Here is a 56688-nt window from a genome sequence, read left to right as displayed (position 1 = left end):
TCGCCTCTGGCGGTGAACTGTCGCGTATCAGCCTGGCGATCCAGGTGATCACCGCGCAGACCTCGCGGGTACCGACCCTGGTATTCGACGAAGTGGATGTCGGCATCGGCGGGCCAACCGCCGAAGTGGTCGGCCAACTGCTGCGCCGCCTCGGCGAACGAGGCCAGGTATTGTGCGTCACTCACTTGCCGCAGGTCGCCGCACAAGGCCATCAGCATCTATTCGTGCACAAGCGCCGCGGTGAGGACGCCACCTCCACCGCCGTGAGCAAACTGGATGAGAGCGGTCGCGTCGAGGAGATCGCCCGCATGCTCGGCGGCGTCGACCTGACCGAGGAATCCCTGGCTCATGCGCGCAAGATGGTGACCAGCGCCCAGGCGGCCTGAAACGCCACAGCCCGGAAACGATGCAGAAGCATCATCCCCCCGGCTTGCATCCAGGCTACGACACAGCAAAAAGGCGACCCGAAGGTCGCCTTTTTTCATTGCCGCAGAAGCATCAGCTCTTCTTGCGCACGTACAGCACCAGGTTGTGATCGACCAGTTCGAAGCCATGCTCACGCACGATCTCCTTCTGGCGCTTCTCGATCTCGGCGTCGAAGAACTCGATCACCTCACCGGAATCGACACAGACCATATGGTCGTGATGGCCGCTGTCCGCCAGTTCGAATACGGCATGGCCGCCATCGAAGTTGTGACGCACCACCAGGCCAGCAGCCTCGAACTGGGTCAGGACGCGGTATACGGTAGCCAGTCCGACGTCTTCACCGGCCTCCATCAGCGCCTTGTAGACATCCTCAGCGCTCATGTGGCGATGCTCGGCGTTATCCAGCATTTGCAGGATTTTGACCCGTGGCAGGGTCACCTTCAGTCCAGCTTTGCGCAGTTCGTTATTTTCAACCATGGTCTGCTTTCTCATGGATGCTGCTTCGCAGCACCCTTCAATACGGGTATGATCCGGGGTTCAAGTTGCCCAAGATAGTGGAAGTCACCCTCCGATGCAAAAAACCAAGCTCTTGCTGACCAGCCTGTCGCTGACCGGGCTCTTCGCACTCGCCGGTTGTTCATTCCCCGGGGTTTACAAGATCGACATTCAACAGGGCAATGTCGTGACACAGGACATGATAGACCAGCTGCGCCCAGGAATGACCCGGCGCCAAGTGCGGTTTATCATGGGCAACCCGCTGATCACCGACACCTTCCATGCCGATCGCTGGGATTATCTGTACAGCATCCAGCCGGGCGGCGGTCAGCGCCTGCAGGAACGCGTCAGCCTGGTATTCGACGGCAGCGACCAGCTGGTTGGCCTGGCCGGCGATTTCATGCCCGGCGTCAGCCGTGATCAGGCGATCATGGGCGAAGACAGCGACACCAGCAGTGCTCAGCCGCAAGCCAAACCGCAGGATGAAACGCCGCCAGCACCCGGCTCGCTGCTGGAGCAGATCCAGCGCGAAGTGGACCAGGTCGAGACCGTCCCGGTGCCGACGCCGGAGCCGCTGGACACTGATCCGCAGTAACACGCGGACACTAAAAAGCCCGGAGCGAATCCGGGCTTTTTCGTATCTGCCGCCTGATCAGCCAAACGACGGCAATCATCAGGCGGGTTCTTCGCCCTCTTCCCTGGCCTTGGCTTTGGCCGCTCGCTGCTTGCGCACCTCCTTGGGGTCGGCGATCAGCGGCCGATAGATCTCGACACGCTCGCCCTCCTCCAGCACACGCTCCTCCGGCTTGCCGACCGCCTTGCCGAAAATACCCAGCGGCGCCTGGTTCAGGTCCAGCTCGGGAAAGAACTGCTGCATACCGGAACGCAGCGCAGCCTCACGCACCGTGGTGCCAGCCGGTACGGAAAGACGCAGCAGCTTCTGCCGCTCGGCCAGCGCGTAGACCACCTCGATAACGATACTCGGCTTATCCATACAGCTGCTTGGCTCGCTGGCAGAAGGCGTCGACCATGGTGTTGGTCGCCTGGTTGAACAATGGGCCCAATGTGGCGCGCACCAAAGGCCCGGCATAGTCGAAGGTAAGGTCCAGACTGATCTTGCAGGCCTTGTCACCCAGCGCCTTGAATTCCCACACGCCGTTGAGGCTGGTGAAAGGCCCTTCCTGCAGATTCATCTCGATACGCTGGCCAGGCGTCAGCACATTACGCGTGACGAAACGCTGGCCGATGCTGCCCTTGGCGACTTCGAGGCTGGCCAGCATATGCGTTTCACTGACCTCCAGTACCTCACTGGAGCGGCACCAGGGCAGAAACTGCGGGTAGCTGGCGACATCGTTGACGAGATCAAACAGCGCTTGTGCCGGGTAAGGCAACAACGCCGAGCGCTGGATTCGAGTAGTCATTTACTTGCTCAGCTCCGCGATGAAAACGATCAGTACGCCGATTGGCGCCACGACGCGAATCAGCCAGAGAGACAGATTGAACAGCAGCGGGCTCCTGATGGCCAACTCTTCGCGCACCGCTTCGCGGTTCAGCGCCCAACCGGCGAACATGGCGAACGCCAGGCCACCCAGCGGTAGCAGGATACGGCTGGTGAGGTAATCGATGCTGTCGAAGAAGGTCTTGCCGCCCTCGACGCCCCACTGCAGCAGATGGAAACCGTCCTCGGCGAAGACAAAGAACTTGGCCTCGGCCCACAGGTTGAACGACAGCACCGTGCCCATCCCCATCAGCCAGCAAAACAGCGCCAGCACGGCGGTGACCTTGACGCGACTGCGCCCGGTCTTCTCGACGAAATAGGCAACGGCTGGCTCCAGCATGGAGATCGATGAACTCCAGGCCGCCACGGCCACCAGCACGAAGAAGATCAGGCCCATCACCTGGCCGAAGGCGATGCTGCCGAAGGCGATCGGCAGCGTCACGAACATCAACCCCGGCCCGCCTCCCGGCTCAAGCCCGGCGGCAAACACGATGGGGAACAGCGCCATGCCGGCGGTCAGCGCCACCAGCGTATCGAGCAGGCCGACGGTCAGCACCGTTGCACCAATCGAAGCCTTCTTCGGCATATAGGCGCCGTAGACCATGATCGAACCGACACCGACGCTCAGGGTGAAGAACGCATGGCCCATGGCGGCGAGAATGCCCCCTTGCACCTTGCTCGGATCGAAATGGAAGAGGAAGTCGAAACCTTCGCGAAAATGCCCGGTGCTGAAGCTGTAGCCCAGCAACACCAGCAGCAGCACGAACAGCAGGGGCATCATGATGCGCAGGCTGCGCTCCAGCCCGGCCACCACGCCTTTGGCGATGACGAACGCGGTCCCCAGCATGAACAGGCTGTGCCACAGCGTCAGTCGCCACGGGTCGGCAGTCAGCCCACCGAACGCCGCACCGGCGCCGTCGGCGCTGATGCCGGTGAAGTCGCCACGCCCCATGCTGAGGATGTAGTCCAGCGACCAGCCAGCCACCACGCTGTAGAAGGACAGTATCAGCAGCGCAGCGACCATGCCCATCAGCGCGGCCAGTGACCAGTGTTTCGAGGCGCCGGCCTCCAAGGCCAGGCTCTTCATTGCGTTGACCGGGCTCCGCCGGCCACGGCGGCCGATCAGGGTTTCCGCCAGCATGATCGGCACGCCCACCAGGGCGATGCAGAACAGGTACATGACGACGAACGCACCGCCACCATAGACCCCGGTCATGTACGGGAACTTCCAGATATTGCCGAGGCCTACAGCCGAACCGGTGGCTGCCAGAATGAACACCCAGCGACTGGCCCAGGCACCATGAATTGAAACTTTGTCGCTCGCCATTGCGGCCAAGACCCCAGACTGCGGGAAAAAAGATCGCGCATTGTCGGAGATTAGCTGCACGGGCTCAAGTTTGGCTCGGCAAAGCGCCCATGGCGCAGGCGCGGACGACTCCCTATAATGCGCGCCCTATGGCTAAGCAAAAGAAACATCCCCAAGGCACCATCGCGCTGAACAAGAAGGCGCAGCATGACTATTTCATCGAACACAAGTTCGAGGCCGGCCTGGTGCTGTCCGGCTGGGAAGTGAAGAGTCTGCGTGCCGGCAAGGCACAGCTGGTCGACAGTTACGTGCTGCTCAAGGACGACGAGGCCTGGCTGATGGGTTGCCACATCACGCCACTGAAAACCGCCAGCACTCACGTCATCGCGGACCCGACCCGCACGCGCAAGCTACTGCTGAACAAGCGCGAGCTGGAAAAGCTGTTCGGCTCCGTGCAGCAGAAGGGCTACACCGCCGTAGCGCTGTCGCTGTACTGGAAGCAGCATCTGATCAAGTGCGAGATTGCCCTGGCCAAGGGCAAGAAGGACTTCGACAAGCGTCACACCGAGAAGGAACGTGACGCCGATCGCGAGGTTCAACGCGCGATGCGCAGCAAGGGCAAGGAAGACTAAACGCCCGCTTCACCGCGCAGGCGATGATGCTCGACATGATCGCCTGCGCTGATGTCTAAAGCCCCTGCCTGCGTTGTGCACGCGCCACCCGCTGGGCTTCCAACTGCACTTCCGAGAGCACTTCCTGCACATAGTCGATGTGCTGGTTGGAGAGGTCGCGCGCATCCTCCGCGCGACCTTCGATGATCGCCTCGTACAGCGCCCGGTGCTGGTTGATCAGCATGTCGCGCGTCTCTTCACGCTGCGCGTACATGCCGCCGATATTGGTCACGACGTTGCGCTTGAGCAGGTCGAACAGGCCACGAATGGTGTGCAACAGGACCGCGTTGTGACTGGCCTCGGCAATTGCCAGGTGAAACCGAGCATCCGCCGCGCCCTCTTCGGCGCGGGTCACCTTGCCGACCCGCGCATAGCAATCCTGCAAGGCCTCGAACGCCTCGGCCAGACGCTGGCGGTCGATATCGGTGGCGCGCCTGGCCGCGTAGTAGGCGCAGGAGCCCTCTAGCGTATGGCGGAACTCCAGCAGGTCACGCTGGGCATCTTCCTTGTGCTCCAGCAGCTGCAGCAGCGGGTCGCTGAACGTCGAGCCGAGTGATTCGGCGACGTAGTTACCACCACCCTGACGACTGACCAGCAAGCCCTTGGCTACCAGCTTCTGGATCGCCTCGCGCAAGGATGGACGCGAGACGCCAAACTGCTCGGCCAGCGCACGCTCGGCAGGTAAGCGCTCACCGGCACGCAAGGTGCCTTCGAGAATCATGGTTTCCAGCTGCGCGACGATGTCATCGGAAAGACGCCGCTGCCGAACCAGACCTACTTCCATCGCCCTCATCTCCATTGGTTTGACCAGGCCCAAGGCCTCACAGCGCAAGCCTATAGCGCCCTTCCGTGCCGAACAAGCAAGCACTCTACGACCAAAGTCTTAGCATCTCGATTTGACAGCCCATTGAGCAACTTTTAACCTGAGCCCGCTACTTTGTAAATTGGTATTACCAATTTAACCAACAAGAACAACAATCCATCGAGGTCACGCCATGACAGCCCAACACGCTGCAAGCCTGTTCGATCACGCCTCATCCCTGCCGCGCCAGCCGCGCGCTCGTGTGGAGTAAGCCCCAATGTCCAACGGAATTCTCGCCCTGCTGGCGTTCTCGCCGATTCTGCTTGCTGCCGTTCTACTGATTGGCCTGCGCTGGCCGGCCAAACACGCCATGCCACTGGTCTACCTGGTTACCGCCGCCGTCGGCCTGTTCGCCTGGGACATGAGCTTCAACCGCGTGCTCGCCTCGACCTTGCAAGGCCTGCTGATCACGCTCGGGCTGTTGTGGATCATCTTCGGCGCCATCTTGCTGCTCAACACCCTCAAGCACTCCGGCGGTATCACCGCGATCCGCGCCGGGTTCGCCACTATCAGCCCCGACCGCCGCATCCAGGCAATCATCATCGCCTGGCTGTTCGGCTGCTTCATCGAGGGCGCCTCGGGCTTCGGTACGCCGGCGGCCATCGCAGCGCCGTTGCTGGTCGCCATCGGCTTCCCGGCCATGGCTGCGGTGCTGATGGGCATGCTGGTACAGAGCACGCCGGTATCCTTCGGCGCGGTCGGCACGCCGATCATCGTCGGCGTCAACACCGGCCTCGACACCGCCACAATCGGCGCTCATCTGGTCGAACAAGGCTCGTCCTGGGCGCAGTTCCTGCAGTTGATCACCAGTGAAGTGGCGATCATCCATGCCATCGTCGGCGTGGTCATGCCGACCATCATGGCGATGATGCTGACCCGTTTCTTCGGTCAGGAGAAAAGCTGGAAAGCCGGCTTGGAAGTGCTGCCGTTCGCGATCTTCGCCGGCCTGGCCTTCGTCGTGCCGTACGCCCTCACCGGTGTGTTCCTGGGTCCAGAATTCCCGTCCCTGCTCGGCGGCCTGATCGGCCTGGCCATCGTCACCAGCGCCGCACGTTTCGGATTTCTGGTACCGAAGAAGACCTGGGACTTCGCTCCGGCGGACAAATGGCCGAGCGAATGGTTGGGCACCGTCGAGATGAAGCTGGACGAACTGACCGCCAAGCCGATGAGCGCACTGCGCGCCTGGCTGCCCTATGTTCTGGTCGGCGCGCTGCTGGTGATCAGCCGCGTATTCCCGAGCGTGGGCAGCGCGCTGAAAGCGGTGGTGGTGAACTTCCCCGACCTGCTGGGCGAGGCCGGCGTCAGCGCCAACTTCCAGCCGCTGTATCTGCCAGGCGGCATCCTGGTCGCGGTGGTCCTGGCTACCTTCTTCCTGCATGGCATGAAGGCCCGTGATCTGGGCAAGGCGGTCAAGGAATCCTCCAGCGTGCTGCTCAGCGCCGGCTTCGTGCTGCTGTTCACCGTGCCGATGGTGCGCATCCTGATCAACTCTGGTGTCAATGGTGCCGAGCTGGCCAGCATGCCGATTCTCATGGCCCGCTGGGTGGCCGACAGCGTTGGCGGCATCTACCCGCTGCTGGCACCTAGCATCGGCGCCCTGGGTGCCTTCATCGCTGGCTCCAACACGGTCAGCAACATGATGTTCAGCCAGTTCCAGTTCGGCGTCGCCAGCAGCCTGGGTATTTCCAGCGCGCTGATCGTCGCAGTGCAGGCCGTTGGCGCTGCCGCCGGCAACATGGTGGCGATCCACAACGTCGTCGCGGCTTCGGCCACCGTTGGCCTGCTCGGCCGCGAAGGCAGTACCCTGCGCAAGACCATCTGGCCGACGCTGTACTACGTGCTGTTCACCGGCATCATCGCGCTGGTCGCGATCTACGTGCTGGGCGTCAGCGACCCGCTGGTCGTGCGCTGAACACAACCCGTCGAATGCGCCCCGGCCGAGCCGGGGCTCTTGCCGTCAGGCTACGCTTCCCCTTTTTCAGTAACAGGATGAGCCCATGATCATTTCTGCCTCTACCGACTATCGCGCCGCGGCCCAGCGCAAGCTGCCGCCCTTCCTGTTCCACTATGCCGATGGCGGCGCCTACGCCGAGCACACCCTGCGCCGCAACGTCGCGGACCTGTCGAACATCGAACTGCGCCAGCGCGTGCTGAAGAACATGGCCGAGCTTGACCTGTCCACCGAGCTGTTCGGCGAGAAGATGTCGATGCCGGTCGGCCTGGCCCCGGTCGGCCTGACCGGCATGTTCGCCCGTCGCGGTGAAGTGCAGGCAGCCAAGGCGGCAGCGGCCAAGGGTATTCCCTTCACCCTGTCGACGGTCTCGGTGTGCCCGATCGAGGAAGTGGCGCCGGCCATCGATCGGCCGATGTGGTTCCAGCTCTACGTACTGAAAGACCGTGGTTTCATGAAGAACGCCCTGGAGCGCGCCAAGGCGGCCGGCTGCTCGACCCTGGTGTTCACCGTCGACATGCCCGTGCCTGGCGCACGCTACCGCGACGCCCATTCCGGCATGAGTGGCCCGAACGCCGCACTGCGCCGCATGCTGCAGGCCATGACTCACCCGCAGTGGGCCTGGGACGTCGGCTTGCTGGGCAAGCCGCATGACCTGGGCAATATCTCCGCCTACCGCGGTAACCCGACCGGCCTGGCCGACTACATCGGCTGGCTGGGCGCCAACTTCGACCCGTCGATTTCCTGGAAGGATCTGGAGTGGATCCGCGATTTCTGGGACGGCCCGATGGTGATCAAGGGCATTCTCGACCCGGAAGACGCGCGTGACGCGGTGACCTTCGGCGCCGACGGCCTCATCGTCTCCAACCATGGTGGTCGTCAGCTCGACGGCGTGCTGTCCAGCGCCCGTGCGCTGCCGGCCATTGCCGATGCGGTCAAGGGCGAGCTGAAGATTCTCGCCGACTCCGGCATCCGCACCGGCCTGGACGTGGTGCGCATGCTTGCCCTGGGGGCCGACACAGTGCTGCTCGGCCGCGCCTTCCTCTATGCCCTGGCCGCAGCCGGTGGTGCCGGGGTGAGCAATCTGCTCGACCTGATCGAGAAGGAAATGCGCGTGGCCATGGTCCTGACCGGCGCCAAGTCCATCGCCGAGATCACCCCGGATCTGCTGGTAAAGGAGCGTTGAACCCATGACTGCCGCTGCCTCCACCACCCGCGACTCCCTGCTGGCGCAGATGCGCCAGATCGTCGGCAGCAGCCACGTGCTGACCGACGAACAAGCCACGCGGCGCTTCCGCAAGGGCCACCGCACGGGCGAGGGCAATGTCCTGGCAGTGGTGCGTCCCGCTTCGCTGCTGGAGCAGTGGCGTATCCTGCAGGCGGCAGTAGCGGCCGACCGCATCGTCATCATGCAGGCCGCCAACACCGGCCTGACCGGTGGCTCCACCCCTGACGGCGCCGACTACGACCGCGAGATCGTGCTGATCAGCACCCTGCGTATCACCGGCGTACAGCTGATCAACGATGGCCAGCAGGTGGTGTGCCTGCCCGGCGCCACGCTGGATCGCCTGGAGCAGGCACTGGCGCCGCTGAACCGCGAGCCGCACTCGGTGATCGGCTCATCCTGCATCGGCGCCTCAGTGCTGGGCGGCATCTGCAACAACTCCGGCGGCGCGCTGGTGCGCCGGGGCCCGGCCTACACCGAACTGGCGCTGTATGCGCAGGTGAAGGACGACGGCTCGCTGGAGCTGGTCAACCACCTGGGGATCGAGCTGGGCGATAACCCCGAGGAAATCCTCACCCGCCTGCAGAAAGGCGATTACAGCGCGCAGCAGGTGCACAACGAAGACACCGCCAAGGCCTCCGATGCCCGCTACGGCGAGCACGTGCGCGATGTCGACGCCGACACCCCGGCGCGTTTCAATGCCGACCCGTCGCGCCTGTTCGAAGCCTCCGGCTCGGCCGGCAAGCTGTGCCTGTTCGCCGTGCGTCTGGACACCTTCCCGAAAGAGCCGAGCACGGTGTTCTACATCGGCAGCAACGATCCGCACGACCTGACCGAGGTGCGTCGCCACCTGCTGGCCAGGCTGCCGCGTCTGCCGATTGCCGGGGAGTACATCCACCGCACCGCCTTCGACATCGGCGAGAAGTACGGTAAGGACACCTTCCTGGTGATCGACAGCTTCGGCACGTCCAAGGTGCCGGCTGCCTTCGCCATGAAGAGCCGGGTCGACGGTTTCTTCGAGCGCTTCGGCCTGCGCGGCGTGACCGACAAGGTGATCCAGGCGCTGATGAACCTGCTGCCCAGCCACCTGCCGGCGCGCATGCGCGAGTATCGCGACCGTTTCGAGCACCATCTACTGGTGCGCGTTTCCAACGACACGCTGGAGCAGACTCGCGCCTTCCTCAGCGAGTACTTCGCGAATAGCACCAGCGGCGCCTACTTCGAGTGCGACGCCGAGGAAGGGCGCAAGGCCTTCCTGCACCGCTTCGCCGTGGCCGGCGCCGCGATCCGCTACCGCGAGGCGCACCGCAGCAGCGTCGAGGACATCCTCGCCCTGGACATCGCCCTGCGCCGCAACGACCGCGACTGGGTCGAGACACTGCCGCAGGAGATGGAAGAGCAGATCATCCACAAGCTCTACTACGGGCACTTCTTCTGCCATGTGTTCCATCAGGACTACATCGTCAAGAAGGGTAATGACCCACTCGCCATGGAGCACGCCATGTGGAAGCTGCTGGACGAGCGCCGCGCCGAGTACCCGGCCGAACACAACGTCGGCCATCTGTACGTGGCCAAACCGGCGCTGGCCGGCTTCTACCGCGAACTGGACCCGACCAATACCTTCAACCCCGGTATCGGTCATACCACGAAGAAGAAGCATTGGGGCGATTGCTGCTAGGACGCTGAAGCTTTACGTAGGAGCGGCTTCAGCCGCGAACGAGGAAAATCGCGGCTGAAGCCGCTCCTACACGAGACACGCAGCCCGGATGCAATCCGGGGCCGGCAGAAACCGATGTCCAGCACAAAAACGAAGGCCCGCCAATTGGCGGGCCTTCGTGTCTAAACGGCAAGCGATCAGGCAAAGACGATCTCGTCGCCCGCCACCTTGGCCTTGACCTGCGCCCCCGGTGCGAAATCGCCAGCCAGGATGCGCTGCGCCAGCGGGTTCTCGATCCAGCGCTGGATCGCTCGCTTCAGCGGACGCGCGCCGTACACCGGGTCGTAACCCACGGCGACCAGCTTGTCGAGCGCCTCCGGGGTCAGCTCCAGGCTCAGCTCGCGCTCGGCCAGACGGCCACGCAGACGCTGCAGCTGAATCTCGGCGATGCCGGCGATCTGCTCGCGGCCCAGCGGTTCGAACACCACCACTTCGTCGATGCGGTTGATGAACTCGGGGCGGAAGTGGCTGCTCACCGCATCCATCACTGCCGCGCGCTGCGCTTCCCTGTCACCGACCAGTTCCTGGATCTGCGCCGAGCCCAGGTTGGAGGTCATCACGATCACCGTGTTCTTGAAGTCCACGGTACGCCCGTGGCTGTCGGTCAGGCGGCCGTCTTCGAGCACCTGCAGAAGCACGTTGAACACGTCCGGGTGCGCCTTCTCGACTTCATCCATCAGCACCACCGAATACGGCTTGCGACGCACCGCCTCGGTCAGATAACCGCCCTCTTCATAGCCGACATAGCCGGGCGGCGCGCCAATCAGACGGGCGACGCTGTGCTTCTCCATGAACTCGGACATGTCGATACGCACCAGCGCTTCTTCGGTGTCGAAGAGAAACTCGGCCAGCGCCTTGCACAACTCGGTCTTGCCCACACCGGTCGGGCCGAGAAAGAGGAACGAGCCGCTCGGTCGGTTCGGATCGGCCAACCCGGCACGGGAACGGCGCACGGCGTTGGCCACGGCGACCACGGCTTCGTCCTGACCGATCACCCGCTGGTGCAGCAGACCTTCCATCTTCAGCAGCTTCTCGCGCTCGCCTTCGAGCATCTTGCTCACCGGGATACCGGTCCACTTGGACACGACCTCGGCGATTTCCTCGTCGGTAACCTTGTTGCGCAGCAGCTGGTTCTCGCTCTTGCCGTGCTGGTCGACCATCTGCAGGCTGCGCTCCAGATCGGGAATCACACCGTACTGCAGCTCGGCCATGCGGTTGAGGTCACCCTTGCGCCGCGCCGCTTCCAGCTCCGTCTTGGCCTGCTCGATGCGTTGCTGGATCTGTGCCGAACCCTGCACCTCGGCCTTTTCCGACTTCCAGATCTCATCCAGGTCGGCGTATTCCTTCTCCAGCTTGGCGATGTCTTCTTCCAGCTTGACCAGGCGCTTGCGGGTCGCCTCGTCATCTTCCTTCTTCAGCGCCTCGCGCTCGATCTTCAGCTGGATCAGGCGACGATCCAGGCGATCGAGCGCCTCCGGTTTGGAGTCGATCTCCATGCGGATGCGGCTGGCGGCTTCGTCGATCAGGTCGATGGCCTTGTCCGGCAGCTGGCGGTCGGTGATGTAGCGATGGCTGAGCTTGGCCGCGGCGATGATCGCGCCGTCGGTGATGGTCACCCCGTGGTGCACCTCGTAGCGCTCCTTCAGGCCACGCAGGATGGCAATGGTGTCTTCCTCGCTCGGCTCGTCCACCAGCACTTTCTGGAAGCGGCGCTCCAGCGCGGCATCCTTCTCGATGAACTGGCGGTACTCGTCCAGGGTGGTGGCACCGACGCAATGCAGCTCACCACGGGCCAGGGCCGGCTTGAGCATGTTGCCGGCATCCATGGCGCCCTCGGCCTTGCCAGCGCCGACCATGGTGTGCAACTCGTCGATGAACAGGATGATGCGGCCTTCCTGCTTGCCCAGTTCGTTGAGCACCGCCTTGAGGCGCTCCTCGAACTCGCCGCGGAACTTGGCGCCAGCGATCAGCGAGCCCATGTCCAGCGACAGCAGGCGCTTGTCCTTCAGACCATCGGGTACTTCACCATTGATGATGCGCTGGGCCAGGCCTTCGGCGATGGCGGTCTTGCCGACGCCAGGCTCGCCGATCAGTACCGGGTTATTCTTGGTGCGGCGCTGCAGCACCTGGATGGTGCGGCGGATTTCGTCGTCACGGCCGATCACCGGGTCGAGCTTGCCCTCCTCGGCGCGCTTGGTCAGGTCGACGGTGTACTTGTCCAGCGCCTGGCGCGATTCCTCGACGTTGGGATCGTTGACGGCCTGGCCGCCGCGCAGGTTGGCGATGGCATTTTCCAGGGCCTTCTTCGATACGCCCTGGCCAAGCAGCAATTTGCCCAGTTTGGTGCCCTCGTCCATGGCGGCGAGCAGCACCAGTTCGCTGGAAATGAACTGATCGCCCTTCTGCTGCGCCAGACGGTCAGCCTGGTTGAGCAGACGCGCCAGATCCTGCGACAGATTGATGTCGCCGGTAGGATTCTGCAGCTTGCCGAGCTGATCCAGCTCACGGGTCAGGCCCTGGCGCAGGCTGTTGATGTCGAAGCCCACCTGCATCAGCAGCGGTTTGATCGAGCCGCCCTGCTGCTCCAGCAGCGCCTGCATCAAGTGCAGCGGCTCGATGGCGGCATGATCCATGCCCACGGCCAGGGATTGGGCGTCGGAGAGTGCAAGTTGCAACTTGCTGGTCAAACGATCGATACGCATAAATGTCCTTCCTCCAGAATGGCGGGCCGGGACAACATCCCCGAAACACAAAACCCACCGAGATGCAGACTAGATAAGGACGATTACGCCGTATTCAAGATCGGACGATTTGATCCAGGTCAGTAACACACCCACCTCATCAACCGCCCAGCCAACTGACTAGGCGGCTAACGAGAGACTGACGAGCGCTCAGAGGCCAAGGGCTTTCTCGACCGCCTGGATCAGCGCCGGATCGTCCGGGGTGGTGCGCGGCGAGAAGCGCGCCAACACGCGGCCGTCCTGGCCGACCAGAAACTTCTCGAAGTTCCAGGTGATGTCGCCGGGAAACTCGGCCCCCTCACCCGCCAGCAGCCGATAGAGCGGATGACGAGCGGGGCCATTGACCTCGAGCTTGCTGCCCAACGGAAAGGTCACCCCGTAGTTGAGGCTGCAGAACTCGCGAATTTCCTCCTCGCTGCCAGGCTCCTGACCGGCGAACTGGTTGCATGGCACACCGAGTACGGTGAAACCATTGCCCTTGTACTGCTGATAGAGCTTCTCCAGCCCGGCGTACTGTGGGGTCAGGCCGCATTTTGAAGCGACGTTGACCACCAGCACCACCTGCCCCTTGTAAGGCGCCAGCGGCAGTTCCTGGCCATCCAGCGCACGTAGATTGAGATCGTGAAAGGCACTCATGACGAACTTCCTCAGCGAATTCAGTGCAGCGAGCGCAAGGCCCGGTCAATCGACAAAGCGGCTACCAGCGAGCCAGCCGCCATGCATGAAAAAGGCGCCCTGAGGCGCCTTTATCGCAAGCTTGAGCTTAGCAGCGGTTGCCCCAATCGGAACGACCGCAAGTCGCCTGATAAAGCGACTCAGTGGTGATGACCACCTTCGCCATGGATGTGACCGTGGGCCACTTCTTCCTCACTGGCATCACGCACGGTGATGACCTTGACCTTGAAGTTCAGGCGCTGACCCGCCAGCGGGTGGTTGCCGTCGACGGTCACGTCGTCGCCATCGATGTCGCGGATGGTGACGATCTGCATGCTGCCGTCCGGACCCGAAGCGTGGAACTGCATGCCCACTTCCAGGGTGTCGACACCTTCGAACATGGCGCGGCTCAGGGTGGCGACCAGCTCGGCACTGTATTCGCCGTAGGCTTCTTCGGGCTCGACGGAAACTTCGACTTCGTCACCGGCCTGCTTGCCGACCAGGGCCTTCTCCAGGCCGACGATGATGTTGCCTGCACCATGCAGGTACACCAGCGGCGCGCCGCCAGCGGAACTGTCGATCACCTCGCCGGCATCGTTGGTCAGGGTATAGTCGATGGAGACAGCCTTGTTGGCGGCGATCAGCATGGGAAGACCTTTTGCAAAAGAGAAATGAACGGGGAATTCTAACCAAGCCCGCCCCGGATTGCGACCCGAGCCCAGACAAACGGGCCGTGTGGATCGTTGATTTCCGTCAGGACGAGCATGGCGACTGGGTGGCAGTCTTGTCTTGTGGCCATACTCAGCATATACGCCACCGACCGCCCTGGCAGAATCGCCCCTGGGTACTCGATCCCGAACAGCGCCAAGTCAGGCTGGGCAGCCTCTTCCCCTGTGGCTGGTGCGCCATGGAGCGGTCGCACGATGAATTCAAGGAAGCTTAGATGTCCGCACGCAACATTCTGGTGATCAACTGCGGTAGCTCGTCGATCAAGTTCGCCCTGGTCAACGAGGCGCAGGAAACCTTCATTGTCAGCGGCCTGGCCGAGCGCCTTGGCAGCCCTGAGGCCGTGCTGCACTGGCAGCACGGCCAACACAAGCACAGCCAGGCCCTGCCCAGCGCAGACCATCGCCTGGCGCTGTCACATCTGCTGCCCATCGTGCAGCAGACCGCCGCTGGCGTACTGCATGGCATCGGCCACCGCGTGGTGCATGGCGGCGAACACTTCTCCGGCGCCAGCCGCGTGGATGCTGCGAGCCTGCAGGCGATCCGCCAGGTCGCGCCACTGGCACCGCTGCACAACCCGGCCAACCTGCTCGGCATCGAAGCGGCGATGAAGCTGTTCCCGGATCTGATGCAGGTGGCAGTGTTCGACACGGCCTTCCACCAGAGCCTGCCGGAGCACGCCTACCGCTACGCCGTGCCCCAGGCGCTGTACGCCGAACACGGCGTACGTCGCTACGGTTTCCATGGCACCAGCCATCGTTACGTCAGCCGTAAGGCGGCACAGATGAGCGGCCTGGCATTCGACGCCAGTAGCTGGCTGGTCGCCCACCTGGGCAATGGCAGTTCCACTTGCGCGGTGGAGAACGGCCGCAGCCGCGACACCAGCATGGGCCTGACCCCACTCGAAGGCCTGGTGATGGGCACCCGCAGCGGCGATGTCGACCCCAACCTGCACAGCCACCTGGCCCGGACCCTGGGCTGGAGCCTGGAGCGGATCGATAGCATGCTCAACAAGGACAGCGGCCTGCTCGGCCTGTCCGGCTTGTCCAACGACATGCGTACACTGGAACAGGCTCGGGAACAGGGTCACGCCGGCGCCACCCTGGCCATCGAGGTCTTCTGCTATCGCCTGGCCAAGTCTCTGGCGGCGATGAGCTGCGCGCTGCGCCGCCTCGACGGTCTGATCTTCACCGGCGGTATCGGCGAGAACTCGGCGCTGATCCGCAGCAAGACCCTGGATCACCTCGGCCTGCTTGGGCTGCAACTGGATGCCCAGGCCAACGCACGCTGCGTGCGCGGCGTTGCCGGTGCCATTCACGCCGACGGCCACACCCGCGTGCTGGTGGTGCCGACCAATGAAGAGCGGCAGATCGCCCTCGATACCCTTGCCCTGCTCGACTGAGGCTTTTTCATGCATACCTTCTTCATCGCCCCCACCGGTTTCGGTGTCGGCCTTACCTCCATCAGCCTCGGCCTGGTCGGTGCGCTTGAGCGCAGCGGCCTCAAGGTCGGTTTCTTCAAGCCCATCGCCCAACCACATGCCGGCGACCTCGGCCCGGAGCGCTCCAGTGAACTGGTCGCCCGTACCCACGGCCTGAACTCGCCCAAGCCGCTACCGCTCAGCCATGTCGAGCGCATGCTCGGTGACGGCCAGCTGGATGAGCTACTGGAAGAGATCATCAGCCTTTATCAGCAAGCCGCAGTCGACAAGGACGTGGTCATCGTCGAAGGCATGGTGCCGACACGCCATGCCAGCTACGCCGCGCGGGTCAACCTGCACCTGGCCAAGAGCCTGGATGCCGACGTGATTCTGGTCAGCGCCCCGGAAGACGAGAACCTCACCGAGCTGTGCGACCGTATCGAGATCCAGGCCCAGCAGTTCGGTGGGCCAAAAGATACCAAGGTGCTCGGCGTGATCCTCAACAAGGTGCGCAGCGAGGATGGCATCGAAGCCTTCACCACGCGCCTGGGTGAGATCTCGCCGCTGCTCAAGAGCGATGATTTCCGCCTGCTCGGTTGCATCCCCTGGCTCGATGAGCTGAACGCCCCGCGCACCAAGGACGTCGCCGAACTGCTCGGGGCACGCATCCTCAACGCCGGCGACTACGAGCAGCGGCGCATGATGAAGATCGTGCTCTGTGCCCGCGCCGTGGCCAACAGCGTGCAGTTGCTCAAGCCCGGCACCCTGGTGGTGACACCGGGTGATCGCGACGACATCATCCTCTCCGCCTGCCTGGCAGCGATGAATGGCGTGCCGCTGGCGGGCCTGCTGCTGTGCAGCGACTTCGCTCCCGACCCACGCATCATGGAGCTGTGCCAGGGCGCCCTGGCCAGCGGCCTGCCGGTGATGACGGTAGCCACTGGCTCCTACGACACCGCCACGCACCTCAACCGCCTGAACAAGGAAATCCCGCTGGATGACCGCGAGCGCGCGGAGAAGGTCTCCGACTTCGTGGCTGGGCATATCGACCACGACTGGCTGAGCGCACGCTGCGGCACACCGCGCGAACTGCGCCTGTCGCCGCCAGCCTTCCGCTACCAACTGGTGCAGCGCGCCAAGGCCGCCGGCAAGCGCATCGTCCTGCCCGAAGGGGCCGAGCCACGCACCGTGCAGGCCGCCGCTATCTGCCAGGCACGCGGCATCGCCCGCTGCGTTCTGCTGGCCAAGCCGGACGAAGTGCAGGCCGTGGCGCGCGCGCAAGGCATCGAATTGCCGGATGGCCTGGAGATCCTAGACCCGGACCTGATTCGCGGACGCTACATCGAGCCGATGGTCGAACTGCGCAAGGGCAAGGGCCTCAATGCGCCGATGGCAGAGGCACAACTGGAAGACACCGTGGTGCTCGGCACCATGATGCTCGCTCTGGACGAGGTGGACGGCCTGGTCTCCGGCGCCATCCACACCACCGCCAACACCATTCGCCCGGCCCTGCAGTTGATCAAGACCGCGCCTGGCTACAACCTGGTGTCCTCGGTGTTCTTCATGCTGCTGCCGGATCAGGTGCTGGTCTACGGCGACTGCGCGGTGAACCCGGACCCGAACGCCGAACAACTGGCGGAAATCGCCCTGCAAAGCGCCAAGTCTGCGCAGGCCTTCGGCATCCCGCCGCGCGTGGCGATGATCAGCTACTCCACCGGTGACTCCGGCAGTGGCGAGGAGGTGGAAAAAGTTCGCACCGCGACCCGCCTGGCCCGTGACAAACGCCCCGACCTGCTGCTCGACGGCCCGTTGCAGTACGACGCCGCCGCCATCGAGAGCGTGGGCCGGCAGAAGGCACCGAACAGCCCGGTGGCAGGCCGGGCCACGGTGTTCGTATTCCCCGACCTGAACACCGGCAACACCACCTACAAAGCCGTACAGCGCAGCGCCGACTGCATCAGCGTCGGGCCGATGCTGCAAGGTCTGCGCAAGCCGGTGAACGATCTGTCGCGCGGCGCGCTGGTCGATGACATCGTCTTCACCATCGCGCTGACGGCGATCCAGGCAGCCGATCACGACTGAACAGCCAAGGCAACCGTGCGTACCCGACAAGGGCGCGCACGGCCTGGTTTACCGCCTGGGAGAGAACCTCAGGGTCACTGCTGGCACTTGCAGGTCAGTGCACAACCGTTAACCTTGGCGCCGAACCAGCTCGCTGCACGGAACGCCGCAGCTCTTTCGACTGATACGGGGCGCAGAGAAAGCCCCTTTCTCAGGCTGCCCGCCGCGCGTGCAGCCTGCCTACGGAGGCGTTCGCCCGATGTTGCACTTTCTTCCCGCGCCGCTGCGCGGCCTGATCGCGAGCCTGTTGCTGGCGCTCAACACCCTGTTCTGGTGCTGGCCGCTGTTCTTCGTCGCCCTGCTCAAACTGCTGCTGCCGTTCGCCCCTATCCAGCGCGCGCTGCGTTTCGTCATGCACGGCATTGCCGAAAGCTGGATAGGCGTCAACAAATTCTGGATGGGCCTGGTCGGCACCATCGAATGGAAGGTCGAGGGCCTGGAGCCTTTCGACACGCAGCACTCCTATCTGGTGACCAGCAACCACCAGAGCTGGGTGGACATTCTGGTGCTGCAGCACCTGCTCAACCGCCGCATGCCGCTGCTGAAGTTCTTCCTCAAGCAGGAACTGATCTGGGTGCCGGTGATCGGCCTGTGCTGGTGGGCGCTGGAGTTTCCCTTCATGAAGCGCTTCAGCAAGGAATACCTGGCCAAGTACCCGGAAAAGCGCGGCCAGGACCTGGCCACTACGCGCAAGGCCTGCGCGCGCTACAAGACCAACCCGGTGGCGGTATTCAACTTTCTCGAAGGCACCCGCCTGACGCCGGCCAAACATGCGCAGCAGAAATCGCCGTTCAAGTACCTGCTCAAGCCCAAGGCTGGCGGCATCGCCTTCGTGCTCGATGCCATGGGTGAGCAGTTGCACGCCATCGTCAATGTCACCATTCACTATCCGCATGGCGTGCCGGGGTTCTGGGACCTGCTCAGCGGTCGTCTGGATGCCGTGCAGGTGCGCTTCAGACAGGTCGACATTCCGCGCGAATTCATCGGCCGCAACTACGACCAGGACGAGGACTATCGCCTGGCCTTCCAGCAGTGGGTCAACCGTTTGTGGGAAGAGAAGGACGCCGAGCTGGCCTGCCTGCACCAGCAAGCCTGAAGCGTAACTGGCGCATCACTCACCACGCGGCAGGGGCACCTTGCTCCAGTCCAGCAGCGCCGGCACCTGCATGGCGCTGCTGGCCGGCACACCCGGCGCCACCAGAAAGCCCTGCATGATGTTGCAGTGGTGCTGCGTCAACCACTCGCGCTGCTCCTGAGTCTCGACGCCTTCGGCGATGACCTCCAGGCCGAGGTGGCGCCCCAGATCGATGATGGTGCTGACCACCGCCGCATCGCGCGGTGAGTCGAGCATGTTGGCGATGAACAGGCGGTCGATCTTCAGCGTATCCAGCTCGAAATGACGCAGATACGCCAGTGACGAATAGCCGGTGCCGAAGTCGTCGATGGCGATCTTCACCCCCAACTCACGCAACTGACGCAGCTGCGCCTGGGTCAGTTCCAGGTCCTGCATCAGGGCGCTCTCGGTCACCTCCACTTCCAGCTGGCTGGGTTTGAGGCCGTGCATGGCCAGTACGCGCTGCAGGTCGGTCACCAGCTGCGGCATGCCGAACTGTACCGGGCTGACGTTGAGGCTGAGCACCATGTCCTCGCCGAACTGCTGCTTGAAAACGGCCAGTTGCCTGGCGCCCTCGCGAAAGATCCACTCACCGAGGCGGTTGATCAGACGGGTTTCTTCGAGCAGCGGGATGAACACGTTCGGCGCCACGATACCGGCGACCCGATGCTGCCAGCGCAGCAAGGCCTCGAAACCACGCAGGCGCCCGGTCTCCAGCTGGAACTGTGGTTGATAGACCAGCACGAAGTCGTCGTTCTCGATGGCGTGACGCAGGCTTTCCTCGAGCATCAGCCGTGAACGCGCACGACCGTTCATTTCTGGCGAGAAGAAACGGTACTGCTGGCGACCGGCACGCTTGGCCTCGTACATCGCCATGTCGGCGGAGCGCAGCAGGCCCTCGACGCTCTGCCCGCATTCGGGGAAGCAGGCGATGCCGACACTGGCGCCCAAGGTGAAATCCACGCCATCGAGGGTGTGGCGCACCGAGACCAGTTCGATCAGTTTCTCCGCAACCTTGGCGGCATCCTCGGGATGACCGAGGTTGTCCAGCAACGCGGTGAACTCGTCACCGCCAATACGGGCCAGGCTGTCATAGGGACGCAAGCAGGCCTTGAGCTGCTCGCCCACACGACGCAGCAATTGGTCGCCGACATCGTGGCCAAGCGAGTCGTTGATGCGCTTGAACCCGTCCAGATCCAGATACAGCACAGCCACCCGCTGGCCGCTGCGCTCGATACGCGCCAGCGCCGACGCCAGCGCCTGGTGAAAGCCGCGCCGATTGAGCAGCCCCGTCAGCGAGTCGGTCACCGCCTGCGACTCCAGCTGCGCGTGCAGGTTGCGCACCACCGACATGTCCAGGGCGATCACCACCATGGCGTGCTGTTGCCGGGGCAGCGGCGAACAGGACAGCGCCACTGGCAGGCAACCACCCTTGAGCGTGCGCATCATCGCCTCGTGTACGCGGTAGGTCGCCTCACGCCTGAAGTGCAGGTAGAACTCGGACTGCTGCCAGCCACCCTCGCTAGCCGGATTCTTGAGGAAGGACAACAGGTCGGAGCCCTCCAGATCCGCGACCTCGCCATCGAGCATGTGCGCCATGGCGGGGTTGGCGAACTGGATACGGCCGTCCTCGCCGACCACCAGGATGCCCTCGGCGGCGTTGTCCAGCACCGATGCATTGAACGCCCTGGCGCGCTCGAGCTGCTGCGACAGCACCTGCAGCTCACAGCGATTGTGCTCATGCTCCAACAGGCTCTGGATCTTGTGCCGCAGCACACTGGGATCGAACGGCTTGAGCACGAAGTCCACCGCGCCCGTGCTGTAGCCGCGCAGCACGGCGTCGTGGGTCTGTGCGATGGCAGAAACGAAGATGATCGGCGTCAGCCGCGTGCGCGGATTGCCGCGCATCAGGCGGGCGACCTCGAAACCATCCATGCCGGGCATCTGCACGTCGAGCAGCACCAGCCCGACGTCCTCTTCGAGCAGACAACGCAGGGCCTCTTCACCGGAACTGGCACAGCGCAACTGCCATTCACCATCCTCGAGCAGCGCCTGCATGGCCTCGAGGTTCTCCATTCGATCATCCACCACCAGCAGAACCTGCCTGGCGGGCACGATGGCATTCTTGTTCTGCGCCTGGGCCATCATCACTCCTCTATCCATATGCCCTTGTCCCACTCACTCCTGCCATCAGGTTAGTCCATCACCGGAAGAAGACATGACCGGCATGCTCAGCCAGCGCTCCAGCAGTGCCAGCAGCTCATCGCGCTGGATCGGCTTGGCCATGTAGTCGTCCGCGCCTGCCGTGATGCATTTCTCGCGATCGCCCTTCATGGCATGGGCGGTGAGCGCGATGATGGGGATCATGCACGCATGCTCCTGCTTGAGCAGGCGCGTGGCGGTATAGCCGTCCATGTTGGGCATGGCCATGTCCATCAGGATCAGATCAAATGGATCACTCTGATAGGCGGCGATGGCCTCGATGCCGTCCGTGGCGGAGCTGACGTGCAGCCCCACTTCATCCAGCAGTGCCGTCAGCGCGTAGACGTTACGTACGTCGTCATCCACCAGCAGGATGCGCTTGCCCTCCAGCGGATTGAGCCGCAAGTGCGCCGCCTGCGGCGCACGCACGTCACCGAGAAAACCCTGCACCGCCTTGCACAGTGCATCGGTGTCGTCGCCATGCTTGCGCACCACCACGGCGCTGTAGCGGCGCAAACGCTGCAAGGTCTGCTGAGTGACATCGACGCCGGTGTTGATCACCACACGCGTGCCCTGCAACTGGCGTAGCTGATTGAGGCTGTCGAGCAGCGCGAAACCGTCCAGATCGGGCAGGTCCAGATCGATCACCAGTGCGCAGAACTGTCCCTGCGCATAAGCCGCGCGAGCCTGCTCGCCATCGGCGCAGGCAGTGACCTGAAAGCCCAGCTCCGTCAGTTGTTGACGATAGTGCTCACGCTCGGCCTCGACATCCTCTACTAGCAGCAGAGCCCTATCCTGCTGCGCGCCATGCTGCAGCTCGACGAACACCTGCTCCAACTCGTCGCGGCCGATGGGTTTGACCAGGTAGCGCGTGCCATCATCGTTCCAGCCCGCCGGCTGTGGCACGCAGGAAATGATGTGCACCGGTGTGTGCCGGTGGGTCGGCTGGGCCCGTAGACGGCGAAACAGCTGCCAGCCGCTGAGATCGGGGAGCAGGATGTCGAGGATCACCGCGTTGAACGACTCCTGCTGCAGCAGCCCCAACGCCTGCAACCCGGTACGACAGTGCACGCTGGAAAAACCATGGGCGTGGGCTTCTTCGGCGATCACCGCGGCAAAATTGGCATCGTCTTCGATGATCAGCAGCGGCGGTCCATCCCCGGCACGCTGCGGCCCCTGGACCGGCGCCTCGACGCTGATCGAAGCGGCCTGAACCGGCAGACGGACGGTAAAGGTGGAGCCCTGTCCGGGCGCACTTTGCAAGGTGATATCGCCATCCAGCGCCAGCACCAGCTGCCGGGTGATGGCCAGCCCTAGCCCGGTGCCGCCGAAGCGCCGACTGGTGGAACCGTCGATCTGCTGGAAGGCCTGGAACACCTGTTCATGTTGCGCGGGATCGATGCCGATACCGGTGTCACGCACGCTGAAACTCAGCAGCTCACGCTCATCCTCCTGTCGCCCCTCACTGCTGACGGTCAGAGCGACCTCGCCCTGATCGGTGAACTTCAACGCGTTCGACAACAGGTTGCGCAGGATCTGATGCAGGCGCACACGGTCGGTGTGAATCACGCGCGGCACGCCGGCTTCCAGCTGGGTGTGCAGACGCAGGCCCTTGAGTTCGGCCATCGGGCGCAGGCTGGCATCCAGTTCCACCAGCACGTCCTGCATGTTGATCGCCTCGAGCTTGAGCTGCATGCGCCCGGACTCGACCTTGGCCAGGTCCAGTACGTCGTTGATCAACTGCAGCAGGTCGCAGCCGGCGCGATGCACGATATCCGCGTGCTTGGTCTGCTTCTCGGTGAGATTACCGGCCAGGTTCTGCCGTAACTGATCGCTGAGAATCAGGATGCTGTTGAGCGGCGTACGCAGCTCGTGGGACATGTTGGCCAGGAACTCTGACTTGTAACGGTTGGCCAACAACAGTTGCTCGGCCTGCTCGCGCAATTTCTGCTCGGCCGCCTTGCGTTCGCTGATGTCGATGATCACCGCCTGCACCAGGTTCTCGTCGCCACTGCGAATCGGCGACAGCCCTACCTCCAACGGAATCAGACGTCCTTCGCGATGCTGGCCAAACAGTTCACGATTACCGCCCATGCGGCGTTGCTCGGGCATCGCCTGATAGCCACGACGCATCGCCACATGGCTGCCACGCTGCGCTGCGGGCAGCAACATTTCGACAGGCTCGTCGAGCAGCATCTGACGCTCGTAGCCGAACAGCAGCTCGGTCTGCCGATTGACCATGGCAATACGTCCCAGGCCATCGACCAGCACGATGGCATTGGGCGAGGCTTCGACCACCAGCCTGAAGCGCTCCTCGGCTACCTTGCGCGCACGCAGGTCGACCAGATTGATCAAATAGCTGCTGCCTTCATGCAGTGGATTGAGGCTGATGCCGACCGGAATCGACTCGCCGCGCAATGTACGCACCATACGTTCGTCGCTTTCGGCCAGTTGCTCCTGCAGATCTTTCGGTGACTCGATATTGGGCAGCACGCGCAGTACAGACTCCCCCGGCAAAGCATTGAGCGGGCAGTCGAGCAGCTCGGCGGCGCTGCGATTGGCCATCTCGATACGGCCCTTGTCGTCGCACAGCAGAGTCGCGACCGGCAGCCGCTCGACCAGCAAACGAAAGCGCTCTTCACGCTCGCTCAGGGCCACCGCAGCCCGCTCACTGATCTGCAGCTTGCGATCACGCTGATAGAGAAAACCGCCGACCAGCGTCGACAGCAACAACGCTGCGGCCAACCCGGCCCAAAGTCCGAGCGTGCCGGTGCGATCGGTCAGGTTTCGTTCGTACTCGGGCGTACCGATGACCTCGAGCGCCCAGGTGCGCCCGTAGAGCGGCAATTGCTGCTGACTGCGAAAACGCGGGTGCCAGCCGTTGGCCTGAGTTTCGCCACTGAGCAATTGCAGATCGGTGGCCTGCGGATCTTTCAGGATGATGTCGAACAAGCGGGTCTGGGAGCCGAGTATCCCGTCCATGAGGTCCTGACTGCGGAATCCGCCATGCACCATCCCCAGCAACGCCGCCCGGCGCTGCTCGGCCGTATTGACGGGCAATCCTGGGCGGAATACCGGCAAGTAGAGCAGCACGCCGGACTGGACGTTGACATCCACCTCCTGGCGCAGGATCAAAGGCCCACTCAGACTGGCATCACCGGTATCGATGCTGCGTTCGATGGCGGCTCGCCGCACGGCCTCACTGAGCATGTCGAAACCGAGTACGCGGCGGTTGCGCCAGTCCAGCGGACTGACGTAATCGATCGGCAGATAGTGCTCGCGCTCACCTGTTGGAAATATCTGATAGTCGGAGCGACCATCGGCCCTCAACTCATCGGCAAAGTCAGCGAGCTGCTCGGGTGACAGATAACGCGACCAGGCCACCGCCTGGATACCGGGATAGCGCTCCTGCAGTTGCAGTTGATCGATGGCCCGGTCCCATTCGGCGAGCGAGACATGGTCACTGCCGATCATGAGCCCGGACACGCCACGCAAGACCATCTCGTATGCGCGCATACGCGCCAGCACACGCTGGCCGATCTCCTGTGACTGCTGCTGGAACTGCCTCTGACTGTCTTCCCGCTCACGATCCTGCAGGGTGTCCCACTGCCAGAAAATCAATCCGCCCAGCCCAAGCAACAGGCCAAGTGCAGCCAGTAACGGCGTCCAGGGCCTTGGCGGCAGCTCGACAGCTCTGTCTTCCATTCGCTCTCCTTCGGTCATCCAGAACCAACGCGCGCGGGCACCCCGCACGCGGACATCACAGAACCACAACAGCAGTCTAGTCAGGTTTTGAATGAGTGGCCTTTTGCCAGAAGGGACACGACAAGTGGTCGCGAGCAGGCTCGCGTGGATGTTCTGGCAACGTCGCTGAAAAGACATTCATAGCGGTGAATTGTCGGCGACATAAAAAAGCCTCCCAGAGGGAGGCTTCGTGCAACGCAACCCAGCCTTATAGCGGGCGCAGGTTGATCTCGACGCGGCGGTTCTGTGCACGACCAGCATCGGTGGCATTGCTGGCAATCGGCTGGCTCGGGCCCGCGCCGTAGGCGGAGATACGCTGCCCCGGCACGCCGTTGGCGGTCAGGTAATTGGCCACGCTCTGCGCGCGACGCTGCGACAGGCTCTGGTTCAGCTCCTGCGAGCCGGTGCTGTCGGTATGACCGACGATGTTCACACCGTTCTTGTCGAACTCCTTGAACACCAGCACCAGCGAGTTGAGGGTCGGGTAGAAGCTGCTGGAGATGTCCGCCGAGTTGCTGGCGAAGGTGATGTTGCCCGGCATGATCAGCTTCAGATCATCGCCATGGCGTTGTACCTGTACGCCTGTGCCTTGCAGGGTCTGGCGCAGCTTGGCTTCCTGAGTATCGACGTAATAGCCATAACCACCACCGGCAGCACCACCAACGGCCGCACCGATAAGCGCCCCCTTGGCGCGGTCTTTCTTGCTCGATGTCGCGGCGCCGATCACGGCGCCAGTAACGGCACCGACACCACCGTAGATGCCGGCTTTACCAGCCTGGCTTTCACCGGTGTAGGGGTTGGTGGTGCAGCCAGCCAGCATGGCCATGAGCGCAGTTGCTGCGATCAGATTACGTCTGGTCTTCATAACATTTCCTTAGGATTTCTTCTGATATCGGGCAGACATGCCACAGTCTTCGAACCGCCAGGGCACAGTGAAGTTCCGCCCAAGCTTATCAGCCTGAGCGGATGAGGGCTGCGATCCAGAGCAGGTCTGTCCGCTACGAAGCGTTATTGCACGCCAGGCAGAGGCCGCAAGGTCACCTCGACACGACGATTCTGCGCACGCCCTTCTGCTGTGGCATTGCTCGCCACCGGTTGGTCCGGCCCCATGCCTCGTGTGCTCAGACGGCTGGGGTCGACGCCCTGTGCCAGCAGGTAATCGGCCACGCTTTGCGCACGACGCTGCGACAGCGCCATGTTGTGGCTGTGCGACCCGGTACTGTCAGTATGACCAACGATCTCGATGCTGTTCTGGTTGTACTGACGGAAAGAGTTGGCCAGGTTGTTCAGTGGCTGATAGAAGCTGCTGGCGATCTGCGCGGAGTCGGTGGCGAAGGTGATGTTGCCGGGCATGATCAGCTGAATCACATCGCCCTGGCGCTGCACCTCGACTCCGGTGCCTTGCATGCTACGGCGCAGCTCCTCTTCCTGCTTGTCGGCGTAGTAGCCGTAACCTGCCGCGGCGGCACCGGCTACGGCGGCGCCGATCAGCGCGCCCTTGCCCCGGTTGTCATGGTTGATCAACGCGCCGACGGCCGCGCCAGCCAGCGCACCGAGACCGCCATAGGTCGCAGTGCGGTTGGAGCTCGGCGCGCTCTGATCATAAGGATTCTGCGAAACACAGCCGCCAAGCAGGAGCGCAGAGGTGCAAAGGGCAATGACGGGCAGGCGGAACATGAAGGAGTCTCCATGAACGGTGGGTGATGGCTGTTTGAGTCCTCACACCGCCATTAGTGCCCTGTCATGCACGAATAAAGGGGTTCTCGCGCATTTCATCGCCCAGGCGAGTGTCCGGCCCATGACCGGTGACCACGGTAGCGTCCTCGTCAAGGCTATAAAGGCGTTGCTTGATCGAACGCTCGATGGTGGCGTAGTCACCGCCCCACAGGTCGGTACGGCCGATCCCCCGACGAAACAGCGTGTCGCCGGCGATCAGCAGCTTGGCGTCCTCGAACCAGAAGCTCATCGAACCCGGGGTGTGGCCGGGAGTATGCAGCGCCACACCGCAGCCGCAGGCCAGCTCCTCGTCATCGGCCAGCCACTTGTCCGGCGCCGGCACCGGCGTGTAGGGCACGCCGAACATGCTGCACTGCATCTCCAGATTGTCCCAGAGGAACTGATCCTCCTTGTGCAGGTGCAAGGTGGCGCCGGTCTTCTCCTTCATCTGCCCCGAGGCGAGAAAGTGATCAAGGTGCGCATGCGTGTGGATGATGCTGACCACTTTCAGGCCATGGGCCTCCAGACGCGCCATGATCAGATCAGGATTACCGCCTGGATCGACCACGATGGCCTTTTTCGTGAGCGGGTCGCCGATGATGGTGCAGTTGCACTGCAAAGGCCCGACGGGGAAGGTTTCGCGAATCAGGGCGGGGCGTTCGGCGGCGGTCATCAGGAGGCCTCGTTGCGGTAATCGCCGGGCAGTTTACCGGTCCATTTGCGAAATGCACGGCGGAAGTTGGAAGGGTCGCTGAAGCCCAGCAGCTGGGCGATTTCATACAGAGGCAAATGCGTGGTCGTCAGGTACTGCAGGGCCAGACGCTTGCGCACATCGTCGAGTACCTGCTGATAGCTGGTGCCCATCTGCGCCAGGTGGCGGCGCAGGCTGCGGCCGCTGGTGTGCAAGGCGCTCGCGGCGCTTTGCAGATCAGGAAAGTCACCAGGACGCGCCAGCAACAGGCGGCGCACCCGCGTGAGCAGCCCATCCTGCACGTCGAGACTGGCCAGCAGCGCTTCGCACTGCTGCTCGCACATCTGCACCGTGGCCGGGTTGGCCAGCGCCATGGGCCGCTGCAGGTAATGCCGGGGCAAGCGCAACCAGTGACAGGGCTGTTCGAACTGCGCCGCTACGCCGAACACCTCGGCGTAACGCGCGGCGTAGGCTGGCGCGCAATGAGCGAAGCCAACGGCAACGCCCTGCAACTCCTCGCCCAGCAGAAAACGCGCGATGGTGTGGATACTGGTCAGCAGCCCCTCGGCGGCGAACCGTGACTGTGGCCCCATGGGAAAGGACTCGACTGCACGCAACTGCATGTCCTCGCCCTGCTCGACCAACTCCAACTCGAACGCCAGACCCAGCACGCGGTAGTACTTCAGGGCGAACTGCAGCGCCTTGCCCAGATTGGCACTGGACAACACCGCGTAACCGAGAATGCCGTGGGTGGAAACGTTCAGACGCTGCCCCAGCACCAGACCGAGCGCCGGTTCGCCGCAGCGTTCAAGCGCCGCCTGGGTCAACTGGTGAAAGTCGAGAAAGGACAATCGACCATTGGGACTGCCCAGCACTTCAGGGCGTACCCGTGCCGCGACGAACAGCTCGGCACGTGCCTGGCCGAGTTCTTCGGCCAGCGCCAGCAGTGCCTCGGCATAAGCCACGGGCACCAGTTCGGCAGTGAAGTTGAGGGTGTTCTTCATGGGTAGGTTGTTCCGGCGACTGGCCGCAAATGACCGTCCTGACAATGAACCTTAACCCAGCGAATCCGTGTTCGCCGCTCTGCGGCCACCCCAACTTTCCATTGGAACAGCGCACTGGCCAGATATGACTGCCACCTTGGCTGTTACGAACCTGTGCCCAACCGCGCATGACGCTCATAGTGAATGCCAGTCAAACAGCGCAATGGAGCCCTCATGGCCAGCACCACACCGGAAGGATTGCAGATTCGCCCCCGGCACATGAATTTCGATCTGCCCAACCCGCTGCCGCGCCACTGGAACGGCGGCGACGCCTTCAAGACCCATCTGTTCGATGCCATGTCGGTGTTGTTTCCCGATGGCGAACGCTTTTTCATCGACTCGGTGCGCCAATTTCGCGACCGTATCGACGACCCGCTACTCAAGGAACAGATTCGCGGCTTCATCGGCCAGGAAGGCCATCACAGCCGTGAACATCTCGAATACAGCCAGCGTCTACGTGACCTGGGTTACAACGTCGAGCGCATCGAGAAACGCGCCCGCGCGCGCATCCGCTACACGCAGAAGAAGTTCTCGCCGCAGCGGCAGCTGGCGGCGACTGCGGCGCTGGAGCACATCACCGCGATCATGGCCGATGGCCTGCTGAGAAACGAGGCCCACCTGGCCGATGCTCATCCGTCGCTGGCCCGCCTATGGCGCTGGCACGCGCTGGAGGAGACCGAGCACAAGGCGGTGGCCTTCGACGTTTACAACCAGGTCTGTGGCAGCCGCAAGCTGCTGCGCCGGGCTATGCTCATGGGCACCTTGTTCTTCGTCCTCGACACCACGCGCGGCCTGGCGCACATGCTCAAGGTCGACGGCCTGCTGTGGAACTGGCGCGTATGGCGCGACGGCATCCGCTGGATGTGGGGCAAGGAAGGCGTGTTCCGCCCGCTGATCCGCACCTACCTGGACTTTTTCAAGGACGGTTTCCACCCCTGGGAGCACGACAACCTGGACCTGCTGCACGCCACCCGCGAAGAGTTCGATGGCAGCCCACAGGTCCAGGCCAGCGCTGCCTGATCCGCTGCTGCCAAGCGACGCATGAAAAAGCCCGGCTCCGGCCGGGCTTTTTCATGTCCAGCGCGCGCTTACCCCTTCAGAAACCGCATCGCGTCGGCGGCGCTCTGCTCGGGAATCTCCTCCATGGGGATATGCCCGACGCCAGGGTAGACCTTGACCTGAATCCCCGGCAGATCACGTTGCCACAGCGGCACGTGCTTCGGCGAAATCCAGCGATCACGCTCACCCCACATCAGCAGGGTGGGTACCTTGATCTGCGCGACCCGTTCAGGCGTCGTATGCAGTTCGTCCTTGTTGACCTTCAGCAGCACGCGGAAGATTTCCATCATGCCGCGGCGGTTGCCTGGACGCCGCGACAGGTCGTAGTAGCGATCGACCACACCGGGCTTGATGCGCCCCGGCTCACCATAGACCTCCTTGATGCCCTGGGCGATCAGTGCACGCGGCATCCACATCGGCATGGCGACGGTCGCGCCAGGCAATGCGGCGGCGGCGATCATCCACGGCACCTTGCGCATGGGATAGCCGGCCGGGTCGATCAGCACCAGCTTGCCGACCCGTTGCGGCTGCGCCAGGGTGAAGTTCCAGGCGATGTAGCCACCAAGGGAGTTGCCGGCAATATCCGCCTTGTCCACCTGCAGGTAATCGAGCAACAGGCCGAGCACACGAATCATGCGCTCGGCCGAGTACTGGCCGTCACGCGCGGGGCCGGTCAGGCCGAACCCCGGCACATCGAAGCGGATGATGCGGTAATCGGCGGCGAACGCCTGCACCCAGGCGTCCCAGGTGTGCAACGAGGCGACCACGCCGTGAATCATCACCAATGCCGGCTTGTCGCGGCTCCCCTCATCCCGGTAGTGGATATTGAAGCCGTCTAGTTCGATATAGCGCGAGCCATCGGCAGCGCTACCGTAGCGGCCCTTGAGGCGCTCCAGCGGCAGCGCGCCGAAACCCAGGCGGGCGAATCCGGCAGCCAGCGGCGGTTGCAGGGACAGGCTGTTGGCGGTCATGCGGCGTACCTCGAATCTTGTTGTAGGTAGTCGCATCAAAGCATGAGCCTCTGCACGTTAGCGCCCAACCTTGGGTCTGTTAACAGGTCATCTCTGGCGGCCAGCACGGCCCATCCCAGCTACGAGAACGCCTGGGAGCGCGGGCACAACGACGCGATCAGCAGATCCGCCAGAACCCTCTTGGCCCGCTCGATTTCCTCGCGGCTGGCACGCCGCCCGAGCAGGTCGAGAGAGGCCGCTTCCAGCGCCCAGATCAACGCCTGATAGACCAGGGGATCGCGTGGCGCCAGCTCCGGCTCGAGGCGCTCGACCAGCAGGCGCAGCATCTCCTGGTGCGCTCGCTGACGATGGGCAGCCAGAGGCGATTGTGCGCGCAACGCCTCTTCCTGCATCAGGCGGATGATCGGCCCGACCGCCAGGTGATAATCGAAAAAACGCCCGACCATCGCCCTCAGCCATTCTTGCGGACTGCCAGCCACCTGCTGCATCTCGCGAAAACGCGCCAGCAGCAACATCACCGAAGTCTGGTAGATGCCTTCAAGCACCTCGATCTTGTTGGCGAAGTATTTATAGAAGGTGCGCCGCGATACCTGCGCCGCCTCCAGCAGGTCATTCACCGTCGCCTGCTCCAGGCCCTTGCGGGCGAACACGGCAATAGCCGCCAGTTGGATGTTGGTGCGCTGCAGATGGCCAACCAACGGGCCCTCGCCACCGCCAACCTGCTGCGAGGCAAGTGCGCCATAACCGCCCAGGTCCTCGAAAACCGCGCGTATCGCACCGTGCTCGGCCAACTCGTCCATACTGCTTTCCCAACCAAGGCGCGGGTGACGTGGCGCCGCGAGCTGAGTACTCTGGAGCCGCCTCTAGCCGCGGATAATCATCGTGTCATCCACCCTAGCACGTCACCTGTTCTGGCCGCTGGCCATCCTTTTGCTGGTCTGGCTACCGCCGCTGGGAGCCACCGAGCTGTTCTATCTTGGCCAACGCATCCCGGATATCCACAAGCCGTGGCGCAGTGGCGACTATCGGCAGTTACGCGAAGCCCTGGAGCAGGTCGACAGCACTCAGGCCAACGCACTACCGCGGCGCAGCGGAGAGTTCACCGGGCCGATCTATGAGCGCATGGTCTCGGCGGAAAACTTCCGCCCGCAACTGAACATCTATGCGCCGCTGGAACTGCGCCAGAACGAGGCGCGCGAGGTGCTGTTCGAACTCAAGGAGCTGATGCGCCTGTACTTCGACTTTCGCGCCAAGCAGCAACCCTACGCAGCCGAAGCGCTGGGCCTGATGAGTTACTCGCTGCGCCAGCAGGCCATTCTGTTCACCCTCACCACCGAGTTCTGGATGACCCTGTCACAGAGCGAACAAGGCAACCCGGTGCGCCTGCAAGGGCTACAGGAGACCAAAGCGGCAGCAGCCATGCTCAGTGGTAGCGCCCTGGACTACCTGGAGCTGACTCAGGCCTTTGGCCGCGACGAGCTGCTGCTGTACAGCGCCGAACTGAGCCAGCAGTTTCCCGAACTCTTCGTTCATCTATCCGCCGATGTACAGGCGCAGCTGCTGGCACGTATCGAAGGGCTCAGCACAGGCCATCGTTACCCAGAGGTCGGCCAGGACATGGCGACCCTGCTGCCGGTACTGCGGATGATTCATGAGGATGTGCAGCGCAAACTGGCGCAACCCGTGAAGCCAGAGGCCAAAGCGCCAGTGCTGGATCTGTCGGCACCGACCTCAGCGCAATAGGCCCAACCCCTTGGCACGAGCCACCGCCTGGGTCCGTCTTTCGACGCCAAGTTTGCTGTTGATATGCCGTGCGTGGGTCTTGACCGTGTGCAGGGAGATGAACAGGCGCTCGCTGATCTCCTGGTTCGAACAGCCGCGCGCAATCAGTTGCAGCACGGCCAGCTCGCGGCCGCTGAGTTTTTCAGTGAGCGGCCCCTCCTCGACTTCGGGAGGCTCATCGGGCCATTGCTCTGCCGGCAACCGCGCAAGCAAGTCGTCGCGCAGCAGACAGGCGCTACGTCCCTGCAGACGCTCACGCAGCCACTGCGGCTGATGCTGCAACAGCTCGATGAAGGTGAGCAGCGCTCCGCCTTGAGCAAGGTCCAGACAGCTATCGAGCTGTTGCTGCGCCTCGCGCTCTCGCCCGGTCTGCTTCAGCAATTGCGCGAGCTGCGCCTGCGCCATCAGCCCCACCAGTTGGCCGCCCACACCCTGTGCACGCTGCTGCAGTGCGCGCAGACGGCGCTCGGCATTCTCCTGCCCTCCCTGCAGGCGCTCCAGAGCGGCCAGTTGCAGATCGATATGCAGCGCCAGCTGTGGGTGGAACTCCGGCGCCAGCGCTCGTCCCTGCTCACCATAGGTTTCAGCCAGTTGCGGTAGCCAGGCGGCTGCCAGCTCGACCTGCCCTTGCCGCAACCACAGCTCGCACTTGATCAGCGTGATCATCGCCAAGTAGTAGATCGCCGGCACGTCCCAGACGTGCATCAGGCGTTCTGCCTCACCGAGCAGGGCAAAGGCCTCGGCAGAGCGTCCATCCTGCCCTTCCAGGCAGGCCAGCACGCAATAGCCGATCAACGCGCCGACGTCACGACAAGCCCGAGCTTCGGCTATTCCCGCCCGCAAGCGCTCCACCGCTTGTGGCTGCAGCCGCAGACTGAGCAGATACCCCTCATAAATCGTCAGCCGCGCCCGCACGGAGTAGCTGCGCTGAGCCGGCAGACACTGCACCAGCAGCAAGCCCTGATGCACTTCTTCCTGCGCCCGCAGCACCTCGCCGCGGGCCTGCAGCACGCGGGCACGCTCATAGTGGGCAAGCGCCTCGAACAGAGGATTATCGATACGCTGCGCCAACTCCAGCGCATCGCGGTTCAGGCCACGCGCACGCCACAGATCGCCACGCACCATGGCCAGATTGGACAATGCCGACAGGCACATGAAATGCGGGCCGTAGCGTTCCGCCGGCAAGCCGGCCAGTGCCTCGCTGCACTGCTGCTCGGCGCGTACACCATCGCCACGACCTCGGGCAATGACCCCGTCCAGCGCTTGCCACTGCGCCAGCAGGCTCCGCTGAGCGAGCGGCTCGGCCGCTGGCAGGAAGCGCTCGAGATGATCGAGCAGCTCCTGCGCCGCATCCAGCTGGCAAGCCAACGCCAATGCCCAGCCATAGAGCATGATCAGTCGCGGCGTGCTGACCAGTAGATCGTCCGGCAGATTGGTCTTCCAGCGCAGCAGCATGGCGATGTTCTGTTCCGCCAGCATCTGCTCCTCGGAAAGATTCTGCACCAGGTTGGCCGCGACATCGGCCTGCCCCGCCAGCAGCGCCTGCTCGATGGCAGCATCCAGCATGCCTTGCGCGGCGAACCAGCGACAGGCGCGCAGGTGAGCGCCGCCCCGCGAATGCTTGGCGCCCTCAGCAGGGCGCGCATTGAGGAGGTCGGAAAACAGATGGTGATAACGAAACCAGTGCCCCTGCTCGTCCAGCGGCACCAGAAATACCTGATTGGCCTGCAACTGGCGGATGATCGCGGCGCTGTCACGGCTGTCACGCACCGCATCACACAGCTCAGCGCAGAAGCGTTCCATGCAGGCGGTATCGTAGAGGAACTGCTGCACCTCGGCGGGCTGCCGCTCGATGACTTCCTCAAGCAGGTACTCTCGAATCAGCCCTTCCCCGCCGTGCAACTGCAGTCCCTCGCCTGATGGCCCCAGTTCTTCGACAGCCAGTAACCACAGGCGCAACCCGGCGATCCAGCCCTCGCTACGCTGCAAAATCCCCGTGACCTGCTGTTTTTCAAGACGCGCGCCCTGACTGGTCAGCAGTGCGTCTAGCTCAGCTGCGGTCAGGCGCAAATCCTGCTCGTTGAGTTCAAGCAGCTGTCGCGACAGTCGCAGGCGGGCCAGATGCCAGTCCGGCCGCTGACGACTGGTAACCAGCAGCAGCACGCCGGGCGGTAAATGGTTGAGGAAAAATTGCAGGCAACGATCCAGCACCGGCCCTTGCGCCAGGTGGTAATCGTCCAGCACCAACAGCAGCGGCTGGCCATCGTCCAGTTGCCGAGTCAGCTCATCGAGCAGGCCGTCGAGCCACTGCTCGAAGGCGAAGGGCTGATGGCGCTGACGCATTTTCAGCAGGCCAAGGGCGTCCTCGCCCAGGCCCGGGTACGACTGCTGCAGGCCTTGCAACAACCGTTCGAGGAAGCGCCCGGGATCACGATCCCGCTCGCTCAGGCCCAGCCAGAGGCTGCGCCAGTGATTCGGCAGGCGTTCGCAGAATTCGATCGCCAGCGAGCTCTTGCCAAAGCCGGCAGGCGCGCTGACCAGCAGGAGGCGTCCTTGCAGCCCTTCCTCGAGGCGCTCGCACAGCCTGGGCCTGGGCATGTGCCCGGCCGGCAGCGGTGGCCGATAGAAACGCGCCTCCGCCGGCGTAGCCGGTGCATAGGGGAAGGCTGGGGAGCGGGAAAGGTCTGTCATCGGCCGATTCTTGGAAGTCTTCTGTCTGGGGCTCGATCTAAGCTCAGCCTAGCGACTTGCAGTGGCCTTTAGAAGCGCTTGCTACAGTCCGTAACGAAAAAGCCGGCACAAGGCCGGCTTCGTCGTATCGCGAGCAACTATCAGCGAACGCCCGCCTGGCGCAAAGCCGCTGGCGTGTAGTCGCTGCTGGAGGCCTTGTAGTTGAAGTCGTAGGCCTGCTTCTCCTCGTTCTTCATGCCCAGGGCCAGGTAGCGACCGGACAGCAGGTCGTACAGTGCTTCCAGTGTGTACCAGGGCACTTGCTTGTCGTAGTAGTACTGAGCATGCGCTTCAGCCACACGCCACAGGGTGCCACGACCGTCGTAGTGGTCGATCAGCGCCGCTTGCCAGGTGTCCTCGTCGATATAGAAGTCACGCTTGGCATAGATGTGGCGCTCACCCTGCTTGAGGGTCGCGGTCACATGCCATACACGGTGCAGCTCGTAACGCGTCAGGTCCTGGTTGATGTGACCAGCCTTGATGATGTCGGAGTACTTCAGCTCCGGCGAGTCCAGCTTGTAGGCGTTGTAGGGGATGTAGATCTCCCTCTTGCCTTCGAGCTTCCAGTCGTAACGGTCCGGCGCGCCGTTGTACATGTCGAAGTTGTCGGAGGTACGCAGGCCGTCAGCCGCGGTACCCGGACCATCGTAGGACACCTGCGGAGCACGACGTACACGACGCTGACCGGCGTTGTACAACCACGCCAGGCGCGGCTCCTTCACCTGGTTGAGGGTTTCGTGCACCAGCAGCACGTTACCCGCCAGACGCGATGGAGCGGTCACGCGCTGCTTGAAGTAGAACAGTACGTTGCTTTCCTTGCTCGGATCGAAGTCGGTCAGCGCATCACGGAAGGTGAACTCGTCCTGGAAGTAGACCAACGAGTAGGAGCCATTGGCCTGCGGGGTCGCCTGAGTGACCAGACGGCGCACGCTGCCACCGCGGTAGCGGGTGATGTGGTTCCAGATCGCTTCCAGACCGTTCTGCGGAATCGGGAAGGGGTTGGCGGTCTGGAAGTTCTCCAGGCCGTTGCCACCCTCGACCATCTTGGTATTGACCGCATTCTGCTTGGTCGCCTCGATCACCGCCGGCGGCAGGCTCGCCGAACGATGGCTCGGGTAGACCGGCATCTTGTAGCTGTCGGGATAGCGCTTGAACATGGCCAACTGGCCGGGCGTCAGCTTGTCCTTGTACTGATCGACGTTCTGCGCGGTGATGGTGAACAGCGGCTGCTCATTGGCGAACGGGTCCGACAAGAAGCCCTTGCTGTCGACCGTGCCGGCATTGGCAGGCAAGCCGCCAGTCCAGGCTGGAATCGAGCCATCGGCATTACCGGCCATCTCGGCGCCAACCGGGGTCAGCGTATTGCCCAGCTTCGCCGCCTCGTCCGGCGACACCGCCGCCATCACGCTGGTGGCCAGCAGAGACAGGGTCAGGATGCCGCTTTGCCACAGTTTTTTTGTTGTTTTCGTTTGCATCATCATTCCTCGAAATTCCTGGCCGCTTAGAAGTTCATACCGAAGCTGAGTGCGACGAAGTCACGGTCAACGGAGGTGTTGTACTTGCCGTCAAAGAAGCTGGTATACGACAGGTCGGCGGTATAGGTGTTCTGGTACTCAGCGTTGAGGCCCAGACTCACTGCCTTGGCCCCTTCATTGAACAGACCGTTGGGCCCATAACCGTCGACGTCATGCGACCAGGCGACACTGGGGCGCAGATTCACACCTGCGACGGCGTTCGGATAGTCCCAGATGGCACGAACTCGATAGCCCCACGAAGTGCTGGTAACGAACCCGTCGTCTTCACAATACTTGGATACATTCGCCGACGACGCACCCGCGCCCGCACCTCCGACGGTGCTGGTGTTCAATGCTTGGCATGTTGTTCCCGCCAGAGGGCCTGGCCCATAAACAGGATCGCGACCGTAGCGAACGTCCGAACTGCTCTCCAACCCCCCAACATGAACGACACCGACCTCACCAACCAGAGTCAGGCGAGACGCACCCATGACTTGATCAAAGAAGTGAGTAAAGGTTGTCTGGAACTGACTTATCTCTTTACGACGGTAACCGTGCTGATCCTGTCCAGGAACCCCTTGCAGCAAAGAAACCCCACCACGGCCGGGCAAAGGCGTCAGGCCTGAGAACAGAATATCTGTACTATTCAATTGCACTGGCGCATTGGGACGGTAGCTGAACTCGCCACTCCAAGCTGTCCCCGTAGGTAGCGTGGTGGAGAAGCTAAGGCCGTAAAGTCGGATGTCCTCTGGGTACTCCATAAAGTAAGAAGAATTACCGGCAATGATAAGCGGAGCTAGCGGACTAGCTGCCACAGCCGTGTATAGGGATGCAGGTGCGCCTGTAGCACTGAATATCGGCGCACGGCTATGGTAGTTAATGAAGTAAAGACCAAATTCCGTGTCAATACTTTCGGCAAAGTAGCGGAAGGCACCGCCCCATTGACCGCTATCGCGAGCATCGCGATCACCTGAGCGAGCTACACGAACGCCTTCTTCGTTTACATCGACGCCAAAGGCGGCCAACCCCGCAAGAGCAGGCGCACTCAATGTAGAACGTTTGTTCAGCACTCGAAGGTTGTCATCACATCCATCAGCAGCGATATCTGCCTGGGAAAAGAAAGTACCGCAGTTATCGATAACGGTCTGATCCCATTCGATTTGGTAAAAAGCCTCAGCAGAAAGATTGTCTGTCAGACTTTGCGAGACGTAGAACATATTAACCGGGATCAACCCTTCCTTGACTTCCGCACCAGGACGACGGAAAGCAGAAACGTCGATAGGGTTGATGGAGTTTATACTATTGCCAATAAACGTACTCTCGCCCCAGCTTACGACCTGCTTACCCAAGCGTACAGAACCAGGCTGGTTACCAATCGAATAGTTGTGATAGACAAAAGCATCGAGTATCTGACCACCGGAGGACTGTGCTCCCTCCTTGCGATTGCTGTCGCTGATGTCCTTGAACTGACGACTTTCGTCCTTCAACTCGAAGTCATACCAGTACTTGCCACGCACGAACACACCGGTGTCGCCATAACGCAGTTCAAGATCATGGATACCCTTGAAGATTTTCGAGAAGGTCTCACCGCGCTTGAAGTTCAGGTGACCATCATCGGAGGTCTGCGACAGACCACGACCACCGTTATTCACGCCGATCAGATCCTTGTCTGCCTTCTCGGTGGACCAGCTGGCACCCACCGACAACGACGAATCGAACTGCCCCTCGATCTCACCGATGTTGAAAGTGACGCCGAATGCCGGAGCGGCAAGGGTGGATGCGAGGCTGACGGCCAGCGGAAGTTTCGCCAAACGCCAGTAGGATTTTGTTCTTGTTGTCATCGACGCTACTCCATGTGTTTTTTGTTATGAATGCTTTGACTATAGCCAGCGGGTAGTACCGCTTGATCCCTCGAAAGTGTGATTTGCAGCCCCGGCCACTCTGGCTCGCAGGTTTCAGGCCCTGCCCCTAGCCAAGCATGGACGGGAAACAGCAATTAGCAAGCCAAACGCTTGTTTGACTGACCAGTCACTTTCACCATCCAGTCAATCCGCACCTCACAGCGTGGACAGGAACGCACTGCCAGCCTCCTGCCATTTAGCGATTTCAACGCGGATGCGCTTCTTGTCCAACTTGCCGACACTGGTCTTGGGAATTTCGGTAACAAGGGCGATTTGCGTAGGGATCGCCCACTTGTTGATGTGGCCCTGCTCGACGAAAGGCTTGAGATGCTCCTTCAAGCCTTTGGCATCCAGCCCCTGCTCTTCGCGCAACACCAGCAGCGCGAACGGCCGTTCGCCCCACTGCGGATCAGGCACCCCAACCACTGCCACCTCACGTACGACAGGGTGACGACTGATCAGGTCCTCCAGCTCCAGAGAGGAAATCCACTCGCCGCCGGTCTTGATCACATCCTTGATGCGATCACGGATTTCGATGAAGCCCATGCCATCGATGGTCGCCACATCGCCGGTATGCAGCCAGCCATGCGCCCACAGTTCCTCGCCTTTCTCCGGCTCGCGGAAATAACCCTGGGTCAGCCAAGGGGCGCGCAACACCAATTCGCCCTGGGATTCGCCATCGCTGGGCAGCAATTTGCCGTCAGCATCCATGATCGCGGCCTCCACCAGCGGCACCGGAATTCCGGCCTTGATCCGATAAGTGGTGCGCTCGTCCTCGCTACCTGCGCGCAGCTCCTCATTGAGATAAGCGCAGGAAATCAGCGGGCAGGTTTCGGACATGCCATAGGCTGCCGTCAGCTGGATGCCGCGCTCCTTGGCCGCCTCATAGAGGGAGCGATTCAGCGCGCTGCCGCCGATGATCATCTTCATGCCACCGAAATCATGGCCCTGCGCACCAGGGGCGCCCAGCACCATCTGCAGGATGGTCGGGACGCAATGGGAGAAGTTGACCTTCTCCTCCTTGATCAGGCGGCAAAGCATGTCCGGCTCGTAGCGACCGGGGTAAACCTGCTTGACCCCGAGCATGGTGGCCACGTAGGGCACGCCCCAGGCATGCACGTGGAACATCGGGGTGATCGGCATGTAGACATCGTCATTGCCCAGCAGGCGGATGCTGTCCAGGCCCCCCATGGTGGTGGCCATGGACATGGTGTGCAGCACCAGTTGCCGGTGGGTGAAGTACACGCCCTTGGGGTTGCCGGTGGTGCCGGTGGTATAGAAGGTTGTGGCCACCGAGTTCTCGTCGAAATCGGCGAAATCGTAGTGCGTGCTCGCTGTAGCCAGCAGGCTCTCATACTCACCGACAAGGTTCGGTAGATCGGCGCTCTTGTCCTCGCCATCGGTCAGCAGCAGAGTCTTCTCGACGGTGGTGAGTTGCCCGGCAATGCCGTTGTAAAGCGGCACGAACTCGCTATTAACCAGCACGAAGCGGTCATCGGCGTGGTTCATGGTGTAGAGGATCTGATCCGGCGAGAGGCGAATGTTGATGGTGTGCAGCACCGCGCCGAGCATGGGAACGGCGAACATGCACTCCAGATAGCGATGGCTGTCCCAATCCATCACCGCCACGGTATCACCGGCCTTGACCCCGGCCTCGCTAAGCACGTTGGCCAGGCGTGCAACACGCTCGTTGAAGGTCGCATAGCTGTAGCGCAGCTTGTCGCGATAAACGATTTCACGGGTCTTCTCGTAACGACTACCGGACAGCAGCAGGCGCTTGATCAGCAGCGGATAGGCATGAGCGTTTTCAGCGGGAGGGATCAGTCGAGTCTGCAGCATGAAATCACCTTGGGCACGCTAGGAATGGGTATGCAGCGACTCTAGAGCGGCTCGCGCAGTGCTAAATCAGCCCAAAGAATGATTTGCCATGTGACTCTATGGCCACTTTTAGTCACAGGGTAGAATCGAACCAACCAGCCAGTTCTGAAACAGGCTGCACCACGCCAAACTTTCGTTCGAGGTAACACCATGTCCGACATCGTCATCGTCAGCGGCGCACGCACGCCCATGGGCGGTTTTCAAGGCAGCCTGGCCGGTGTGCCAGCGGTCGAGCTGGGCGCGGCCGCCATTCGCGAAGCGGTCAAGCGTGCCGGTATCGAGTCAGCCGACGTGCAGGAAGTGATCATGGGCTGCGTCTTGCCGGCAGGGCTCAAGCAGGGCCCGGCGCGCCAGGCCTCGCTCAACGCCGGCCTGCCCGCCGCCACCGGTTGCACCACCATCAACAAGCTGTGCGGCTCGGGCATGAAGGCCGTGATGATGGCCTTCGATTCGATGAAAGCCGGCAGCAATCAGGTGATGATCGCCGGTGGCATGGAAAGCATGTCCAACGCGCCCTACATCCTGGAGAAAGCCCGTACCGGCCTGCGCATGGGTCACGCCGAAGTCAAGGATCATATGTTCCTCGACGGTCTGGAGGACGCCCGCACTGGCCGCCTGATGGGCTCCTTCGCCCAGGAGACAGCCGACAAGTACGGCATCAGCCGCGAGGAAATGGATGCCTACGCCATCGAATCGCTGCGCCGCGCACAAGTGGCGATCAAGGACGGTTCGCTGGACGCCGAGATCGTCCCGATCACCGTCACGTCGCGCAAGGGCGAGGTGGTGGTCAAGGATGACGAGCAGCCGCTGACGGCCAACCTGGACAAGATCCCTGCGCTCAAGCCTGCCTTCAGGAAGGACGGCACCATCACCGCGGCCAACGCCAGCTCGATCTCCGACGGCGCCAGCGCGCTGCTGCTGATGACCGCCGACGAAGCGGCCAAGCGCGGTCTCAAACCGCTGGCCAAGGTGGTTGCCCACGCGACCCAGAGTCAGGATCCGAGCGAGTTCACCCTGGCGCCCATCGGTGCGATGAGCAACCTGCTGAAGAAAGCCGGTTGGAGCAAGGACGAGGTCGACCTGTTCGAGATCAACGAAGCCTTCGCCATGGTGACCATGCTGGCGATGCGCGAACACGGTCTGGACCACGCCAAGGTCAACGTTTTCGGCGGGGCCTGCGCACAGGGCCACCCGGTTGGCTCCACCGGCTCGCGGATCATCCTCACCTTGATCAACGCCCTGCAGAAAAAAGGCGGCAAGCGCGGCATCGCCTCGCTGTGCATCGGTGGCGGCGAAGCCACCGCGGTGGCCATCGAGCTGCTGTAAGCCAGCCCATCACCAAAGAGCCCCGCGATTGCGGGGCTCTTTGCTTTAGCGCATTTCGGTCAGCGCCAGTTTGACCCCGATCCCCACCAACACCGCCCCCATCAACCTATCGAACCAGTGCCCCAAACGGGCAAAGCCGGCACGCACGCGTTGCTGGCTGAACAGCCAGGCCACCAGGCTGAACCAGACGGCCGTGGCCACTGCCAGATAGATGCCGTAGCCGGCCTGCACCGCCACTGGCGTATGCGGGTTGATCACCACGGTGAACAGGGAAAGGAAGAACAGCGTCGCCTTGGGGTTGAGCCCATTGGTGATGAACCCAGTGACGAACGCACCGCGGCCGCTGCGCTCGCCGGCTGCCAGACTCAGCTCGGCACTGGCCGGGTCGGCCGGGCGCGCGCGCAGCGCCTTGATGCCGATATACAGCAGATAAGCCGCCGCCAACCATTTCAACGCATTGAACAGGACGATGGACTGCGACACGATCAGACCGATGCCCAGCAGCGAATAGGTGACGTGCACCAGAATGCCGGTGCCCACACCGAATGCGGTGAACAGGCCGGCCCGGCGCCCGTAGCCGACGCTCTCACGTACGACGATGGCGAAATCCGGCCCTGGACTGGCCACTGCCAGCAGGTGAATCAGGGCAACGGTGAGAAATTCACTCCAGTACATGGCGGCTCCGCATCGACGGTGAAGGTCTGGTAGGCTCGCCAATCTACTCCTGCGCCCCTCCTGCGAAAAGGTACAGCTGATGAGCAAAAGCCCCCGCGCCGTCTTCCTCGACCACGCCTCTCTCGACCTTGGCGACCTCGACCTGCAACCGCTGCACCAGGCCTTCGCCGAGCTGACCCTGCACGCCCACACGCGTCCGGATCAGGTCGCCGAACGCCTGCAAGGCGCCCAGGTCGCCATCAGCAACAAAGTCCCGCTGGATGCAGACACCTTCGCCGCCTGCCCCGAACTGAAGCTGGTGCTGGTGTCAGCCACCGGCACCAACAACATCGACCTCAAAGCCGCCAGCGCCCACGGCGTGACCGTCTGCAACTGCCAGGGCTACGGCACGCCCTCCGTGGCGCAACATACCCTGATGCTGTTGCTGGCCCTGGCCACGCGTCTGCCCGATTATCAACGCGACATCGCTGCAGGCCGTTGGCAGCAAGCCAGCCAGTTCTGCCTGCTTGATCACCCCATCGTCGAACTTGAAGGCAAGACCCTGGGCATGCTCGGCCATGGCGAACTGGGTGGTGCGGTAGCACGCCTAGCAGAGGCGTTCGGCATGCGCGTGCTGCTCGGCCAACTGCCTGGCCGCCCTGCACGTGCTGATCGCCTGCCACTGCACGAACTGCTGCCGCAGGTCGATGCACTGACCCTGCACTGCCCGCTCAATGAGCAGACACGCAACATGATTGGCGCCGATGAGCTGGCACTGATGAAGCCGCGAGCATTTCTGATCAACACCGCACGCGGTGGCCTGATCGACGAACAGGCGCTGGCCGATACCCTGCGCCGCGGCCATCTGGGCGGCGCCGCCACTGACGTGCTACTGCAGGAGCCGCCGAAGGACGGCAATCCACTGCTGGCAGCGGATATCCCCCGTCTGATCGTCACGCCACACAGCGCCTGGGGCAGCCAGGAAGCACGCCAGCGCATCGTCGGTCAGATGGTCGACAACGCAGCCGGCTTCTTCGCCGGTGCGCCGCTGCGAGTCGTCGGGTAAGCTGCGCAGCTTTTTCAGGCAGGAACCCACCATGGATGCGCGAAGCGAAGTTCTCCTGCGTCAGGCCGAGCTGTTCAGTGGCGAGCTGTTGCTGGCCGGTCTTCCGGCTGACGACCTGCTCGGCGCCTTGCCGCAGGCACGTGGCTGGACCTGGCATGCCGGCGACCAGGCGCTGCTTGCTGCGCGCTTTGCCGGTCGCTGCCAGTTCGACACACGCATGCCGGAGGGCGACTACCGCGCAGCCGTGCTGTTCCTGCCCAAGTCACGCGAGCTGACCGATTACCTGCTGCACGCCCTGGCTTCGCGCCTGGCCGGCAAGCCGCTGTACCTGGTGGGCGAAAAACGGGGCGGCATCGAGCGCGCGGCGAAACAGTTGGCGGTCTATGGCAAACCGCGCAAGCTCGACAGCGCGCGGCATTGCCAGCTCTGGTGCGTCGAGGTGGATCAAGCGCCAGCAGTACCGGATCTGCACGCCCTGGCACAGAGCTATTCACTGCAACTGAACGATGGCGCGTTGGAGATCGTCACCCTGCCCGGCGTGTTCGCCCATGGCCGCCTGGATCGGGGCAGCGCGCTGCTGCTGGAGCATCTGGATGAACTGCCCAGCGGCCACATGCTCGACTTCGGCTGCGGCGCCGGTGTGCTCGGTGCTGCGCTCAAACGGCGCTACCCGTCCAGCGAAGTGAGCCTGCTGGATGTCGATGCCTTCGCCCTGGAGAGCAGCCGCCTGACGCTTGCACGCAACGGTCTGTCAGCCAACCTGATCGCCGGCACCGGGATCGAATCAGCGCCTGAAGGACTGAGCGCCATCGTCAGTAATCCCCCGTTTCATCAGGGCGTGCACACCGATTATCAGGCCAGCGAGAACCTGCTGACCCAGGCGGCGCGCCATCTGGTCAAAGGTGGTGAATTGCGCCTGGTGGCCAACAGTTTCCTCAAGTATCCCCCGCTGATCGAGCGACACCTGGGGCCCTGCCGCACCCTGGCCGATGCCGAGGGTTTTCGCATCTACAGCGCGCGGCGCTGAATTGGGCTTGCTCCCAGCTTGGCGCTTGGGCACAATTGCGCCCGTCCTAGGGGAGTAGTCTCCCGCGAGCGCCCTGCTCGCTCGGTATGCGTCAACACACTTGCTCCGCAGAGCATGGCGCATGCGACCCAAGGCCTACGTCGATAGGCCTGCGGTTTGACAAGACCTATGACACGCACAACCTCACCCGGGGCGGGAAGGTCGTTCGTGTCATAAGCCGTGTTGACCCGCCCCTTTAGGAAACCTGATGCTGGAATCCCTGTTCGTCCCCACCTTCATCGTTGCCCTCGCCGAAATTGGCGACAAGACTCAATTGCTCGCGCTGCTGCTGGCCGCTCGCTTTCGCCGGCCATGGCCGATCATCTGGGGCATCGTCGTCGCCACCCTGGCCAACCATTTTGCCGCAGGCGCCATTGGCAGCTGGGTTGCGAGCTTCTTCTCGCCTGCCACCTTGAGCTGGATTCTTGCCGCCAGCTTCGTCGTGGTGGCGGCCTGGACCCTGATTCCAGACAAGCTGGACGACGACGAGGAATCCGGCCTGAAGAAATACGGTCCCTTCCTCACCACCCTGATCGCCTTCTTCCTCGCCGAGATGGGCGACAAGACTCAGGTCGCGACCGTGATGCTGGCTGCGCAATATCCGCACTTCATCCTGGTAGTGATCGGCACCACGCTGGGCATGCTGGTGGCCAACGTACCGGTGGTGCTGGCGGGCAACTTCGCGGCCGAACGCCTGCCATTGACACTGATTCGCCGCCTGGCAGCCTGCGCCTTCGCTGCACTGGCGATCTATGCCGGCTATCAGGCACTGAAGCTGAGCGGCATGATCTGACACATTACTGACGTCAACCAACTGGCATTTCGGCCAATTCCAGCCCCCTCCTGCCTGCTGCTAAAGTGCGTGCCACGTCACATGGTTCAGCTATGCAGTCGGGAGGGCAGCATGTCACTGGATGATCGCAAGAGGGTGGTGTGCCAACACATCGACCTGAGCTGGAACAAGGGCCGCCTGGCCCTGGCCGAACAACTGCACAGTCGCGACTTTCTCTACAAGAGCTCGTTCATCGGGCACCCGGTCGGCAGCGCCGGCTTCGCCCAGATAGTGCAGACCGTCCGCCATGCCATGCCGGACCTGCAGATCATGATCGAAGAGTGCATCGCCGAAGGCTACAAGGTGGTGACCTGGTGCACGCTGATCGGCACCATCCAGAACCCCGCACTGGGCTACCCGCCGAGCGACAAGGTGCTGAGCATCTCAGCGATGGCGTTCTGGACCTTGACGCCTTGTAATGAGATTCAGGAAATCTGCACCATGTTCGACATGGAGAGCTTCCGCGCCCAACTGGGCCTGCAGCCGCGCCCCCTGGCCGAAACAGCCCTGCCCTGAAATGCCAACGACGCGCCGTGAACCATCACGTCGCGCCGTTTTTCATAGCCAAACTCAGCGCCCGGCCTTGGCCTGTTGGTAAAGCGGCATGACCTTGGGAATGGCCGCCTGCAGCGCAGCGATACGGCTGCTGGACGATGGGTGAGTGCTCATGAACTCGGGCGGTGCGCCACCACCGGCAGCCTCCATCTTCCGCCACAGGCTGATGGCCGCATTCGGGTCATAGCCCGCGCGAGCAGCCAACTCCAGGCCGATCAGGTCCGCCTCGTTCTCATTACCGCGGCTGTTGGGCAGCGTCAGGCTGTACTGCACCACGGTATCGGCGAGCGCCATGCCACTCTCGCCGAGGCCGAGCAACGCCCCAGCGCCCTGTTTGGCGACCTCGATACCATAGGCCTTGGACATCGCTTCACGGCTGTGCTCGCGCAAGGCGTGAGCCATCTCGTGCCCCATGATCGCGGCGATCTCGTCATCGGTAAGCTTCAGTTGCTCGATGATGCCGCTGTAGAAAATGATCTTGCCGCCCGGGCCGCAGTTGGCGTTGAGCTCGGGGCTCTTGATCAGATTGACCTCCCACTGCCAGTTGGCGGCATCCGGGCGAAAACGCGGCGCCTGTGGGATCAAGCGACCAGCGACAGTCTGCAAACGCTTGGCATTGGCACTGCTCTTGTCCAGCATGCCCTTGCTCGAGGCCTCGCTCAGGGTCTGCTGATAGGACTGCGCATACATCTGATTGACTTCATCGGCGGACAGCATGCTGAACATGTACTGCTTGCGCTCCACGCCAACCGCACCGCCGCTGGTGGTATTGACCGCCTGGCAACCGCTCAACAGCAGCGCCGCAGCCAGGCCACTCAGATAGAAAACCTTGCTCATCGAGCTATCTCCTTGAATCGGACACCCTATGCTAGCAGCCCGCTGACAACTTACCTACGTTGGCAGTCCCACGTAAAAACAGCCTGACAGCCGCAAACCAACTCGCTTGAGCGTGCCTCGATCAGCAGCAATCAAATGCTCATGCACACGACCCGGGCTCCGCTTTTTCGGCGATTCACGCCTGCCTCGCCCAGACTCTCAGGAGCCGGCCAGACTGCACTCTTGATACGAGCAGCTGCGCCACTTGCGCGATGAGCGCACGCCACCTTCGCTGAATACGACACCAACCTGCTTGTCAGCACCCACCCACTAAGGTTTTCACCTGCCACTGCCGATAGCAGGAGACAGTCGCACTCTGCGTCCGGGAGCCTACATGAAGTTCAAGTCGATCCAGTTTTCCGTCGCATTCCTAGCCGGCGCCAGCGTACTCGCAGTGGTCGTGGCTCTGGTGCTCTACGCCCTGTTCGCCAGCGGCCGAACCCAAAACCTGGTACAGGAGCGCACGCAGAAACTACTGGAGCAAGTCATCGAACAGCGTCTGTCGGCATTGGCTCAGGCGCAGGTCAGCGAAATTCAGCGGGAGCTGGAAGCCCCACTGCAGATCACCGCCGATCTGGCGCGGGTCAACGCCATGCTCGGCATGACCGACACCAACGGCAGCCCGATGCTCAGCATCAGCCGTGAAGAGCTGGCCAATCTGGTACACGAAACCACGGCGCAAAATCCCAAGCTGCTCGGCAGCTATCTGGGCTGGGAGCCGAACGCCTTCGACGCCAGCGATGACATCTATGCCGGCAGCAAGGAAAACGGCTACGACGGCAGCGGCCGCTTCCTGCCCTGGTGGTACCGCAATGCCGACGGCAGCCTGGGCATCGACGCTATCGGCTCGATGGAGAGCGAGAAGCTGCTGCCTACCGGTGTGCGCGAAGGTGAATACTATCTCTGCGCCAAGGAGCGCAAGCGCCCCTGCGTGATCGACCCGGCCCCTTACGATGTCGGCGGCAAGATGACCATGCTCGCCTCCTTCACCTCTCCCATTCTGGTCAACGGCGAGTTCCGTGGCATCGCCGGCGCCGACCTGGCGGTGAATTTCATTCAGGAGTTGCTGGTCAAGGCCGATGCCCAACTCTACGGCGGAGCCGGCGAGATCGCGCTGATCGCCAGCAATGGGCGTCTGGTCGCCTCGACTAAGGCGCCGGACAAACTCGGCGAACCGGCCACCGTTCTGCTCGACGCCAACGAAGTGGCCAATCTCGGCAAACTGCAGCCCGGCCAACCGATTTATTCCATCGATGCCAAGGAAGACCCGGAACACAGTCATATCGAGCTATTTCTCAGCTTCAATATCGGCCAGAGCGACACGCGCTGGGTGCTGATACTGGTGCTACCGCTCAAAGCCGTGATGGCCGACCTGTTCCAGTTGCAGAGCGACCTGACCGCGCAGCGCGACGGCGACACCCTGGGCATGACACTGGTAGGCCTGTTGATCGCCGGTCTAGGCCTGCTGGTGATCTGGTTCGTCGGCTACGGCATCGCCCGCCCCCTGCGGCAGATGGTCGGCATGCTCGACGACATCGCCAAGGGCGAAGGTGATCTGACGGTACGCCTGCAAGTCGATCGCAAGGACGAGCTCGGGCAGATCGCAGCCGGCTTCAATGCCTTCCTGGCCAAATTGCAGACGATGATCGCGTCCGTGGTGACCTCGGTGCAGCAGGTCAGTGACTCCTCCGAGCACACCGCCGACATCGCCATCCGCACCAATCAGGGCGTACAGAAGCAGTTGGCCGAGATCGAGCTGGTGGCCACGGCCGTGCACGAGATGACCGCCACCGCGCAGGACGTCGCACGCAATGCCACCCATGCGGCCGAAGCGGCCAACCACGCCGACCATGCAGCCAATCAGGGCAAGCAGGTGGTACAGCAAACCTCTGCAGCCATCGCTGCGCTGGCCACCGAGATCGGCCGCGCCGTGAGCGTGGTGCAGAACCTGGCCAAGGACAGCGAGAACATTAACGCGATCCTCGTCGCCATTCGTGGCATCGCCGAGCAGACCAATCTGCTGGCGCTCAATGCGGCCATCGAGGCGGCCCGCGCCGGCGAACAGGGCCGTGGCTTCGCGGTGGTCGCCGATGAGGTGCGCAACCTGGCGCAGAAAACCCAGCAAGCCACCGAAGAGATCCAGAGCATGATCCAGCAACTGCAGCAAGGCACACGCGAAGTGGTCAAGGTGATGGAGCAGAGCCAGAGCAAGACCGACGACAGTGTGCAACATGCCAGCCAGGCCGCCCAATCGCTGGAGTCCATCACCCAGGCGGTGTCGGTGATCAACGACATGAACACACAGATCGCCAGCGCGGCCGAAGAGCAGAGTGCGGTAGCCGAGGACATCAACCGCAACGTCACCAACATTGGGCAGGTCGCCAACGACGTGGCAGGCGGTGCCGACGAAGCCAGCCAGGCCAGCGCGCAGTTGACCAAGCTGGCCGAACAGCAGCGTCGCCTGATCAATCAGTTCAAGGTGTAGGGAGCATTCACCTCAGGCAGGCCGCGACGCCGGAGGCGTCAGGCCAAATGCTCCTCCGTCCGGGTGCGCACGGCGTACCTAGGCTGGGGTCAGGCATTCCGGCGCATCGAGCTTCGGATCATTGACCAGGGTCGCCAGGGCGCGTTCTCGCAACGCGACCTGCGACTTGGCCAGTAACGCCGCCAATTGTTCGGGCGTGGTGTCGTCGCTCAACCACAGTGCCCGTTCATGCTCGTCAAGAATCAGCGGGCGACGCAGCGTCGCGGCTTCCTGGGTAATCAACGCCACGCTCAGGTAGTCGTGCCCAGTAACCGGATATACCTCCCACAAGGCGGCGAAATACATCAGCGAGTCGCCGTTGGTCATCCAGTACGGCCGCTTGCGTGTCGCCCCGCGCCACTCGTAGAAGCCGTTGGCCGGCAACAGGGCTCGGCGCAGGCGCAAGGGCTCACGAAACATCGGCTGCTCGCCGAGTGTTTCGGCCCGCGCATGAGCCGGCGTCTTGGACAGATCCTTCAGCCAGGCGGGGGTCAGCCCCCAACGCGCCGCGGCGGCCTGCGGCCCATTCTCGCCTGCGCGCAGCATCAGGACCTGACCGTTGGGCGCCAGGTTCCAGTGCGGCTTCTGATCAGCAGGAAAGCCGGGCAACGCCGCAAAAGCGGGCGACCAGCGGAACAGGGCATAACGTCCACACATGAAACGACTCGACAGGCAGGGGGCACATCAACAGAGCAACACGCCCTGAAAGGACTCTGGCTCATCGCCAGGCACAGGTTGCGCCGTATTGTACTCAGCGATCAACGTACGCGCCTGTTCAGCGTCGCAGTCCGCGACAAGCAAACCGAGCAGGCCACATGCAGGCAGCTCTCCCACGGCACCGACCAGATGCTGACCGAGCAGGTGCGCCTCGACGCCCTCGCTGGCCAGCATATCCACCAGCATCTGACCTTCCAGAAGATTTTCCGGCTCGTAGATTCGCTGCATCAATCGTTCTCCGCGCGTACTTCCAACGCCCACTCGACACCGTCCGTACGCAACTCGAACTCGATCGGCCGGCAACACACCGGGCAATCCTCGATATAGGACTGATCACCGCCCGACAGGTCCAGCAGCGCCTCGGCCGGTTCGCCGCAATAGGGGCAATGATACGACTCGCTTTCCAGCATCGCGGCCTCCTTGTGACTTGGCGTTATAATCGCCGGTCTACTGCTCACCCTGTTAAGCAGACCCCTTTCAACCTTAGCCGTTTTACAACAAGAGAGCATGATGGGCGCATTTGATGCCATCCGACCCTATGCCGATGCAGAAGTACGCCCCGTGCTGGCGCGCCTGCTCGCCGACCCGGCGTTCCTCGGTACCCTTACCCGTTTTCGCTTCCCACGACTGGCCAGCCCGCTAGGCTGGCTGCTCAAACCGCTGATCGCCGCGCGGCTGCGCAGCGAATTCGCTAGCATCGACTCGGTCAACAAGCTGCAGGAAAAGATCGAGCCCTACATCGACCGTACCATCGAGCATGCCAGTGACGGCATCAGCTACTCCGGCCTGGAGCACTTGCAGCCGGGCAAACCCTATCTGTATCTGGCCAACCATCGCGACATCGTCATGGATCCGGCCTTCGTCAACTACGCCGTCTACCATGCCGGCCTGCAGACACCGCGTATCGCCATCGGCGACAACCTGCTGCAGCGCCCCTTCGTCAGCGACCTGATGCGCCTGAACAAGAGCTTCATCGTGCACCGTTCGATCAGCGGGCGACGCGAGAAGCTGGCGGCCTATCAGTTGCTTTCGGCGTACATCAATCACTCGATCTGCGAAGACGGCGAATCGATCTGGATCGCCCAGGCCGAAGGCCGCGCCAAGGATGGGGACGACCGCACCGATTCGGCCATCCTCAAGATGTTCCACATGAGCCGCAAGGACGAGCCGTTCGCCGAGGTCATCGACTCGCTGAACCTGGTGCCGGTTTCGATCAGCTACGAGTACGATCCCTGCGACCTGGCCAAGACCCGCGAGCTGAGCATACGCGCCGCCACCGGCAACTACACCAAGGCACCAGGCGAGGACGACGCCAGCATCGCCCTGGGCATCACCGGTTATAAAGGACGCGTGCACCTGCACTTCAGCCCGCCGATGGCCGGCCTGGAAGATACCAAGCAACTGGCGCAGGCGCTGGATCGCCATATTCTCGGCCAGTACCGCCTGTTCCCCGTCCACTACCTGGCCTACGCCATGTGGGAAGGCCGCGAGAGCGAGCTGAACGTGCCGGCGGCAAGCGAGGTATTCCCCGAGGCAGAACTGGCTGCGGCCGAAGCGCAGTGGAACAAACGCCTGGCAGCCTGCAGCGCCGAAGAAAAGCCGTTTCTGATCCTGCAATACGCCAATCCGGTACGTAACCAGTATCGAATCAAGGCCGGCTTGCCCCTCTAAGCGCTCCGCTACAAACCAAAACGGCAGCCACCAGGGCTGCCGTTTTTGTTAATCGCTCAAGCGTCAAAGCCGCGTGCTGAACCAGGACAGCAACAACGCAGCTCCCAAGCAAAGGGCGCCAAAGCGATAGAAGAAGCGATTGATACGCCAGGTGCGCTCGTCCAGCACCTCAGCCTCATACAGCGCCCCCTGCGCCATCACTCGCGCCATCCCGCGCTGCTCGCGCAGTCGGGTCATCAGACACAACCAGGCACCCGCCAGGGAAAAGAACAAGGCCAGCGAATTCACCGCCCCGGCCGGGTGGGCGACGAACAGTGACCACAACACCTGCAGCGACATGCGACACCTCGAGTACAGCATGGTGCAGCAGCCCCGCCACTGCACCAGAATGGGGAATTCAGCTGAAAAGTACGCTTCTCAGCCAGCGAAAAGTCGTTGCGCAGTGTACTGAAACCCATCTTTTATAAGGTTCGTTTCCGACGAACGCAGCTCTCTATCCCGAAATCGTCTGAAAACTGTCATATGCCTGGCCTAGGGTTTGTATCTCTCAGAGTGACCAAACAGTCACCGCTGTTGCTGGAGCCAAACCTCAATGTCCCTGGAGGACCTGCCATGCTCAATTCACAACCGCTGGATCGCGACTACCTGATCGACTCGCTGGATGAAGTGGACGCCGTGGTCGATGAACTCTCCTTCAACGTGCAGGACCAGCACTGGCTGGTGTACTGCGCCCTCGGCGGCCATGAGCACTACGACCTGCCGGATATCGACAACCGCACCGGCATGAGCCTGCCGGAGTTCTACGCCGAAGCGGCCTGAAGGCCTGAGACAAATGAAAACGCCCCGCAATGCGGGGCGTTTTTTTAACAGCGCGACGGCTTACTGAAGCAGAACCTGGCCAATGGTCGGGTCCTTGAACGCACGGGTCAACGCGTCGCTGAGCACATCGCTCACCAGCTTGCTGTTGGTCCGCTGATTCGGAGCAGTGCCGAAACGCTGGTTCAGCGAGGCACCGTAACGACCGGTATAACGGCGGCTGCTGCCCTGCACGTCGGCGCGAATGGAGGCAGAGATATCCGCCTCGGTGACGTACATCCCTTCTTTGGGCGACTGATACTTCAGGTCCGCCAGGGTGATGGTCAGTTGCGGAGCGTTATAGGCGTTGGGCGACGGGGTGAAGCCGAGCAAACGGACGGCGGCTTCGGCCTCGGCCTGCAATTTGGGCAGCACGTATTCGGGGCTGACGCTGATGGAGCTGGTTTCCGGATACAGGCCGCCGCGCGTGCCCAGTACCGGTGAAGAGCGACCATCGACCACACGCACCACCACCGGCTGGCCCTGCCCGACTGGCGTCAGCGAGCTGGTGAGCTTGGGTTGCGGGGTGAGTTGCTGAGGGCTGAGGGCGCAACCGGCCAGAGTCAGGCTGGTGGCAGCAAGCAAGGCGATCAACGCACGGTGCAGCATGCTCATCTCTCCGAGTGAGTTAGAAGTGGCCGGCAGTATACCCAGCGCGGCCTTGGGCCGACAGGGGCGCTGCATAGGACAGCCCGCCCACGCCTGCGGTTCCTGTCATCAGGCTGTCACCGCCCCCTGGCATAAAGGCGACAGTCCCCCGCTGGAGCCTTCGCCATGCTTTTGCGCCGCCTGTTCAGCCGCCCTCGCCCGATGCGCCATTTCGCCCTGATCGATGATCGTGGGCGTTGTTGCGCGCTGCGCCAGATGCAGGAACACCCGACCCAGGCGGGCTGGGTGGAAGTTCGCGAGCCAAACGTCTCCTGGTTGGGCGCCCCCCTGCCCGCCGGCGCCCGCATCACGCCGGTCGTCACACACGCATCGACCGTTCGCCCGTTGGCGGCCTGACCGGCGGAAGAATAAAAGTCACGCAGGGGCGATCAATTTCCCCTCATTCACCGTTATAATCGCGCCCCGATTATAAGGACGTCTCCTGATCGGGCCGCACGACCTCGCCGATGCAACGTCATCGCCCCGCCTCAGAGAGTCGCCCACTTCGAGCTGCCGCTTCCGGCTAGCCGCTTTCCGCCCATATGCAGAGCCAATGGCAGCCATGCAGTGCATGACTTGCACGGGAGAAAGCGTGCCGAGGCAGTCGAGCTTTTGAGGTTCACCGCTCCAAAAGAGCGTGAAAAAACGGTTTTTACAACTTCACAAGAGTGTGGCGAACAGATGAACAGTTTTGCGTCCGCAAACCCCAGCCTTGACCCTCACCGCCGAACGACGGGGCATCACGCCTGAGTCTGCCGGTATCGCCCTGAAAGGCCGAACGGCCGCCCATCTGGTGCAGTTTTTCTTGGAGAGAGGTTAATGGCGCACAACGATTCCCAAAGCGTAGATGTGGTGCTGGTAGGCGCCGGCATCATGAGCGCGACCCTGGGCGTACTGCTCAAGGAACTCAACCCCGAAATCACTCTGGAAGTGATTGAGCTGCGCGAGTCCGGCGCAGTGGAAAGCTCCAACCCCTGGAACAACGCCGGCACCGGTCACGCCGCGCTGTGCGAGCTGAACTACACCCCGGAAGGCGCTGACGGCAGCATCGACATCAAGAAGTCGGTGAACATCAACGCCCAGTTCGAGGAGTCCAAGCAGTTCTGGGCTTACCTGATCGAAAAAGGCGCGATCAACTCGCCGAAGACCTTCATCAATCCGGTCCCGCACATGAGTTTCGTGCGCGGCAACAGCGGCATCGCCTTCCTCAAGAAGCGCTTCGAAGCCCTGCGCCAGCATCACGCCTTTACCGAAATGGAATACACCGAGGATCGCGCCACCATCGCCGAGTGGGCGCCGCTGTTGATCCCGGGCCGCGACAGCAGCGAGCCGTTGGCGATGACCCGCGTACACGCGGGTACCGATGTCAACTTCGGTGCAGTCACCGAGCAGATGCTCGCCTACCTGACCACCCAACCCAATGCCAAGGTCACCTGCAACCAGAAGGTCACCGACCTCACGCGTGACGGTCAAGGCTGGCTGGTGACTATCAAGGACACCCGTTCCGGCGCCACGCGCAAGCTCAAGAGCAAGTTCGTCTTCCTCGGTGCCGGTGGCGGCGCGCTGCCCCTGCTGCAACTGTCCGGCATCCCCGAAGGCAAAGGTTTCGGCGGCTTCCCCGTGAGCGGCCAGTGGCTGCGCTGCGACAATCCGGAGATCGTCAAGCTGCACCAGGCCAAGGTTTACAGCCAGGCTGCGGTGGGCTCGCCGCCCATGTCGGTACCGCACCTCGACACCCGCGTGGTGGACGGCAAGAAATCCCTGCTGTTCGGTCCTTACGCCGGCTTCACCACCAAGTTCCTCAAGTACGGCTCGTTCCTTGACCTGCCGCTGTCGGTACGCCCCAACAACCTCGGCCCGATGCTGGCGGTGGCGCGCGACAACCTGGACCTGACCCGCTACCTGATCAAGGAAGTGATGCAGTCCGAGGAACAGCGCCTGAACACCCTGCGCGGCTTTTACCCCGAAGCCAAGGCCGAGGACTGGCGCCTGGAGGTGGCTGGCCAACGCGTGCAGATCATCAAGAAGGACGCCAAGAACGGCGGCATCCTGCAGTTCGGCACCGAACTGGTAGCGGGCGCGGACGGCACCATTGCCGCCCTGCTCGGCGCCTCGCCGGGCGCGTCGGTCACCGTGTCGATCATGCTCGATCTGCTGCGCCGCTGCTTCCCCGAGCAGACCAAGAGCGAGGGCTGGCAGGCCAAGCTGAATGAGATCTTCCCGGCCATGGCCGACGTGCTGTCCCACGACGCCGAGCGCTATCGCCAAGTACAGGCGCAATCGAACCAGCGCTTGCAACTCGATACGCCCAGCGCCTGATCGTCAGCCATGAAAAACCGCCCCTCGGGGCGGTTTTTTGTGGGCGCTGATCGGCTTATTGCTGACCCCATGGCAGGATCGGGATGGCCGTTACCGCATTCTGCGGGCTGCCTTCGATCACCCGGTCGCTGTAGACCAGATACACCAGCGTATTGCGCTTGCTGTCGAAGAAGCGCACCACCTGCATGGTCTTGAACACCAGCGAGGTGCGCTCCTTGAACACCTCCTCGCCGTCCTTGAGCTTGGCTTTGAATGCTATGGGGCCGACCTGACGGCAGGCGATGGAGGCCTCTGCGCGATCCTCGGCCAAGCCCAGACCACCCTTCACGCCACCGGTTTTGGCACGCGACAGGTAGCAGGTCACGCCCTCCACCTTGGGATCATCGAAGGCCTCGACGACGATCTTGTCATTGGGACCGACCCACTTGAACACCGTCGACACCTCGCCGATGGTTTCGGCCAGCGCCAGACTGGGCAGCACCAGCAGGCTCAGCACACATCCCTTGAACAGATTCATCGCACTCTCCTTTCGCATTCAAACCAGGATCAGATTATCCCGGTGCACCAGTTCGGGCTCATCCACGTAGCCGAGCAGCTTCACGATGGCATCGGATGGCTGGCCGATAATCTTCTGCGCCTCCAGCGCACTGTAGTTGACTAGGCCGCGGGCAATCTCGCGACCGTCAGGCGATACGCAGACCACCATCTCGCCACGACGGAAACTGCCCTGCACCGCCTTCACGCCCACCGGTAGCAGGCTCTTGCGGTCCTGGCTCAGCGCCTTCACCGCGCCAGCGTCCAGCACCAGGGTGCCACGGGTCTGCAGGTGGCCAGCCAGCCACTGCTTGCGCGCCGCCAGCAGGCCACGCTCGGGCGCCAGCAGCGTGCCCAGGCGCTCACCGCCCCTGAGGCGAGCCAGCACCTGCTCGATGGCGCCGCCAACGATCACGGTATGCGCGCCGGAGCGCGCAGCCAGACGCGAGGCACGCAGTTTGGTCTGCATCCCACCACGGCCCAGCGCACCGCCCACACCACCGGCCACGGCATCCAACGCCGGGTCATCCGCGCGGGCTTCGGAAATCAGCTCGGCATCGGGATTGTGGCGCGGGTCGGCGTTGTACATGCCGTCACGGTCGGTGAGGATCACCAACAGGTCGGCCTCGACCAGGTTGGCCACCAGCGCGGCCAGGGTGTCGTTGTCGCCGAAGCGGATTTCATCGGTGACCACGGTGTCGTTCTCGTTGATCACCGGGATCACGTCGAGATTCACCAGCGTGCGCAGAGTGCTACGGGCATTGAGGTAGCGCTTGCGGTCAGACAGGTCGTCATGGGTCAGGAGGATCTGCGCGGTGCGCATGCCATGCTCGGCAAAGCTCGACTCCCAGGCCTGCACCAGCGCCATCTGGCCGATGGCGGCAGCA

General features: G+C 62.7%; 51 protein-coding genes, 1 pseudogene and 1 riboswitch (2 of these 53 cut by a window edge). Of the genes and pseudogenes, 23 read left to right on the top strand and 29 right to left on the bottom strand.

The window, feature by feature from the left end; all coding sequences use genetic code 11:
- Positions 1 to 386, top strand: the end of a protein-coding gene (gene recN, locus ACN8M7_RS16840) for a DNA repair protein RecN (RefSeq protein ID WP_490261520.1). Its footprint begins 1291 nt before the window's first position; the window shows 386 of its 1677 coding nt (coding positions 1292-1677); the start codon falls outside the window, past its left edge; its stop codon occupies positions 384 to 386.
- A 112-nt stretch (positions 387 to 498) separates the two neighbouring features.
- Here the strand turns inward: recN and fur are convergent, their stop codons facing one another.
- Positions 499 to 903 carry a ferric iron uptake transcriptional regulator gene (fur, locus tag ACN8M7_RS16835; protein WP_037001567.1) on the bottom strand — a complete coding sequence of 135 codons (405 nt, stop codon included), beginning with the start codon at positions 901 to 903 and terminating at the stop codon, positions 499 to 501.
- A gap of 94 nt (positions 904 to 997) precedes the next feature.
- Here fur and ACN8M7_RS16830 point away from each other — a divergent pair, with 94 nt between their 5' ends.
- The gene (locus tag ACN8M7_RS16830) at positions 998 to 1516 is read left to right on the top strand and encodes an outer membrane protein assembly factor BamE (RefSeq protein ID WP_061240985.1); all 519 of its coding nucleotides are present in this window, start codon (positions 998 to 1000) and stop codon (positions 1514 to 1516) included.
- A 78-nt stretch (positions 1517 to 1594) separates the two neighbouring features.
- On the opposite strand, the gene ACN8M7_RS16825 is transcribed toward ACN8M7_RS16830, so the two are convergent.
- Genes ACN8M7_RS16825 through ACN8M7_RS16815 form a run of 3 tightly spaced genes read right to left on the bottom strand, consistent with a single transcriptional unit; the run spans position 1595 to position 3746 of the window.
- Entirely contained in the window at positions 1595 to 1915 is a 321-nt protein-coding gene (locus ACN8M7_RS16825) for an RnfH family protein (protein ID WP_490261519.1), read from the bottom strand.
- A complete protein-coding gene (locus tag ACN8M7_RS16820) occupies positions 1908 to 2342 on the bottom strand; it encodes a type II toxin-antitoxin system RatA family toxin (protein WP_061240983.1) in 435 nt (144 codons plus the stop codon). Before ACN8M7_RS16820 ends, ACN8M7_RS16825 begins: the two co-directional genes overlap by 8 nt.
- Complete coding sequence (locus ACN8M7_RS16815; RefSeq protein ID WP_490261518.1) at positions 2343 to 3746, bottom strand: sodium-dependent transporter; 1404 nt, start codon at positions 3744 to 3746, stop codon at positions 2343 to 2345.
- A gap of 128 nt (positions 3747 to 3874) precedes the next feature.
- Here ACN8M7_RS16815 and smpB point away from each other — a divergent pair, with 128 nt between their 5' ends.
- Positions 3875 to 4357, top strand: a complete 483-nt coding sequence (smpB, locus tag ACN8M7_RS16810; RefSeq protein WP_037001574.1) for an SsrA-binding protein SmpB — start codon at positions 3875 to 3877, stop codon at positions 4355 to 4357.
- Positions 4358 to 4412: 55 nt separating this feature from the next.
- On the opposite strand, the gene ACN8M7_RS16805 is transcribed toward smpB, so the two are convergent.
- A complete protein-coding gene (locus tag ACN8M7_RS16805) occupies positions 4413 to 5180 on the bottom strand; it encodes an FCD domain-containing protein (RefSeq protein ID WP_490261517.1) in 768 nt (255 codons plus the stop codon).
- A gap of 295 nt (positions 5181 to 5475) precedes the next feature.
- On the opposite strand from ACN8M7_RS16805, the gene ACN8M7_RS16800 reads away from it, so the two are divergent.
- From ACN8M7_RS16800 to dld, 3 genes are all read left to right on the top strand, one after another.
- Positions 5476 to 7170: an L-lactate permease gene (locus ACN8M7_RS16800; RefSeq protein WP_490261516.1), complete on the top strand. Its 1695-nt coding sequence runs from the start codon at positions 5476 to 5478 to the stop codon at positions 7168 to 7170.
- 85 nt (positions 7171 to 7255) lie between these two features.
- Positions 7256 to 8395, top strand: a complete 1140-nt coding sequence (gene lldD / locus ACN8M7_RS16795; RefSeq protein ID WP_490261515.1) for an FMN-dependent L-lactate dehydrogenase LldD — start codon at positions 7256 to 7258, stop codon at positions 8393 to 8395.
- Positions 8396 to 8399: 4 nt separating this feature from the next.
- Positions 8400 to 10112: a D-lactate dehydrogenase gene (gene dld, locus ACN8M7_RS16790; protein WP_490261514.1), complete on the top strand. Its 1713-nt coding sequence runs from the start codon at positions 8400 to 8402 to the stop codon at positions 10110 to 10112.
- Positions 10113 to 10288: 176 nt separating this feature from the next.
- Here the strand turns inward: dld and clpB are convergent, their stop codons facing one another.
- The 3 genes from clpB to ACN8M7_RS16775 form a co-directional block, all read right to left on the bottom strand.
- Positions 10289 to 12853, bottom strand: a complete 2565-nt coding sequence (gene clpB, locus ACN8M7_RS16785; RefSeq protein WP_061240977.1) for an ATP-dependent chaperone ClpB — start codon at positions 12851 to 12853, stop codon at positions 10289 to 10291.
- A 189-nt stretch (positions 12854 to 13042) separates the two neighbouring features.
- Entirely contained in the window at positions 13043 to 13528 is a 486-nt protein-coding gene (locus ACN8M7_RS16780; RefSeq protein ID WP_061240976.1) for a glutathione peroxidase, read from the bottom strand.
- 179 nt (positions 13529 to 13707) lie between these two features.
- Entirely contained in the window at positions 13708 to 14193 is a 486-nt protein-coding gene (locus tag ACN8M7_RS16775) for an FKBP-type peptidyl-prolyl cis-trans isomerase (protein WP_490261513.1), read from the bottom strand.
- 11 nt (positions 14194 to 14204) lie between these two features.
- On the opposite strand from ACN8M7_RS16775, the gene ACN8M7_RS16770 reads away from it, so the two are divergent.
- The 4 genes from ACN8M7_RS16770 (at position 14205) to yihG (ending at position 18909) form a co-directional block, all read left to right on the top strand.
- Positions 14205 to 14489: a DUF3565 domain-containing protein gene (locus ACN8M7_RS16770; RefSeq protein ID WP_082768101.1), complete on the top strand. Its 285-nt coding sequence runs from the start codon at positions 14205 to 14207 to the stop codon at positions 14487 to 14489.
- Positions 14490 to 15674 carry an acetate kinase gene (locus ACN8M7_RS16765; protein ID WP_490261512.1) on the top strand — a complete coding sequence of 395 codons (1185 nt, stop codon included), beginning with the start codon at positions 14490 to 14492 and terminating at the stop codon, positions 15672 to 15674.
- A 9-nt stretch (positions 15675 to 15683) separates the two neighbouring features.
- Positions 15684 to 17774, top strand: coding sequence for a phosphate acetyltransferase (gene pta / locus ACN8M7_RS16760; RefSeq protein WP_490261511.1), 2091 nt, complete (start codon positions 15684 to 15686; stop codon positions 17772 to 17774).
- Positions 17775 to 18012: 238 nt separating this feature from the next.
- On the top strand, positions 18013 to 18909 hold the full coding sequence (yihG, locus tag ACN8M7_RS16755; protein ID WP_490261510.1) for a 1-acylglycerol-3-phosphate O-acyltransferase, YihG family: 897 nt from the start codon (positions 18013 to 18015) through the stop codon (positions 18907 to 18909).
- A 15-nt stretch (positions 18910 to 18924) separates the two neighbouring features.
- Here yihG and ACN8M7_RS16750 read toward each other — a convergent pair whose 3' ends face one another.
- The 6 genes from ACN8M7_RS16750 to ACN8M7_RS16725 all read right to left on the bottom strand — a co-directional run bounded on the left by ACN8M7_RS16750 (position 18925) and on the right by ACN8M7_RS16725 (position 28284).
- Positions 18925 to 21072, bottom strand: coding sequence for a putative bifunctional diguanylate cyclase/phosphodiesterase (locus tag ACN8M7_RS16750; protein ID WP_061241611.1), 2148 nt, complete (start codon positions 21070 to 21072; stop codon positions 18925 to 18927).
- Positions 21073 to 21117: 45 nt separating this feature from the next.
- Entirely contained in the window at positions 21118 to 24834 is a 3717-nt protein-coding gene (locus ACN8M7_RS16745) for a response regulator (protein WP_490261509.1), read from the bottom strand.
- A 247-nt stretch (positions 24835 to 25081) separates the two neighbouring features.
- On the bottom strand, positions 25082 to 25738 hold the full coding sequence (locus ACN8M7_RS16740) for a YiaD family glycine zipper/OmpA-like lipoprotein (RefSeq protein WP_061240970.1): 657 nt from the start codon (positions 25736 to 25738) through the stop codon (positions 25082 to 25084).
- Positions 25739 to 25881: 143 nt separating this feature from the next.
- Positions 25882 to 26550, bottom strand: a complete 669-nt coding sequence (locus ACN8M7_RS16735) for a YiaD family glycine zipper/OmpA-like lipoprotein (RefSeq protein WP_490261508.1) — start codon at positions 26548 to 26550, stop codon at positions 25882 to 25884.
- A 64-nt stretch (positions 26551 to 26614) separates the two neighbouring features.
- Positions 26615 to 27262: an MBL fold metallo-hydrolase gene (locus ACN8M7_RS16730; protein ID WP_490261507.1), complete on the bottom strand. Its 648-nt coding sequence runs from the start codon at positions 27260 to 27262 to the stop codon at positions 26615 to 26617.
- The gene (locus tag ACN8M7_RS16725; protein ID WP_490261506.1) at positions 27262 to 28284 is read right to left on the bottom strand and encodes an AraC family transcriptional regulator; all 1023 of its coding nucleotides are present in this window, start codon (positions 28282 to 28284) and stop codon (positions 27262 to 27264) included. Before ACN8M7_RS16725 ends, ACN8M7_RS16730 begins: the two co-directional genes overlap by 1 nt.
- A 213-nt stretch (positions 28285 to 28497) precedes the next feature.
- On the opposite strand from ACN8M7_RS16725, the gene ACN8M7_RS16720 reads away from it, so the two are divergent.
- A complete protein-coding gene (locus tag ACN8M7_RS16720) occupies positions 28498 to 29343 on the top strand; it encodes a metal-dependent hydrolase (RefSeq protein WP_490261505.1) in 846 nt (281 codons plus the stop codon).
- Between the two features lie 68 nt (positions 29344 to 29411).
- On the opposite strand, the gene ACN8M7_RS16715 is transcribed toward ACN8M7_RS16720, so the two are convergent.
- Positions 29412 to 30353, bottom strand: coding sequence for an alpha/beta fold hydrolase (locus ACN8M7_RS16715; RefSeq protein ID WP_490261504.1), 942 nt, complete (start codon positions 30351 to 30353; stop codon positions 29412 to 29414).
- Between the two features lie 119 nt (positions 30354 to 30472).
- Positions 30473 to 31153 carry a TetR/AcrR family transcriptional regulator gene (locus ACN8M7_RS16710; protein ID WP_490261503.1) on the bottom strand — a complete coding sequence of 227 codons (681 nt, stop codon included), beginning with the start codon at positions 31151 to 31153 and terminating at the stop codon, positions 30473 to 30475.
- Between the two features lie 82 nt (positions 31154 to 31235).
- Between ACN8M7_RS16710 and ACN8M7_RS16705 the strand changes: the two genes are divergently transcribed.
- On the top strand, positions 31236 to 32096 hold the full coding sequence (locus ACN8M7_RS16705; RefSeq protein WP_490261502.1) for a hypothetical protein: 861 nt from the start codon (positions 31236 to 31238) through the stop codon (positions 32094 to 32096).
- On the opposite strand, the gene ACN8M7_RS16700 is transcribed toward ACN8M7_RS16705, so the two are convergent.
- The 4 genes from ACN8M7_RS16700 to ACN8M7_RS16685 all read right to left on the bottom strand — a co-directional run bounded on the left by ACN8M7_RS16700 (position 32085) and on the right by ACN8M7_RS16685 (position 40119).
- Positions 32085 to 34826: a winged helix-turn-helix domain-containing protein gene (locus tag ACN8M7_RS16700; RefSeq protein ID WP_490261501.1), complete on the bottom strand. Its 2742-nt coding sequence runs from the start codon at positions 34824 to 34826 to the stop codon at positions 32085 to 32087. The two genes, ACN8M7_RS16705 and ACN8M7_RS16700, sit on opposite strands and share 12 nt — an antisense overlap.
- A gap of 140 nt (positions 34827 to 34966) precedes the next feature.
- Positions 34967 to 36340: a DUF1329 domain-containing protein gene (locus tag ACN8M7_RS16695; protein WP_490261500.1), complete on the bottom strand. Its 1374-nt coding sequence runs from the start codon at positions 36338 to 36340 to the stop codon at positions 34967 to 34969.
- 26 nt (positions 36341 to 36366) lie between these two features.
- The gene (locus ACN8M7_RS16690; protein ID WP_490261499.1) at positions 36367 to 38220 is read right to left on the bottom strand and encodes a DUF1302 domain-containing protein; all 1854 of its coding nucleotides are present in this window, start codon (positions 38218 to 38220) and stop codon (positions 36367 to 36369) included.
- A 216-nt stretch (positions 38221 to 38436) separates the two neighbouring features.
- Positions 38437 to 40119, bottom strand: a complete 1683-nt coding sequence (locus ACN8M7_RS16685) for a fatty acid--CoA ligase (protein ID WP_490261498.1) — start codon at positions 40117 to 40119, stop codon at positions 38437 to 38439.
- Between the two features lie 189 nt (positions 40120 to 40308).
- On the opposite strand from ACN8M7_RS16685, the gene ACN8M7_RS16680 reads away from it, so the two are divergent.
- Positions 40309 to 41484 (top strand): thiolase family protein, encoded by a 1176-nt coding sequence (locus tag ACN8M7_RS16680; protein WP_490261497.1) that lies wholly within the window; start codon positions 40309 to 40311, stop codon positions 41482 to 41484.
- Between the two features lie 45 nt (positions 41485 to 41529).
- Here ACN8M7_RS16680 and ACN8M7_RS16675 read toward each other — a convergent pair whose 3' ends face one another.
- Positions 41530 to 42159, bottom strand: coding sequence for a LysE family translocator (locus tag ACN8M7_RS16675; protein WP_490261496.1), 630 nt, complete (start codon positions 42157 to 42159; stop codon positions 41530 to 41532).
- 79 nt (positions 42160 to 42238) lie between these two features.
- Between ACN8M7_RS16675 and ACN8M7_RS16670 the strand changes: the two genes are divergently transcribed.
- From ACN8M7_RS16670 to ACN8M7_RS16655, 4 genes are all read left to right on the top strand, one after another.
- Entirely contained in the window at positions 42239 to 43204 is a 966-nt protein-coding gene (locus ACN8M7_RS16670) for a 2-hydroxyacid dehydrogenase (RefSeq protein WP_490261495.1), read from the top strand.
- A 31-nt stretch (positions 43205 to 43235) separates the two neighbouring features.
- Complete coding sequence (locus ACN8M7_RS16665; protein WP_061240956.1) at positions 43236 to 44231, top strand: methyltransferase; 996 nt, start codon at positions 43236 to 43238, stop codon at positions 44229 to 44231.
- A gap of 37 nt (positions 44232 to 44268) precedes the next feature.
- Positions 44269 to 44401: riboswitch (yybP-ykoY riboswitch) on the top strand.
- Positions 44402 to 44481: 80 nt separating this feature from the next.
- Positions 44482 to 45063 (top strand): TMEM165/GDT1 family protein, encoded by a 582-nt coding sequence (locus ACN8M7_RS16660; RefSeq protein ID WP_156458627.1) that lies wholly within the window; start codon positions 44482 to 44484, stop codon positions 45061 to 45063.
- A gap of 111 nt (positions 45064 to 45174) precedes the next feature.
- Positions 45175 to 45618 (top strand): ester cyclase, encoded by a 444-nt coding sequence (locus ACN8M7_RS16655; protein ID WP_061240954.1) that lies wholly within the window; start codon positions 45175 to 45177, stop codon positions 45616 to 45618.
- 54 nt (positions 45619 to 45672) lie between these two features.
- On the opposite strand, the gene ACN8M7_RS16650 is transcribed toward ACN8M7_RS16655, so the two are convergent.
- Positions 45673 to 46494, bottom strand: a complete 822-nt coding sequence (locus ACN8M7_RS16650; RefSeq protein WP_061240953.1) for a M48 family metallopeptidase — start codon at positions 46492 to 46494, stop codon at positions 45673 to 45675.
- 373 nt (positions 46495 to 46867) lie between these two features.
- Here ACN8M7_RS16650 and ACN8M7_RS16645 point away from each other — a divergent pair.
- Positions 46868 to 48160, top strand: a pseudogene (locus ACN8M7_RS16645) (methyl-accepting chemotaxis protein); the annotation flags it as partial.
- 15 nt (positions 48161 to 48175) lie between these two features.
- On the top strand, positions 48176 to 49018 hold the full coding sequence (locus ACN8M7_RS16640; RefSeq protein WP_490261561.1) for a methyl-accepting chemotaxis protein: 843 nt from the start codon (positions 48176 to 48178) through the stop codon (positions 49016 to 49018).
- A gap of 78 nt (positions 49019 to 49096) precedes the next feature.
- Here ACN8M7_RS16640 and ACN8M7_RS16635 read toward each other — a convergent pair whose 3' ends face one another.
- Genes ACN8M7_RS16635 through ACN8M7_RS16625 form a run of 3 tightly spaced genes read right to left on the bottom strand, consistent with a single transcriptional unit; the run spans position 49097 to position 50184 of the window.
- Positions 49097 to 49714 carry an SOS response-associated peptidase gene (locus ACN8M7_RS16635; protein ID WP_490261494.1) on the bottom strand — a complete coding sequence of 206 codons (618 nt, stop codon included), beginning with the start codon at positions 49712 to 49714 and terminating at the stop codon, positions 49097 to 49099.
- 27 nt (positions 49715 to 49741) lie between these two features.
- Positions 49742 to 50002 (bottom strand): putative signal transducing protein, encoded by a 261-nt coding sequence (locus ACN8M7_RS16630; RefSeq protein WP_490261493.1) that lies wholly within the window; start codon positions 50000 to 50002, stop codon positions 49742 to 49744.
- Positions 50002 to 50184: a CPXCG motif-containing cysteine-rich protein gene (locus ACN8M7_RS16625; protein ID WP_061240949.1), complete on the bottom strand. Its 183-nt coding sequence runs from the start codon at positions 50182 to 50184 to the stop codon at positions 50002 to 50004. Before ACN8M7_RS16625 ends, ACN8M7_RS16630 begins: the two co-directional genes overlap by 1 nt.
- 97 nt (positions 50185 to 50281) lie before the next feature.
- On the opposite strand from ACN8M7_RS16625, the gene ACN8M7_RS16620 reads away from it, so the two are divergent.
- Entirely contained in the window at positions 50282 to 51445 is a 1164-nt protein-coding gene (locus ACN8M7_RS16620; RefSeq protein ID WP_490261492.1) for a 1-acyl-sn-glycerol-3-phosphate acyltransferase, read from the top strand.
- Between the two features lie 63 nt (positions 51446 to 51508).
- On the opposite strand, the gene ACN8M7_RS16615 is transcribed toward ACN8M7_RS16620, so the two are convergent.
- Positions 51509 to 51784 carry a hypothetical protein gene (locus ACN8M7_RS16615; protein ID WP_490261491.1) on the bottom strand — a complete coding sequence of 92 codons (276 nt, stop codon included), beginning with the start codon at positions 51782 to 51784 and terminating at the stop codon, positions 51509 to 51511.
- 273 nt (positions 51785 to 52057) lie between these two features.
- On the opposite strand from ACN8M7_RS16615, the gene ACN8M7_RS16610 reads away from it, so the two are divergent.
- A complete protein-coding gene (locus ACN8M7_RS16610) occupies positions 52058 to 52264 on the top strand; it encodes a hypothetical protein (protein WP_004424534.1) in 207 nt (68 codons plus the stop codon).
- Between the two features lie 60 nt (positions 52265 to 52324).
- Here the strand turns inward: ACN8M7_RS16610 and ACN8M7_RS16605 are convergent, their stop codons facing one another.
- Positions 52325 to 52909 (bottom strand): YajG family lipoprotein, encoded by a 585-nt coding sequence (locus ACN8M7_RS16605; protein WP_061240946.1) that lies wholly within the window; start codon positions 52907 to 52909, stop codon positions 52325 to 52327.
- A 165-nt stretch (positions 52910 to 53074) separates the two neighbouring features.
- On the opposite strand from ACN8M7_RS16605, the gene ACN8M7_RS16600 reads away from it, so the two are divergent.
- Positions 53075 to 53305, top strand: a complete 231-nt coding sequence (locus ACN8M7_RS16600) for a hypothetical protein (RefSeq protein WP_490261490.1) — start codon at positions 53075 to 53077, stop codon at positions 53303 to 53305.
- Between the two features lie 462 nt (positions 53306 to 53767).
- Complete coding sequence (gene mqo / locus ACN8M7_RS16595; RefSeq protein ID WP_490261489.1) at positions 53768 to 55267, top strand: malate dehydrogenase (quinone); 1500 nt, start codon at positions 53768 to 53770, stop codon at positions 55265 to 55267.
- A 55-nt stretch (positions 55268 to 55322) separates the two neighbouring features.
- Here the strand turns inward: mqo and ACN8M7_RS16590 are convergent, their stop codons facing one another.
- A complete protein-coding gene (locus ACN8M7_RS16590) occupies positions 55323 to 55784 on the bottom strand; it encodes a CreA family protein (protein ID WP_490261488.1) in 462 nt (153 codons plus the stop codon).
- An 18-nt stretch (positions 55785 to 55802) separates the two neighbouring features.
- Positions 55803 to 56688, bottom strand: partial view of a glutamate 5-kinase gene (gene proB / locus ACN8M7_RS16585; RefSeq protein ID WP_061240942.1) — the 3' portion only. Its footprint extends 233 nt past the window's final position; the window shows 886 of its 1119 coding nt (coding positions 234-1119); its start codon lies off the right edge, out of view — the gene reads right to left on this strand; the stop codon is at positions 55803 to 55805.

It is taken from the genome of Pseudomonas spartinae (assembly GCF_965197125.1).
Taxonomy (GTDB): domain Bacteria; phylum Pseudomonadota; class Gammaproteobacteria; order Pseudomonadales; family Pseudomonadaceae; genus Aquipseudomonas; species Aquipseudomonas composti_A.
The sequence above is the reverse complement of the archived record's forward strand: the minus strand, read 5'-3'. Positions and strand labels throughout refer to the sequence as shown.

Bases quoted from the DNA above. Each gene is read 5' to 3' on its own strand.
- fur (WP_037001567.1), bottom strand. From the start codon at position 903: ATGGTTGAAAATAACGAACTGCGCAAAGCTGGACTGAAGGTGACCCTG.
- ACN8M7_RS16830 (WP_061240985.1), top strand. From the start codon at position 998: ATGCAAAAAACCAAGCTCTTGCTGACCAGCCTGTCGCTGACCGGGCTC.
- ACN8M7_RS16825 (WP_490261519.1), bottom strand. From the start codon at position 1,915: ATGGATAAGCCGAGTATCGTTATCGAGGTGGTCTACGCGCTGGCCGAG.
- ACN8M7_RS16820 (WP_061240983.1), bottom strand. From the start codon at position 2,342: ATGACTACTCGAATCCAGCGCTCGGCGTTGTTGCCTTACCCGGCACAA.
- ACN8M7_RS16815 (WP_490261518.1), bottom strand. From the start codon at position 3,746: ATGGCGAGCGACAAAGTTTCAATTCATGGTGCCTGGGCCAGTCGCTGG.
- smpB (WP_037001574.1), top strand. From the start codon at position 3,875: ATGGCTAAGCAAAAGAAACATCCCCAAGGCACCATCGCGCTGAACAAG.
- ACN8M7_RS16805 (WP_490261517.1), bottom strand. From the start codon at position 5,180: ATGGAAGTAGGTCTGGTTCGGCAGCGGCGTCTTTCCGATGACATCGTC.
- ACN8M7_RS16800 (WP_490261516.1), top strand. From the start codon at position 5,476: ATGTCCAACGGAATTCTCGCCCTGCTGGCGTTCTCGCCGATTCTGCTT.
- lldD (WP_490261515.1), top strand. From the start codon at position 7,256: ATGATCATTTCTGCCTCTACCGACTATCGCGCCGCGGCCCAGCGCAAG.
- dld (WP_490261514.1), top strand. From the start codon at position 8,400: ATGACTGCCGCTGCCTCCACCACCCGCGACTCCCTGCTGGCGCAGATG.
- clpB (WP_061240977.1), bottom strand. From the start codon at position 12,853: ATGCGTATCGATCGTTTGACCAGCAAGTTGCAACTTGCACTCTCCGAC.
- ACN8M7_RS16780 (WP_061240976.1), bottom strand. From the start codon at position 13,528: ATGAGTGCCTTTCACGATCTCAATCTACGTGCGCTGGATGGCCAGGAA.
- ACN8M7_RS16775 (WP_490261513.1), bottom strand. From the start codon at position 14,193: ATGCTGATCGCCGCCAACAAGGCTGTCTCCATCGACTATACCCTGACC.
- ACN8M7_RS16765 (WP_490261512.1), top strand. From the start codon at position 14,490: ATGTCCGCACGCAACATTCTGGTGATCAACTGCGGTAGCTCGTCGATC.
- pta (WP_490261511.1), top strand. From the start codon at position 15,684: ATGCATACCTTCTTCATCGCCCCCACCGGTTTCGGTGTCGGCCTTACC.
- yihG (WP_490261510.1), top strand. From the start codon at position 18,013: ATGTTGCACTTTCTTCCCGCGCCGCTGCGCGGCCTGATCGCGAGCCTG.
- ACN8M7_RS16750 (WP_061241611.1), bottom strand. From the start codon at position 21,072: ATGGCCCAGGCGCAGAACAAGAATGCCATCGTGCCCGCCAGGCAGGTT.
- ACN8M7_RS16745 (WP_490261509.1), bottom strand. From the start codon at position 24,834: ATGGAAGACAGAGCTGTCGAGCTGCCGCCAAGGCCCTGGACGCCGTTA.
- ACN8M7_RS16740 (WP_061240970.1), bottom strand. From the start codon at position 25,738: ATGAAGACCAGACGTAATCTGATCGCAGCAACTGCGCTCATGGCCATG.
- ACN8M7_RS16735 (WP_490261508.1), bottom strand. From the start codon at position 26,550: ATGTTCCGCCTGCCCGTCATTGCCCTTTGCACCTCTGCGCTCCTGCTT.
- ACN8M7_RS16730 (WP_490261507.1), bottom strand. From the start codon at position 27,262: ATGACCGCCGCCGAACGCCCCGCCCTGATTCGCGAAACCTTCCCCGTC.
- ACN8M7_RS16725 (WP_490261506.1), bottom strand. From the start codon at position 28,284: ATGAAGAACACCCTCAACTTCACTGCCGAACTGGTGCCCGTGGCTTAT.
- ACN8M7_RS16720 (WP_490261505.1), top strand. From the start codon at position 28,498: ATGGCCAGCACCACACCGGAAGGATTGCAGATTCGCCCCCGGCACATG.
- ACN8M7_RS16715 (WP_490261504.1), bottom strand. From the start codon at position 30,353: ATGACCGCCAACAGCCTGTCCCTGCAACCGCCGCTGGCTGCCGGATTC.
- ACN8M7_RS16710 (WP_490261503.1), bottom strand. From the start codon at position 31,153: ATGGACGAGTTGGCCGAGCACGGTGCGATACGCGCGGTTTTCGAGGAC.
- ACN8M7_RS16700 (WP_490261501.1), bottom strand. From the start codon at position 34,826: ATGACAGACCTTTCCCGCTCCCCAGCCTTCCCCTATGCACCGGCTACG.
- ACN8M7_RS16695 (WP_490261500.1), bottom strand. From the start codon at position 36,340: ATGCAAACGAAAACAACAAAAAAACTGTGGCAAAGCGGCATCCTGACC.
- ACN8M7_RS16690 (WP_490261499.1), bottom strand. From the start codon at position 38,220: ATGACAACAAGAACAAAATCCTACTGGCGTTTGGCGAAACTTCCGCTG.
- ACN8M7_RS16685 (WP_490261498.1), bottom strand. From the start codon at position 40,119: ATGCTGCAGACTCGACTGATCCCTCCCGCTGAAAACGCTCATGCCTAT.
- ACN8M7_RS16680 (WP_490261497.1), top strand. From the start codon at position 40,309: ATGTCCGACATCGTCATCGTCAGCGGCGCACGCACGCCCATGGGCGGT.
- ACN8M7_RS16675 (WP_490261496.1), bottom strand. From the start codon at position 42,159: ATGTACTGGAGTGAATTTCTCACCGTTGCCCTGATTCACCTGCTGGCA.
- ACN8M7_RS16670 (WP_490261495.1), top strand. From the start codon at position 42,239: ATGAGCAAAAGCCCCCGCGCCGTCTTCCTCGACCACGCCTCTCTCGAC.
- ACN8M7_RS16665 (WP_061240956.1), top strand. From the start codon at position 43,236: ATGGATGCGCGAAGCGAAGTTCTCCTGCGTCAGGCCGAGCTGTTCAGT.
- ACN8M7_RS16655 (WP_061240954.1), top strand. From the start codon at position 45,175: ATGTCACTGGATGATCGCAAGAGGGTGGTGTGCCAACACATCGACCTG.
- ACN8M7_RS16650 (WP_061240953.1), bottom strand. From the start codon at position 46,494: ATGAGCAAGGTTTTCTATCTGAGTGGCCTGGCTGCGGCGCTGCTGTTG.
- ACN8M7_RS16640 (WP_490261561.1), top strand. From the start codon at position 48,176: ATGATCGCGTCCGTGGTGACCTCGGTGCAGCAGGTCAGTGACTCCTCC.
- ACN8M7_RS16635 (WP_490261494.1), bottom strand. From the start codon at position 49,714: ATGTGTGGACGTTATGCCCTGTTCCGCTGGTCGCCCGCTTTTGCGGCG.
- ACN8M7_RS16630 (WP_490261493.1), bottom strand. From the start codon at position 50,002: ATGCAGCGAATCTACGAGCCGGAAAATCTTCTGGAAGGTCAGATGCTG.
- ACN8M7_RS16625 (WP_061240949.1), bottom strand. From the start codon at position 50,184: ATGCTGGAAAGCGAGTCGTATCATTGCCCCTATTGCGGCGAACCGGCC.
- ACN8M7_RS16620 (WP_490261492.1), top strand. From the start codon at position 50,282: ATGATGGGCGCATTTGATGCCATCCGACCCTATGCCGATGCAGAAGTA.
- ACN8M7_RS16615 (WP_490261491.1), bottom strand. From the start codon at position 51,784: ATGTCGCTGCAGGTGTTGTGGTCACTGTTCGTCGCCCACCCGGCCGGG.
- ACN8M7_RS16610 (WP_004424534.1), top strand. From the start codon at position 52,058: ATGCTCAATTCACAACCGCTGGATCGCGACTACCTGATCGACTCGCTG.
- ACN8M7_RS16605 (WP_061240946.1), bottom strand. From the start codon at position 52,909: ATGCTGCACCGTGCGTTGATCGCCTTGCTTGCTGCCACCAGCCTGACT.
- ACN8M7_RS16600 (WP_490261490.1), top strand. From the start codon at position 53,075: ATGCTTTTGCGCCGCCTGTTCAGCCGCCCTCGCCCGATGCGCCATTTC.
- mqo (WP_490261489.1), top strand. From the start codon at position 53,768: ATGGCGCACAACGATTCCCAAAGCGTAGATGTGGTGCTGGTAGGCGCC.
- ACN8M7_RS16590 (WP_490261488.1), bottom strand. From the start codon at position 55,784: ATGAATCTGTTCAAGGGATGTGTGCTGAGCCTGCTGGTGCTGCCCAGT.